Below are 57,454 nucleotides of genomic sequence, written 5' to 3'. Positions count from 1 at the left end.
GACCAGCGTCGCGTCCAGCCGGCTCAGCCCCGAGCCGCCTGCCTCTTCGGAGACGTAGAGCCCGCCAAAGCCCAGCTCGGCCAGTTTCGGCCAGAGATCCTTCGGAATCGTGCCCTCTTCCTCCCAGCCGGCGGCAAAGGGCGCGATGTATTCTGCGCCAAAGGCGCGGGCCATGTCGAATATGGCCACCTGTTCCTCGGTGAGCGCGAAATCCATGAGCCTCCTCCCCAAAGCTGACGGAAATTGAATATCCGTTCAATTTCCATGGGAGGGGGGTGGGAGGCAAGCAAAATTCTTCGCCCCGGACGGGAGGTCCGGGGCGAACAGGTCAGTGTGCGGGGCGGATGAAACTGCCATTGCGCAGCTCGCGGAAGGCCTGACGCAACTCCTCCTGCGTGTTCATCACGATGGGGCCATGCCAGGCAACGGGTTCGCGGATCGGAGCACCGGCGACCAACAGGAAGCGAATCCCCTCCGGTCCGGCCTGCACGACAACCTCATCGCCCTGCCCGAAGCGGATCACGGTGCGGTTGCCGGAGAGGTCGCGGATATTCACCTCTTGGCCCATCACCTCCTTCTCCAGCAACACGCCCTGCGGCGCGGCCGCGTCGGCAAAGGCCCCAGCGCCCTCGAAGACATAGGCGAAGGCCTGCCGCCGGGTATCAATCGGGAAGGTCTTGCGCCGTCCGGCAGGGACGAAGATGTCGAGATAGAGCGGGTCCGCCGCGATCCCGTCAACCGGACCGCTCTTGCCGTAAAACGCGCCGGTGATCACCTTGATCCGGGTGCCATCATCCTCCTCGATCAGTGGAATATCGGCGGCGGTCACATCCTGATAGCGCGGCGTTGTCATTTTCAGGTCGCCGGGCAGGTTGGCCCAGAGCTGGAAACCATGCATCCGCCCCGACGCGCTGCCTTCCGGCATCTCCTGATGCAGGATTCCAGAACCGGCGGTCATCCACTGGACATCGCCCGCGCCGAGCCGACCGGTATTGCCCAGGCTATCCTGATGCTCGACCGTGCCATCGAGCACATAGGTGATCGTCTCGATGCCCCGATGCGGATGCCAGGGGAATCCGGCGCTGAAATCTTCGGGGCGCTCGTTGCGGAAGTCGTCGAAGAGCAGGAACGGGTCCATCAACTCCGGCTCCTGAAAGCCAAAGGCGCGGTGCAGCTTCACGCCGGCCCCTTCCATAGTCGGAACCGCGTGGGAGATACGGTCAACAGGTCTCAGTGACATGATCTGTCTCCTTTCGCTGCGTAAGGTAGGGAGATCGAGGCTTCGCGGCAATTCGAACCATCGATATCGTAGCGCGCCGCTTTTGTGCATTTTTGCAAGAACATGATTTCACTCGCGCTCCGCGCCCGTCCCGCGTAAATCAGGCGGCATGACAGAACAGAGCATCGACCCCGACCGCATCCTCGCCACCATTTCTCCGTCAGCGCCCCGACGCATGATGGGGATCATCGTGCTCTGCACGCTGGGAGTCGCCGTGCTCTATCTCGCGATTGCCAAGCCGCCAGCGGAGTTGCATTGGCGGGTTTTCCTGCTGATCCTCGGGGCCGGCACCCTGTATCTCTCGGAATCTCTGCGACGGAACACCGAGCACGGGCTGGAGCTGACATCCGAGGTCCTGCGGGAAAGCGGTGGGCGCGTCGTAGCGCGGGTGGACAGCATCATCCGGGTGGAGCGCGGCACCTTTGCCGTCAAGCCGTCCAACGGGTTCCTGCTGCAACTGTCCGAGCCGGAGGCCGGCAATCGCTGGGCACCCGGGCTCTATTGGCGGCTCGGGCGTCGGATCGGCGTGGGCGGGATCACGGCCGCGCATGAGACCAAGGCCGTGGCGGAAATCCTTGCAGCGCTGATCGCGGCGCGCGCCGTGGCTGCACTCGAGGAGTCCGCAGCGCAGGACTGAGCGCCGGAACCGCCCCGGTTCCGTGCCGACCGGCACATCGCGGAAGTGGTCGCCGCCAGCCTCGTTCGGATCACTCGCTGTCCTGTACGGCCCCGATCGGCGGCACTGGCGCCTCGGACGGCATCTCGCAGCCCGACAGCATCCCTGCCGCGCGCACGACCTCTGCCGAGGCCGTCTGGATGGCATGATCCACAAGCGCCTCGGGATCGAACTCCACCGATTGCAGCCGCTCCCGGACAGTGTCGACACGCGTCCCAACCGAATCGAGCCGGGCCTCCATCGCACCAAGCCGCACCTGGAGCGCCTGCCCCGCCTCCGAGGTCACCGCGCCCGAAGCCTCACGGAACCCCGCCAGATCGGCCCGGAGCGCGGAGATCTCGTCCGTCATCCCCTGCACGTCATCCCGCAGCGGATCGAGGCTGACAACGCTCTGCGCGATTCCCGTCGCGACACGTTCGACCCGGTCCGACAACCGCAAGCCAAGAAAGAGACAGAGCGCAACAAGGATCAAGGTCGCATTGATCATCGCGATCAGAAGGTCGCGCAGCGCGCGCAGGAAACGGGAAGATGTCAGGGACATTGGATCACTTTGACTGAAAAGGTTCCCCCCACTCTAGCCGCTTGCGGTCGGGCTCGGGAGTGGAAAACGCCAGCCCAGAAACCTTTCGCGACAAGAGAGTTATCTTTCGATTTTGCCGCAGAAGCGTGCGAACAATGCCGCCACATGAAAGAAAACGTGTAATTCGTGCGAAATTTTATGATTTCCTGTTGCATTACTTTCATTAGACATGACGCGCGCTCCGCCCTATGCCATCTCTCAAAACGAAGAGACAGACAGGCCGGGTGGCCGGGAAGGAGCGACTGATGCGTATTGCGGTTCTTGGGGGCGACGGATTCTGCGGCTGGCCGACATCCCTGCATCTCTCCAATCTCGGCCACGAGGTCCATATCCTCGACAACCTCTCCCGCCGCTGGATCGACACCGAACTCGGCGTGCAGTCGCTCACGCCGATGGATTCGATCCAGGAGCGCTGCCGGATCTGGCGCGAAACCTCCGGAAACGAGATCTCCTTCCACCTGCTGGACCTTGCCAAGGAGTACCAACGGCTCAAGCAGTGGCTGGCCGAGATGAAGCCCGACGCGATCATCCATTTCGCCGAACAGCGCGCAGCGCCCTACTCGATGAAGTCGGACCGGCACAAGAACTACACCGTCGACAACAATGTCAGCGCCACGCACAACCTGCTGGCAGCGATGGTCGAAACCGAGATCGACGCGCATCTGGTCCATCTTGGCACGATGGGCGTCTATGGCTATTCCAGTGTCGGCGCGGCGATCCCCGAGGGCTATCTCGATGTCGAGATCACCAATCTCGAGGGTGAGAAAAAGGGGCTGGAGGTTCTCTATCCGACAAAGCCCGGCTCGGTCTATCACATGACCAAGTCGCTCGATCAGATCCAGTTCCAGTTCTATGCCCAGAATGACGGGCTGCGGATCACCGACCTGCATCAGGGCATCGTCTGGGGCACCCATACCGACCAGACCCGGCGCCATGAGCAGCTCATCAACCGTTTCGACTACGATGGCGATTACGGCACAGTCCTCAACCGCTTCCTGATCCAGGCCGCGATCAACTACCCGCTGACGGTCCACGGCACGGGCGGTCAGACCCGCGCCTTCATCCACATCCAGGACACGGTGCGCTGCATCGAGCTGGCGCTTGGCGATGCGCCGGAGCAGGGCGACCGGGTGCGGATCTTCAACCAGATGACCGAGACCCACCGCGTGCGCGACCTCGCCGCGATGGTGTCACAGATGACCGGCAGCGAAATCGCCTTCCTGCCCAATCCGCGCAAGGAAGCCGCCGAGAACGAGCTGATCGTGAAGAATGACGGCTTCCTCGCCCTCGGTCTGGACCCGATCAAGCTGGAGGCCGGGCTGCTCGACGAAATCGTTCATATCGCGGAGCGCTATGCGCACAGGGCCGACCGGAAACACGTCCCCTGCGTCTCCGCCTGGACGAAGGATATCGCGCAGCGCATTGTCCATGATCCCGAGGCCGCGCAGCTGAAATCGGTCGGCTGAGGGATGGAAGGTCTGCAGGCCAGCGCCCCGGCCAACAGCCGTCAGGCCTATGTGACACTGGTCACCAATGCCGATTACGCGCTCGGCGCGAAGGCGCTTGTTCGCTCGATCCGGGCGACAGGGACGGCGGCGGATATCGTCGTGCTCCTCACCGGCGCCGTTGAGGTACGGGACATGGCGCCGCTCGTCGCCTTTGGCGCCCGGCTGATCAAGGTGGACCTGCTGCCGACCTCCGACGCCTTCAACCAGGCCCATGCGCGCGACCGGCTGCACGGTCGCGCGCCCTTCACCAAAGGCGAAAAACCGGGTTTCCATACACCCCTGGACAATTTCGCCAAGCTCCGGCTCTGGCAGTTGGAAGACTATGACAGCGTCGTCTTCATCGATGCCGATACGCTCATGCTGCGCAGTTGCGACCGGCTCTTCGACTACCCGGAATTCTCCGCCGCACCCAATGTCTACGAGAGCCTGTCCGATTTCCACCGGCTCAATTCCGGCGTCTTCACCGCCCGCCCGAATGCGCAGACATTCGAGCGGATGCTGGCCGAGCTGGACGTGCCGGGCGCCTTCTGGCGCCGAACCGACCAGAGCTTCCTGCAACATTTCTTCCCGGACTGGCACGGGCTGCCGGTTTTCGACAACATGCTGCAATATGTCTGGTTCAACATGCCGGAGCTCTGGGACTGGTCGGCGATCCGCATCCTGCATTTCCAATACGAGAAACCGTGGCAGGCCGGCCACGCAAAGGCAGACAAGCTCGCGCCGCTGATCGCCCTCTGGGAAGCTTTCGCGAGCGACGCCCCCGTTCCGGAGATAGACAGCCTCCCGGGCCCCCTCGCATGAGGCTGGCCATCACCGGCGCAACCGGACTGGTTGGCCGTTTCATCGTCGAGGAGGCTCTTGCGGCCGGCGACCATGTCGTCACGTTGACCCGCACCCCACCCGATCATGGCGCCTTCTCCGGCCCGGTCTCCCGCCTCGCCTATGACCTCGCCGGCCCGCCGCCGCCGCTCGTCGGCTGCGACGCGCTCGTTCACTGCTCCTTTCAGCATGTGCCGGGGCTATACCGGGGCGGCGAAGGCGACGATCCGGATGGCTTCCGGCGCGCCAATCTCGACGGCAGTCTGGCGCTTTTCGAGACCGCGCGGCGCGATGGTGTCCGCCGCATCCTCTTCCTCTCCTCCCGCGCCGTTTATGGCGATTACCCGCCCGGCACGACTCTCGGCGAGGACCTCCCGCCCCGGCCGGACACGCTCTATGGCAAGATCAAGCTGGAAGCCGAACAGGCGCTTGCCGCTTTGAACGGCCCGGGCTGCGCAACGGCCAGCCTGCGCGCCACCGGGATCTACGGCCCCGCCGGTCCGGGCCAGACGCATAAATGGACCCGGCTCTTCGACGATTTCCGCGCCGGTCGCCCCATCGCGCCGCGCATCTCAACCGAGGTCCATGGCGCCGACCTTGCCGCCGCAATCCGACTTTTGCTCCTTGCGCCGGCGTCCTCGCTGGCCGGCCGCAGCTTCAACCTCTCCGACATCCTGCTCGACCGACATGACCTGCTGACGGAGGTCGCCCGCCTGACCGGCATCCGCGCTCCGCTCCCCAAGCGCGCGGATGGCGCGAAGATCTCGGCCATGTCCTGCACTCGGTTGCGAAGCCTCGGCTGGCACCCCGGAGGGCGCAGGCGTTTGAGCGAGAGCCTGCCCGGATTGCTCCAGTAAATTCGGCACGGATTTCTCCAAATCAGCACGAAGTCACGCCAACCTCGCGCTTAGCCTGATCTGGATCGCCGGGGGCTTGAACCATCCGGCCTGTGCCGGAAGGAGCCGGGAGAGATGCAATTCGGATTGAGCGAAGAGCAGGAGATGATCGTCTCCACGGTGCGGAGTTTCGTCGAGAACGAGATCTATCCGCATGAGGCAGAGGTCGAGCGCCGCGGCGAGGTGCCGCTGGAACTGGGCGAAGAGATCAAGCGCAAGACGCTCGATCTCGGCTTTTATGCCTGCAATTTCCCCGAAGAGGTTGGTGGTGCGGGACTGACGCATCTGGATTTCACCCTTGTCGAGCGAGAGCTTGGCCGCGGTTCCATGGCACTCACCCATTTCTTCGGTCGACCGCAGAATATCCTGATGGCCTGCGAGGGCGAACAGCGCGATCGATATCTCCTCCCGGCGGTGCGCGGCGAGAAGATGGATGCGCTGGCCATGACCGAACCCGATGCCGGCTCCGATGTGCGCGGGATGAAATGCACCGCCACACGAAACGGCGGCGATTGGATCGTGAACGGCTCCAAGCACTTCATTTCCGGCGCAGAACATGCGGATTTCTTCATCGTCTTCATCGCCACGGGCGTCGATGACACGCCCAAAGGTCCAAAGAAACGCATCACCTGCTTCCTCGTCGATCGCGGCACACCCGGGTTCGAGGTCCGCGCCGGCTACAACTCGGTCAGCCACAAGGGCTACAAGAACTGCATCCTGGATTTCGACGCGTGTCGCCTGCCTGACGCACAGGTGCTCGGCGAAGTCGATGGCGGTTTCGCGGTGATGAATGACTGGCTCTATGCCACGCGCCTCACAGTCGCCACCATGTCCGTCGGTCGCGCCCGCCGCTGCTTCGACTACGCGTTGAACTACGCGGCCGAGCGCAAGCAATTCGGCCAACCTATCGGCAAGTTCCAGGGGATCGGCTTCCAGATCGCCGACATGATCACCGAAATCGACGCCGCGGACTGGCTGACCCTCGCCGGTGCATGGCGCCTCGACCAGGGGCTGCCCGCCAACCGCGAAATCGCTTCGGCCAAGCTCTACGCCACCGAGATGCTCGCGCGCGTTACCGACGCCACGCTACAGATCTTCGGCGGCATGGGTCTCATGGACGATTTCCCCATCGAACGTTTCTGGCGCGACGCGCGTGTCGAACGGATCTGGGACGGAACCTCGGAGATCCAGCGCCACATCATCAGCCGCGATCTTCTTCGCCCGCTTGGAGCATAGGGCAGTGTGTCTCCGGCGGGGAGTGAGGGGCATGTCGGAAACAGTCCGGGGAATTCTGAACCACCCGGAAAACCGCTCGCCGGAGGCTCCCGCAATCTTGACCAGTGCAGGAGCCAGCCAATGACCCGCGATCTCTCCAGATTGCTCCGCCCACGCTCCATCGCCGTGCTTGGCTCGGTCTGGGCGCAGAATGTCGTCGCGCAATGCGAGAAGATGGGGTTCGACGGCCAGATCTGGCCTGTGCACCCAAGCCACCCGGAAATCGGCGGGCGACGGGCGTTTCGCGCATTGTCCGACCTTCCCACCGCACCGGACGTGACGTTCCTTGGGATCAATCGGGACGCAACGATCAACGTTGTCGAGGCATTGAAAGAGATGGGGGCGGGGGGCGCGGTCTGCTTTGCGTCCGGCTGGCGCGAAGTCGGCGCGGGCGACTTGCAAGCCAAACTGGTCGAAGCGGCTGGTGAGATGCCGATCTTCGGGCCGAACTGCTACGGCATGATCAACTATCTGGACGGCGCCATCGTCTGGCCGGACCAGCATGGCGGGCGGCGGGTCAAACGCGGTGTTGCCGTGCTATCGCAAAGCTCCAACATCGCCATCAATATCACCATGCAGGCGCGCGGCCTTCCGGTCGCCTATGTGGCCTGTCTCGGAAATGCCGCGCAGGTCGGCATGGCCGAACTTGCCAAAGCGCTGGTTGCCGATGAACGGGTCACCGCACTTGGCATCTATGCCGAAGGGATCGATGACCCCGTCGCGCTCGCCCGCCTCGCACAGGATATGCGCGCGGGCGGCAAGGGGGTGGTCATGGTCAAGGCCGGCAAGACAGCCGCCGGCGCCTCGGCTGCCGCAAGCCATACGGCGGCGCTGGCGGGGACGGCCGCAGCCTCCTCGGCCTATCTGCGGCAATGCGGGATCGCCGAGGTCTCGACCCTGGCCGAAATGATCGAGACGTTGAATGTCTATCACACCCACGGCCCGCTCAACGGTCCGCGGTTCTGTTCCCTCTCCTGCTCGGGGGGCGAGGCGACGCTCGTGGCGGACCTGACCGAACGATCCGTTCTCGACTTTCCGCCCCCTTCAGTCGCGCAGGAAGCGCGCTTGTCGGAACTGCTCGGCCCCCGCGTCCCCATAGCTAACCCGTTGGATTACAACACTTACATCTGGGGCGACAGTGAAACCACCGAGGCCGTCTTCACCACGATGCTCGAAGGTTACGACGCCGGGATCTTCGTGATCGACCCGCCTCGTCCGGATCGCTGCGACCCCGCGTCTTTCATGCATTCGCTGGCCGCCGCCGAAGCCGCCGCCCGCAGCACCGGCAAGCCGGCTTTTCCGGTTGCCACCCTGCCCGAGAATTTCGACGAAGCGCTGGCGATTTCCCTGATAGACCGCGGAATAGCGCCGCTTTCGGGGCTGGAAACCGCGTTGACCGCGCTTGCGGCGGCAACCACGCCCACCGGTCGCAGCAATTGGCTGCCATGGGCCGTCGGTCAGGATACCCCAACACGGTTGCTCTCCGAAGCAGAGGCCAAATCCGACCTCAAGGCGGTGGGAATTCCCGTTCCGCGCGGCGTGACCGGGGCGTCTCTGGAGTATCTCTCCGAGGCCGCAGACACACTTTCCCCACCCTTCGCCCTCAAGGCGCTCGGCATGGCGCACAAGACCGAAGCCGGTGGCGTGCGGCTCGGTGTGACATCGCTTTCCGACCAGGCTCCGATGACGGGCGCGCAAGGCTACCTCCTGGAGGAGATGGCGACGGGGGGCGTGGCCGAGCTGCTCGTCGGTCTACGGCGGGATCCGGTCTATGGGGCCACGCTGACACTGGGTCTCGGCGGGATCACGGCAGAACTTCTGGCCGATACGGTCACGCTCGTGCTGCCTGTCGATGCGGCCGAGATCCGCGCAGCGCTCGAACGGCTCCGGCTGGCGCCGCTTCTGGAAGGCTATCGCGGCCAACCCGTTGCCGATACCGGTGCTGCGGTCGATGCCGTCCTGAGACTGCAATCGCTGATGGCGACCCGGCCTTGCTACAGAGAGATTGAAATCAACCCGCTCATCCTGCGCGAACGCGGCGCCGTGGCCGTGGATGCGCTGATACGGAAGGACATGGAATGACCGACACACCGATCCGGACCCGCCGCGAGGGCGGGATTCTCGAGGTGACGCTGGACCGTCCCAAGGCCAACGCGATCGACCTCGCCACCAGCCGCATCATGGGCGAGACCTTTCGCGACTTCCGCGACGACGACACGCTCAAAGTGGCGATCCTGCGCGCGGAGGGCGAGAAGTTCTTCTGTCCAGGCTGGGACCTGAAGGCGGCGGCCGAGGGCGATGCTGTGGATGGCGATTACGGGGTCGGCGGGTTTGGTGGCTTGCAGGAACTGCCGCGTCTCGACAAACCGGTGATCTGCGCCGTGAACGGGATCTGTTGCGGCGGCGGGCTGGAACTGGCGCTCTCCTGCGACCTGATCCTTGCCTCGGAGACGGCGACCTTCGCTCTGCCGGAGATCCGTTCCGGGACGGTGGCCGACGCGGCCTCGATCAAACTGCCCAAGCGCATCCCCTATCACGTTGCAATGGACTTGCTGCTGACCGGACGCTGGTTTGATGCCGAGGAGGCAAAGCACTGGGGATTGCTGAAGGAAATCACCCGACCCGAGGATCTTCTGGCAACTTCTTGGGAGCTTGCGCGGTTACTGGAAAGCGGACCGCCGCTGGTCTATGCGGCGATCAAGGAGGTCGTGCGCGAGGCCGAAGACATGAAGTTCCAGGATGCGCTCAACAAGATCACCCGCAGCCAGTTCGCAACAGTCGAGAAGCTCTACAATTCCGAAGACCAGCTCGAAGGCGCCCAGGCCTTTGCCGAGAAGCGTGATCCGGTTTGGAAAGGGCGCTGATCTGGGGAGGGAAAGGCGCGACGAGGCGATAGGGGACGGGCCGGCATTCACCGCCCCGCCAGACCCGTCTTGTCAATCTCCTCAGGACCGCAACAGCAGGGCCGTCGAGTCCAGGGCTTCAGCAACAGCTTGGTAGTGCTGCGAGGTTTCCTGCGACTGGGTGGAAGACCGCAACAACAGGATACCGGCCTCTTCCAGGATCGCCGCGGCCTCCGCTTCCGCAGTCGGCAGGGCCTCGGTCTTCACGGCCTTCAACGGACGGCTTGTGGCGATCGGCGCCGGTTGCGGGCGCGACGGGGTCGGCGCCGGAGCCGTGGCCGACTTGGCGCTGATACGCGGCTTGGAGCGGTCGCGATTCTCCCGGACCACCTTCTCCAGCTTGTCGGAGGTCTGGTGGAGGATTTTCCGCATCTCACGGGACTCCGCCGTCTTGGGCAGCGATTTGGCAACCCGTTCCAGCTGTTCGGCGAGACAATCAATCCGGTATTCGTCCGGCAGGGAGCTGCAGAAATTCCGCGCGGCATCGATCCCCGCGGTCACATCCGCAACACCAAGCTGGTCCAGCGACAGTTCTGGAACGAAGACCGGCACGACACCCGGAAGCGACTGGTGCAGGGTCGGCATCGGCGTGTAGCTCGGCACCGGCACCTCGACAGGCACATCGACCGGTGCCGCCACGGGCGCGTCCATCTCAAGGTAAAAATCCTCGGTTTCTGACTGAGCCAAGGCGACACTGGCCAGCGAAGCGAAGAGCCCGGCCAAACAGAACCGAGCCACCGCACGAAGGGGGAATTTCAGATCAGAAAACATCTTTGGCGATCCAGTTGAGCGAGAAGATAACACGCTGGCGATCGTCTTGATCGAAAGCATCGTTGAGAATGACATTGAAACCGACACTGTCGAGCCCCGGCAGCCGGAAAGAGGCGCCGACATCCATATTGTCACCGTTATAGGCAACAGACGTTCCGAAATACTCGGTAAGCCCGATGCCAAGCCCGGCGAAAACACCCGCTTCGCGGTCGAAATCGCGCACCTTGTTGCCAGCACCGACGGTCAGCATCAGCGGATAGACATCGCCGCCGATCCGCGCCACGGGAAAGCTCGTGATCGAGCCGGAATAGGCCAGATCGTCATCGACATCCGCATCGCCCCAGGGCGCTATGTTTCGGACACCGAGGCCGAGATAGGTCGGAATACCGCCTGAATCGATCCGTTTCGACGCGCGCACCCCAAGAAAGCCTGAATCGCCAAAATCGTCGTCGAGCGAGGTGACATGAGCGGTGAACTGCAGGTCGAACAGGTCGTCGCCAACGCCCACCCCGAAGCCAAAAGCGGCCGAACCGTCCCAGTCATCGGTCACGCCATTGCGCTTGTCGGTGAAGGCCACCGCGGCGAAGACAAGCCCGTCCGGCGCCACCGTTGCCGCCGGAATTCCCAGCAACGACACATTCTTGGAAAAGGCGCGGACTTTTTCTTCGTGGCTGATCGATTGTTGTGCACCCGCAGCACTGGCAAGCCCAGCGAACGTCGCCGCGAGCGCGACGCTGCGCGCGATCCGACCGCCTGCCCCGGGATTTCGGGTCGTCTTAAACATATCCTGCTCCAAAACTGACAACTCTATTCACTTCCCCCCAATGTTCGCATTACAGCCCCATGGGTTCAAAATCTTTGACGTTTGGGCAGGCCGCTTTTGCCGGATGCTGTCCCGGGCGCATCACTCTTCCAGCCCGAAGGCACGCCGGAGCCCACGCTCCGTGCCGGGGCCAAAACTGCCATCGATGGCGCCGGAATAGAAATTTCGCTCCTGAAGGCGGCGCTGCAGCGCGGCGCGGGTCTCGCGACTGAAGAGTTCCGGCTTCTCCTGCAGGTTGATCAGCACTTCGGTCACTCCGGAACGCAAGGCCGCATAGAGATAGTCCGCAGCCACGTCTGGCCCCATGCCGGGCACCTGTCCGCGATCGACGAGCACGGCGAAATTGTGCTGCGCCTTGGCATGGCGCTGGTCGGCGGCGCGGCGGAAAAAGTCCAACGCGAGCTGGGCATCCTTCGAAAAGCCGAGCTGTCCATGGAAGTGGAGGAACCCGACATCGTTGAGCGCATCGGCATAATCCTGCGCCGCGGAGGCTTCGAACAGCGCCTTGGCGCGTGCCGGATCGGCCGGCACCAGCAGACCATCCTCATAGATCTTGGCAAGCTGGAACTGCGCCTGTGGATCGCCCGCCTGTGCTGCCCGCTCATACCAACTGACCGCGTCGGCGGGGCGGAAATCGCCGCCCGGATTCATCCGGCGCGCCGCCAACGCGACCATCGAACGCGTGTCCCCCGTCTCGGCCAACGCGATCAGCTCCGGCTCCTTCTCCGCCGGCAGGGACGACCAGGCCGCGACGAGGTTTTCCGTCGCCAGGGTCCCCTGCCCCGCCGCCGGACCGGCGATGTAAAACGGCGTGCCCGAGAGCGAGCCGTAAGAATAGGGCTCCTGGCGGCTGCCGGTTGCCTGCAGGACCTTGTCGCGCACCTGCCGGAACATCAGGCTGATCTCAACGCCGGGTTGTGGCAGGGTCTCGACCAGAGCCGCCGCATAGGGGCTGTTGCCGCCGGCACCGTCCAGCGCCACCGAGCCATCCTTGGCCGCATAGGCGACCAGCGTGCCGCGTTCAGGCGAAGACGCCGCCAACCCGCCGCCACCGCCAATGCCGCGCGCGCCGCCCGCATCGGCGGAGCTGGCATCGTCGGCGAGCGTGATCCCACCGCCCAGCGGGTTGTTGCGACAGGCATCGAGGATCACGATCCGCATCCGCCGCGCCCGATCCACCACCGCCAGCAACGTGTCCAGCGAGATCGCCTGCCGGCGAAGATCCTCATTGCTGCGTGGCTCGACATCCACCGGCAGCATAAAGTTCTCTCCCTGCACCTGCACCCCGTGGCCGGCGAAATAGATCAAGGCCAGCTCCGCCGTCTCAGACCGGAAGGCGAAATCCTCCAGTGCTTCGAGCAACGGCTGTAGCGGCGCATCGATCAGTTCGGTGACCTTGAAACCGATCCCCTCCAGCGTGTCGGCCACCGCCGCCGCGTCATTCACCGGGTTGTCCAGCGCCTCGACATTCTCGTATCCGCCCATCCCGATCACCAGCGCAACGCGGTCAGCCGCAGCCACCGCCTGCAAGGGCGCGAGTGTCAGAACCAGAAATAGAAACTTCTTCAACACGTTCGAAACTCCCAACCGCGTGCTGCCTAGATCAGGCCAGCCGCGCGCCATTCCAGCAGCTTTTCCTTGCTGACCTCGAAATGCATGCTGTCCTCGCGGCGAAAGCCCGCCCCCCAGATCCAGCCTTCCTCGTGAAAGAAATCGGCGATGATGGTCAGACCGAGCTGGGTCTTGCCGTCAGTGAAATTGTCCAGCTGCCCGTTGACGTTGAGATCGACCGCCAGCCCGAAGGCGTGGTTCGAATAGCGCCCGCTCGTACCCCGGATCTGGCGCACGCAGAGCGCCCCGGCGGTGTTGATCAGGTCGTGCAGCTTGGGATCGGCCCGCTTGATATTCTCGAACACCGTATGGAGGGATTTCAACGCCGGCTCCAGCATCGTCACCCGCACCGGCCCGACCTGCTCCGTGCGCAACATCGCCTTGAGCTTCGGGTTCGTCATCGGCTGGCAATTGTCCGAAAGAACTTCGCGCGGCTTGCCCAGCAACTCGACAATGAAGCTGGAGCCGGCGACCGATAGCGGCTTGTTGAAATTGGTCCGGTCGAAGATCAGCACAACCTCGGTGTATTCGCTGCCTTCGATCTCGCCGATCGGGTCCTGGCTGCCGCCTGTGCCGCCGGTTCCGCCCCCTTGCGTCCGTCCGCCAAAGACCATGGCCTGCGCGACCTCCGCCTCCAGCTTCTGCACCCGTGTCGACAGCTTTTCGACCGTGTCACGCAGCGCCTCGACGCTCTCCTGCAACAGGATAACCTGGTTTTCCTGGTTAAGGTTCTCGATGATCACATCCTCGACCGCCGCCGCGATACTGCTCGCATCGGCATCCGGCCCAAGCACCGGCTTGCGCCCAATGTCGAGGGCCCGGGGCAGCACGATCCAGAGGACCGGGGCAATCAGGAGCGCAACAGCGATGATGATCGCCGGAATCAATCTCATTCGGTCAACCTGTTTCATTTGGATCAATAACTTCGCCCCGGAGTAAACTCTCCCGGCGTCAATCAGGCAAGCCCGGATTGCCCGGTCCGAACAGCACTTCCCCGGCCGCCTTCTGCGTTGCCGCGAAGGAAAGCCTGCTGTAGGCTATCGTCAGTTATCGAATGTCATTGGAGTCTCACATGAGCCGCAAGATTATTACGGTGACGGCGTCGGTTATCGCCGTTTTCGGGCTGACCTTCCCTGTCCTTGCCCAAGGCGTGGATGCCTCCCAGAAGTCCGCCCAGGAGCTTCAGCAGCTCTTCGAGGAGCAAAAGACTCGCGGGCTTGTGATCGCGCCTGCCAGCAATGGCGGCGGCAGCACGCAGGCCAGCAGCGAAGCCGCCGTCACGTCAGAACCCGCCACGACCCAAGCCGCGGTCTACACGCCCGTCGCCGCCGGCACGGAGATCAATATCCTCATTTCCTTCGACTTCGACTCCGCCCTGCTGCGCGAGAATGAGAAGCCGAAACTGACCGCGCTCTGCGAAGCGATGCAGAACATGGAGGAGGAGGTTTTCCGCATCGTCGGCCACACTGACTCCAAGGGAAGCGAAAGCTATAACAGCAACCTGTCGATGCTGCGTGCCTCCGAGGTGAAACGGTTTCTTGTCGGTTCCTGCGGCATCGCCGAGGATCGGCTGATCGCCATCGGCGCCGGGGAAGAACACCCGGTCAACGCGTCCGACCCGACCGCAGATGAGAACCGCCGCGTCGAGTTCCAGCTGATCAGCTGATCCCTTTTCGCCCGTCCGGGGTGGGCGGGTTTGCGCAGGGAGGCGCGGAAATCTATGGCGACCGGCGAGACGACCTTTAAGGTCGGAGACCTGCTCAACAACACGTTCCGCATCGAGGCCGTTCTGGGCCGGGGGGGCACCTCGGAGGTCTTCCGTGCGCGCAACGAGATCTCGGGGCGGCTTGTTGCGCTCAAGGTGCTGAAGGCGGAATTCGCCGGGAACGAGGATTTCCTCGTGCTGATGCGGCGCGAGGAGGAGATGCGCGATATCCGCCACGATGCCGTGGTTGGCTATTCGGAAAACCACCGGACCGCCGACGGCCATATCTATCTCGTGATGGATTTCGTCGACGGTCCCTCGCTGGAAGCGAAGATGAAGTCGGGCGGCATGCCGGCCGACGAACTGATCACCGTGGGGCGGCGGGTCAGCCAGGGGCTGTCGGCCGCGCATGAACGCCGCATCGTGCATCGCGACCTCTCGCCGGACAATATCATCCTCAAGAGCGGCAATCCCGCCAAGGCCGTGATCATCGATTTCGGCATCGCCAAGGATGCCAATCCCGGCGCCCACACCATTGTCGGCAGCGAATTTGCCGGCAAGTTCTCCTATGCCGCGCCCGAGCAACTTGGCGGGCAAACCGACGCCCGCTCCGACATCTATTCTCTCGGCGCCACCTTGCTGGCGACCTTCCGGGGCGAGAGCCCGAGATCCGGCACCAACCTGCTGGAGGTGCTCGAACGCAAGAAAGAACCGCTGGACCTCTCGGATGTCCCCGAACCGCTGGCCGGGCTGCTCGCCCGAATGACCGCGCCTGATCCTGCGCATCGTTTCCAGACCTGTCGCGAGATCATGGCCGAGATCGACAGGATCCAGAGCGGCGGCGAGGTCGATGACACCATGGCCGCGCTGCTGAACGTGCCGGCGGAGGAGGAGGGCACCGTGATCCGTCCTGCCGCCACGTCGAAGGCCGAGAAGACCCCGCCGCCAAAACCCGCGCCTGAGAAATCCGGGCGCTCGCCCCTCCTTCCGATCCTTCTCGTGCTGCTGCTTGCCGGTGGCGGCGCGGCAGCCTGGTTCGGCGGGCTCTTCGGCGCCCGCCTGCCGCTGGCCGATCCCTTCGTTCTGACGGTCGAACGTGGCCAGATCGGTGGTCCGGTCCTGTCCGGCGTTGTGCCCTCGCAGCAGATGCTCGACCGGTTCACCGCAATCGCCGAGGACCGGGGCGGTTCACAGGATCTCGCGCTGGCCCGTGGCGACATTGCCTCCGGCTGGCAGGAGGCCGTGGACGCGACATTGGAACGGGCCGAGATGCTGGATGTCTATTCGCTGCGGGTCGAGGACAATCTCGTCTCGCTGGCTGGGCGGACGGGCGTGGCGGAAGTCCGCGACGGCTTCACGGCCTGGCTCGCCGCCGCCCCGCCCGACGGGATGCGCGTCGAGGGCAATATCGCTTATGATCCGCCGCTCCTGCCGCTGGACGCGCTGGAGCCGATCCTGACCGATTTCGCCGCCTGCGGTCCGCTGGCGCTGGCCGAGGCCCCCACCGACGGCTACGGGATCGGTGACACGATCCATGTCACCGGTGCCCTGCCCGCGAGCGAAAACCGCCTGGAGCTGTTTGACCGGCTGGAGGTTGCAGCCGAAGGGCGCGATATCCGCATCGAAACCGAAATCCTCAACCCCGCCCTCTGTGAAGCCAAGGCGAGCCTGCCGGCGCTGCCCTCGGACGGTGTTGGCATTGATTTCTCTTTCGGCGAGACCGGTCAGACAAACGCATCCGGACGATACTTCGTCGGCGAGAACCCGGTGATCGACCTGATCCTGCCTGCGGAAATGCAGGATGGCTTCCTCTATGTCTCGATCATCGACGTGACCGGGAGCGTCTTCCACCTGCTGCCAAACATGAACCGCCCCGGCAATTCGGTCGCCGATCTGCGTGGCGGGCAAAGCGGGGAGATGCGTGTCCGGGTGGCCTATCCGGTCTCGGAAGGCGCGCCGGACAAGATCGCCTTCCTTGTCGATGACAGCCTGCTGGGCAAGAGCAAGCTGCTGGTGCTGCATGCCGATTCGCCGCTCTTCGACGCGCTGCGCCCGACAACAGAGAGCGTGGCCGGCTATGCAGAAGCCCTGAACGGGGTGGACGCCACCGGCGCCTCACTGGACAGCCGAGTTCTGACCCTGGCGAAACCCTGAGGCTCCCGGCCGAACGGCGCGGCATTCGGCGGCGCGCAAGGCTCGCACACAGAATCGTCGCGGCGGAATACTCTCTCTGTTCGGACTGCGTGGTGCCTGAGGGGACCGCGTTCCGCGCCCAACATCGGCTTTTGAAAATCGGCGCGCGGACCCGATGTCAAAGCGCGTCGACCACGACCACCGAGATATTGTCCGCTCCGCCCCGATCAAGCGCGGTCTGGACCAGGGTCTGACTGACCGTCTCTATGGGTGTGCCACTCAGGAAAGCGCCCATCTCCGCGAGGCCGATATACTTGTTCAACCCGTCCGAGCAGAGCAGGAAGCGGTCCCCCGCCCTGAGATCTCCGCGAACCTTGTCCAGCTCCAGCACATCGCCCACGCCCACCGCGCGCGTGATCACGTTGGATTGCGGATGCGCTTCGGCCTCATCCCAGCTCATCTTGCCGGCCTCGACCATCTCGCCCACGACCGAATGATCATGGGTCAGGATCTCGATCTGGCCGTCTCGCACCCGGTAAAGACGGCTGTCTCCGGCCCAGAAGGCCATGAAATGCGCCTCTGCCAGCAGAAGCACGACCACGGTCGCGCCAATTGTGCCCGCGCCCAGCTCGCTGGCATGGGCGACGACCCGGTCATGCGCAGTGAGCAGCGCCAGCCGGACGGCGCGCATCCGCTCCGCCGGATTACCATTCTCCGGCGCCGTGATCAGCGCCTCGACCACCGTCTGGCTGGCAAAATCACCCGCCGCATGGCCGCCCATCCCGTCCGACACCGCCCAGAGATCGCGCTCGGGCAGGGACAGGATCGAATCCTCGTTGATCTTGCGGACATGGCCGAGATGGGTGACCGCGTTATGCCGGACCCGCCTCACGCCTCCACCTCCGCCCGCCAGCGCGGGTCGGCCCTGTCGAGCATGGCGCAAAAGGTCCCGGCATCGGGTAGGTCCCGGGTCGCCATGTAGTCCACGCGCTCCCCGTCCAGAGCGCTCCAGAAGCCCGCCGCTCCAGCGGCGGAAAACGCCTCTGGGATCTCGGGTGTCGGAGCCGACATCGCCTCGAATTCGCCCGACAGCACTTCCAGCCGGTCACGCAGGTCAGCCTGCGTCATGCTGAATTCCAACGCCGCAAGCGCCACCGTCTCGAGCGCCTCGAAGCCCTTCGCCATCGCCATATGCATCTCCGGCCCAGCCTGCGAAACCGGCGCGACCAGCGAGAGCGGGAACGCGCGCCCGACACGGTCGACCGACGGCATCATCACCCCGACAACCGCGTGCCGCCCCACCAGCCCGGGTGCCAGCGAGAAACGCCAGATCGGGGCGTTGTAGTAGCAATCCTGCCAGCGCGGCCCGAGCTGCGTGCGCGCGACCGGCAACACTCCGCTCAACCATCCATCCCAGGTCGAAGTGAAGCCCGGGGGCACGTCGAGACGGAAGAAATCCCCCAGCGAGGGCATCTTCCCGAAGGCCCCGAAAGGGCCGAGGAGCGCCGCACCCGCCATCAGAACGAGGTCGGGCACTTGAACTCGCCCAGTGCCGGAAGGCCGAACGGGTTGTTGACGGAACCGAGCTGCATCACCAGCACCACCTGCCGGCCGCCAACGCGGAAGATCAGGCGTTTGCGGTCCGGTGCGGGAGTGCCGCGGATCTGGCCCGTATCGAGCAGGCGGAACATGGCCCAGGGCCCGTCCCGGCTGATCTCGCTCTCGCCATTGCCCGGCGGCGCCACGGTCAGCCGTGCCAGCCCCACCGAGCCCGGCCAGGTGATATTGGCCGGGGTCGGTCGCCCGCCACGGATCGCGCGCAGCTTGGCGCCATGCAGCTCCAGCAGCATCTCACGCGCAGCCGGGTCCAGCGCCTGCGGCGTGATTTGCAGCGACACACCAAGCTGGCCAGAGGCGAAGAAGGTGTCCCGGATCAGCGCGGCATGCTGGAATTGTTGCAACACCGCCGGCGAGATACCAAGATCCTCGCCGGTGCCAGGGCGGAAGGCCCAGGGATTGACCTGCTGGTCGACGAATTCGGCCAGGTGGGTTGTGAAGAAACCGTCGATCAGCCCGCCGGGGCTGAAAAGCTTGGCAAAGTCCTGCTGCGCGACATCGGCCCGGGCGCGGCGGTCAAACGGGTAGCGATTGGCCAGTGCCTGTTGGCAGAGCGGTGCGACCTTGGAGACCCATTCATCGTTGAGGTTCGTGCGCACGCCCTTGCGGCCAATGCCGGAAGAGCTGGTTGTGATCTGGGTGGACCAGCGCTTGAGCGGGTCCGGCTTGAGCGAGGCGGCCTGCTGGAAGCGCTGCACAACAGGGCTTGCGAGCATCTGGCCCGCGCCGCCGCCGATGCTCAGCTTGTTGAGCTCCAGATAGACCTCCTTGAGCAGGTTGAGATATTCGTCCAGTTCCGAGGGTTGCCCTTCGGGTCGTGCCGTCATCTCGTGAAGCCCGGCAAAGCGCTGCTCGACCTGCGCCCCCAGCGGGCGCGGATCGGCACCGGTCGCGGCACTGAAGCTCTCCTCGACCGCCTCCTTCAGGATGCGCTGCCGATGTCCGAGCCGACTGCGCAGTTCCATCTCGGCCAGCCGTCCAAGCGCCGTCCCCCCGGCATCGCCCACGGCGGAAGCTTCCGCCTCCCCCGCAACCACACATTCCTCGGTCAGTCGCGTTTCGTTGGCCACCGCTTCAAGCACGTTGGCGATCGGCGAGGACGGGCTGGAGAGCACATTTGTCACCTCCACCGCGCGCTCGACCGAGTCGAGCGGGATGATGTCCAGATCGGCGAGGATCGCCTCGTACCGACCGATCATGTCGGTGAAATAGAGCTGGAAAACGCCAGCCGTGGTCTCGATCTTGAAGGTTTCGGACTGCTCCTCGGCCTCCGCTCCGAGCACAAAGGCTTCGCTGGCGAGCTGTTCGTTGACCTTCAGCGCCTCGGGCACGAAGACATCATGGAAGGAGCATCGGGTGAAGATCCCGTCGATCCCGTCGCCGAGCGCGGCGCCGGAGGAGCGCTTCATCGCCCGCCCGATCATCGGGTTGCCATCGGTCAGCCGCCACTTGGGCAAGGCGCGGACCTCCGCCGAGTTGATAATGCCGGTATAGATCCGGTCCGATTGCGGCATCGCCTTGATGACACCGCGCACCGTCTCGATCAGGTGTCCATTCAATTCGACCTTGCGCATCGGCTGGTCGAGCAGCGCCTCCAGATGGCCTATCAGGTCGGCGCGCAGCACTTCCCGCGCGGCGCCGGAATAGAACTGCTCCCAGTCCTGTGCCATCCAGTCGAGGACCTGGTCCTTGTTCAGCGGTCCTTGCTGGCCAACCATGAGATAGACCTTGAGCGCCTCGTAGAGTCGGTCGGGGTCGCTCATCGAAGACTGCATCTGCTCGTCGAGCCGGAGCAGGATGCGCGGCAGCAGGTGCTGGTTGAGCGCCGCGCGATAGGTCTGGCCGGTGGAATTGGACACGAGGTCGCCCTGCCATAACCCGAAGCCGAGCCGGGTCGGGCGGGAGACATCCTGCGTTGCCGGGTTGAGCGGCATGTCGCGCAGGATGTTCAACGCCGGCACGATGCCGGGGAAATCCGTATCGCCGACCGGGCTTGGCGGGATGACGGCGGCAGCCTCGGTATAGGCATCCACACGGATCGCCGCGTCAGCCAGCATCGCCTTGTTGCCTAGATAGGAGCGCGCCCAGAGCCCGCCGATACCGGCCACAACGAGCACCGCCGCGAGAATCGCCAGCCGCCGCGACCAGCGGTAACGGCGAGCGACCTTGTCGTCGATGGAAACCAGCCCGGCCTCGGGAAAGATGACGCTCTCGAACAGGCGGGTGAGGAAATAGCTGCGCCCGGTGCCCTTGCCGGAGCCCATGGCCTGCCGACCGATGCCGAAGGTTTCGGCCATGCCCAGCATCAGCCGGTCGATGGGGTTCCCTTCTTGGGTGCCGGAGGTGAAATAGACGCCGCGCAGGATGTGGCGCTGCTCGTATTTGCTATCGACAAAGACCTCGGCAAGGAAATCCTGCGCGACCTGCCGTACCGACGAGACCTGCCCCGGAAAGCCCGAGACAAGCCCGCGCCGGGCGGGGTCCGTCTCGGCCTGCATCCGGTCGACAAGTTGGCCGTTGAGCCGTTCCATCAGCGCGGAAAACTCGGTTTCGAACTCGGCCACGGGCGAGCGTGCGCCCTTGCTCTTGTCCAGCGGCAGCGTGAAGCCCCAGACCTGCTCGCGTTCCTCCTTGCCCAGCGGCTCGAAGCTCTCGGTGAAGCCCGCGATCAGGTCCGACTTGGTGAAGAGCACATAGACCGGGAAACGCACCCCCAGTTCCTCGCGCAGCTCGCCGAGGCGGCGGCGAATGGCGGCGGCGTGGCCGGCGCGGGTGGTCTCGTCCTGCAACGAAAGATCCTGCAGCGAGATCGCGACGATGGCGCCGTTGATAGGCTGCCGCTTGCGGTATTTCCGCAGCATCTTGAGGAAGCCGATCCAGGCGGCATTGTCGGCCTCGGCATTGCTCTCCTGCGTCGTGTAACGCCCGGCCGTGTCGAGCAACACGGCATCTTCGGTGAACCACCAGTCGCAGTTCCGCGTACCGCCAACGCCACCAAAGCTCTGCACGCCCTCCTCGCCGTCCAGCGGGAACCGCAGGCCGGAATTGACGATGGCCGTGGTCTTGCCCGCGCCCGGCGGGCCGATCATCACATACCAGGGCAGCTCATAAAGGTGCTTGCGCCCCAGTTTCGATTTGCGCAGCTGCTTGAGCCCGCCGCGCAGCTTCTCCTTGAGCTCCTCCAGCTCCTCCTTGACCAGCTCGTCATCGGCATCCGTCTCGACCGCCTCGACGATCTCCTCGGTCATCTTCTCGTCGCGCTTTGCCCGACGGATGGCGAGGATCAGGATCCACAGCAGGGCGATGAACCAGATGACGCCCAGCACCACCCCGCGCCAGAGATAGCCCGCGAAGGGCTGCCAGGTCTCGGTTCCGATCCAGGGACTGAAGAACCAGAAACACAACGACAGCGCCGTCGCCACCATCAGGATGACGAAATAGGCCGAGGTAAAGAAACGCAGAACAGCCATCAGTTTTGGTTCCTCACCAGCAGGACCTCGATCCGGCGGTTTTGCGCCCGCCCTTCCTTGGTGTCATTCGAGGCCAGCGGCTCCTTGTCCGCGCGGCCCTCTGCCGAAACCCGTCCCTTTTCATCGAACGCCTCTGAAATCATCTTCTCGACTGTCCGCGCACGCGCCAGAGACAGCTCCATGTTGGAGGAAAAGCGCGCCGACTTGATCGGAATCGAATCCGAATGTCCGACCACGACGACCGGTCCCGGCTCGTCATTCAGCGCTTCGGCGACGCGATTGACCGGCGAGACGAATTTCTCCGTCAGGATCGGTGACGCGGGTGCGAACATGCCCGAACCCTTGATGCGGATGACAATCGTGTTGCCATCGCTCAGGACCTCGACGAGCCCGTCCTTGATCTCGGCAGAGAGGAATTCCTTGAACTTCTCCGGCACGTTGACCACCGGCGCGGGGGGCGGCGGCGGGGGCGGCGCCTTGATGGCGATGGAGGGTGGCGCTCCCGTCTCCAGGACGGAAAACTGCCCCGCGAGCCGGTCCGTGTCGCCGCCAAGCGCCCAGCTCAGCCCGAAGAAGCCCGCCGTCAGCAGCAGCGCGGCGACGCTCAGCGCAATCCAGACCGGACGCCAGATCGACAGGACCTTGTGCGCCACCTCCAGACCCTTCCAGCGCGGCGAGATCTCGCGTTCGACGGCACCGCGCTGGCTGCGGATGATCCGCGCCAGCCCGGAGCGCACTTCCAGATGCCGTTGCGGCCCGCCCTGTTCGACGCGTAGCCGGCCCTCAAAGCCGAGCGAGAGGCACATATACAGGAATTCCAGCAGGTCGATATTGTTGGCTGGATCCTGTTCCAGCCGCGCCAGCAGGTCGAAGAACCGGTCCCCCCCGACCACCTCACGGTGGAAGGTCGCCACCATGGACTGCACCGACCAGGACGAATGCTCACCCCAGGGCGTGTTGAGCACGACATCGTCCAGCGTGGCACAGATGGCGTAGCGAGCGACCTTGACCTCCTGGTCCGAGCAGCCCGCCTGATGCGCCCGGCTCTCGAATTCACGCACTTCGCCGATGACCTTCTGGCGCAGCCCGTCGGGGTCGGCATGTTGGGCACGGTTGGAAATGCGGGAGGTCAGCGCAAAAAGCGGCGCGGCGCACGCGACGAGTTTGTTGATCCCGGTGGCGGCCAGCGGCAACAGCGCGGCCTCGCCTGAGGCGCGAACGGGTTGCGGGCTGCCGCCCGCGGGCACGCCATAGCCCGGCGCTCCGCCCGCTGGCGGCGGCGGCGGCGCGGGCTGTTGTGGCGCAATGCCCGGCTGCGCCGCCGGTTGCGTTGGCGCTTGGGGCGTGGCCACCGGCCGTCGCCCGCCCGGATTGGGCCGGATCACCGTGCGTTCGTCATCTCCGCTTTCGGAGAACGGATCGTCGCTGGCCATGTTCCTCCCGTTCCTTTCCTCAACCCTGCCGGATCGCCCAGAGTTCCATCTTCAGCCCCGGATAGGAGCCGGAGACATGAACCGCGATGCCACCAGAGGTCGTCATCTTGCCCCAATAGGGGCTCTCGGGGTCGAGCTCGAAATAGACCGAGCCGGCCGTGTAGGGGATCTGGCGCGGCGCGACCGGGAGCGGACGCAGGGTGATCCCCGGCAAGGCGGAGTTGACCAGTTGCCGGATTTCCTCGACCGGTCCGATCTTGGACTGTCCGGCAAAATGACGGCGCACATTCTCGGCCGGCGCTTCGGAGGTGACAGCGAGGACGAACCCGGCGGTGGTGATCAGCTTGCGGTCGGCAATCACACCCACCGAGATGCCGTATTTGCGCGGCTCCAGCGGGATCGACACCGCGTTCTGCTCCAGCACGGCGGAGAGATAGGTCCGGAGTGCACGGATCACCGGGGCGAAACTGCCGGTCAGGTCATGATGCTGGTAGGGCGGGAAGGCGGGGGGGCGCATCTTCGGGTCGATGAAGGTGGCCAACTCGCCGGTCAGGGAGACGCATTCGCGAAAGAAGCTCTCCGGGTGAACATTCTCGATCGCCAACATGTGCTGGACGCGTGGCAAGGCGCGGTTGATCGTTTGCAGGAGCAGGAAATCCTGGATCTCAGCGGACCCCTTGGTGCCGCCTTGCGTCAGCCGCGCGGCCAGCGCTGTTGCGCGGTGATTGAGCAACCCCTCCAATTCGCCGAGGAAGCCGTGCAACGGCTGGGCCGCCCGCAGATCCATTGCGGATGGAACGAAGCCGGTGTCGAGCACCACTTCCTGATCCGACTTCACCTCGATGATCCGCGCAATCGGAATCACCAGCCGATCCGCCAGATCGTCCACCTCCAGCGCGAATTGCAGCCTGAGCTTGCCGACCCCCAGCGTGGCGGGCTTGCGCCCCGACCCCATCGTGTCGGTCACGTCCAGTTCGGAGGCGCGTAACCGGGCCGCCGACAGCTCGGCCCCGGTCATATCGACCTCCAGCGCGCCCTGCCGCCGCTGCGGCAGGCTGAGATAGACCACGCAATCCTTGATCGTCGAGGGAACCTCCAGCGCAGGCGGATGATCCTCCGTCTCCGGCACGCGGAAGACGGCGCCATCCGGCGTGACACCCGAGGCGCTGCGGATGGCGAACTGCCCCACCTTCAGCACCTCGCGGTCGATCTCCAGCGCGCTCACGCCCCAGGCATAGGGCGCGATCCGCCCGGCCAGACCGCCGAGCTGCGCTTCCATGTAGCGATCCGCCTGCTGGAAGTGATGCGGCTGAAGGAACAGCCCCTCGCTCCAGAGTACCTTGCTCTCCCAGGACATCAGTGGCCCCAATCTTTCGTCATCTTCCGTCCTTCAGCTTTTCGAGCTGTTCCTGGTAGGCGCGGGTGAATTCCCGGCTGAACAGCTCGTGAAAATCGTTCTCAGCGGCATCGGCCACATCGGCATAGATGCGTTCATAGGTTTCCCAGTAGCGCGCTTTCTTGCCCTTGAGCATGCCGCCCAGTCCTCCGGAGCCGGTGATCTTCCCCTCCAACTCCTGCGGAGAGAGCCGCTCCAGCACGCCCTTGAGCGCGGCCTCCATGCCGGTCATCGTCGCGACCTCATGGGCCTTGATGTCCCGCAGCGCCTCCTCGGCGGCGGATTCCGCGGATAGGTAGCCACGCTGCGGCGGGCGGATCATCACTTCCACCGCCTGTTCCGGCGTCACGGAGAATTTCAACGGGTTGTTGCCGGAAGCAGAAATCCGGGTCTGGTCCATGCGGAACTCGGACTTGATGGCGCTGCGCGTCATCAGGATCTCGCGCATTCCGTGAATCACGATGCGCAGAACCGCGCCAAGCCGCGCCGCGGTCTCCTCGGGCGCCTCGCCGGCAAGGTCCAACTCCCCGGCTCCGGCCGCTTTCAGCAGCGCCTCCAGCGCCGCCCCGACATCCGCTCCGCCCGTCGGGGCCGACGGAACAGTCGGGGCCGTCGGGGCCGACGGGACGGAGGATGGCGTTTGGGGGGCGGGGGCGGGCTCGGGGGGAGCGCTGACGGAGGCCTCCGCCGTGTCCGCCGGCGCAAGATCGACGGAAAAGGGATCGCTCTCGTCCCCGCTTCCGGTCTCCGCAGCGGGCGCCTCATCGACCCCGATGTCGAGATCGTCCGGGATGAATGCGCTCCCCGAACCGATCTCCTCCGTGGGCGCGGTGGGCGCAGACGGTGCGGCTTCCGTCGGCTCCACGAACGGGTCCTCGGGCGGGGCGATGCTGTCGCGGGCAAGCGGGCTTGCGGGCAGATCGAGGTCCCAGTCATCCGGGATAGCCGCGCTGGAGACCTGCGGCAGCGGCATGTGATCCTCGACCGAACGGTTATGCACCGACTGGCTCCCGCCCAGCAGCGAATCCGGGTCCGGCCCGGGGCCGAGCAGGTCATCCTCCGCGTCGTCGTCACCACCCAGCGGCGGCAGCAACCCGTCCTCGCCCAGCTCCGGCCGTTTGATTCCGCTCGGACCGACAGGCCCTTCGCCGAGAAGATCATTGATCACGTCGTGTCCGCCACCGGAAGACGGCGCATCGAGCAGGTCGGAGAGGCCGGTATCGGGCCGTGCGCCAACCGGTGCGACGGCCTGCTGGCCGGCCGGGTCGAGGATTTGCGGACCAGGCGCGGCGGCGGCGGAAATCCGAACCGCCAGTTCGTAATTTCCAATGCTCAGGATGTCGCCATCATTGAGCGGGGTAGGAACCTTGCCGAGAGGGATCTTGCCATAGTTGAGGAAGGTGCCGTTGGTCGAGAGGTCGATCACGACGACATTGCCGTTCTGGTCCTCGATGGCGCAGTGATGCGAAGAAACGACCCGCTCCGGATCCGGCAGGACAAGGTCATTGCCCGGCCCCCGGCCGATGGTCATCGAGCTGCCGACCATCGGGACCGGCCGCCCGTCGCCCGGAATCGCGCCGGAAGACTGGAAATGCACCATCACGCTCATCCGGCGCTCTCCTCGCTGCTCTCGGTCGGGCGCGCGATCCGGCCATTGCCGCCGCGTGCGATGTCGAGGGCGCGGTCGATCACGAAATTCATGGGTCCGTCGAAATCGTCCCCCATCGCGTCCACCGCCTTGAGATTAATGCCGAAAGCCATGGCCTGCAGCGCGCCCTGCGGCGCCGGGTATTCCTTGAGATCATCCGGCCCCAGCGTGCCGTCCGCATAGACCACGATGGTGGCGCACATGGCCGTGTCATCCATCGGATCCGCCGCCTCGGCGGCACGGAAAGCCGCTTTGCGCGTCTCCTCGCCGGGGCGGAACACCCAGGCCTCGGCCGCCGCCAGAGACGGCGAAGGCTCTGCCTGCGGTCCGATCACGTCACGCCCCGCCAGGCAAGCCCACCAGGCGCTTTCCCGTGGCGGCAGGCTCGCGGCCAGAAGCTTGAGCATGTCGACCAGCGCGCCGGCCGCCTCAAGCTCCGCAAGCACGTCGGCAACACCGGCCGTGGCCGGGCCGGCAAGCTCGGCCTCCAGTTTCAGATTCGTCCCTGCCAGCAACCGTGCTGCCGGCTCCTGCGGGATCTTGTTCAGCCCCTCAAATCGACCCGACATTCCGCACCCCTAGTTGATCATCATGATGCCGCCCTTGAGGATCAGCATTCCATCCCCCTTGACGGTCGTCATCGGCGCCTTGGCATCGAGCATCGCGGTGCCTTCAATCTTGACCATGATCCCCTTGATGGTCACGCCCATCTGGTCGATCTTGATCGAATTCGCTCCCACCTTGAACTCGATGGACTGCATCGCCGTATGTTCGGTCTTGCCCAGGTTCACCTTGGTCGTGTGGTTGCCCATCGAGATTTCTTCGGTGAAGTTGCCCATCTTCACGGTGTTCTTCAGGTTTCCCATCGATACCGTGTTTTCCTGGTTTCCCATCTTAACCGTGTTCGTCTGGTCTCCCATGGAGACCTCCATTTCGTGATTGCCTTTCTCGACGGTGGTCGTGAAATGGTTGCCTATCTTTTCGGTTCGGTCGTTGAAGACCTCATGAACAAGGTCGCCCGGTGACTTTCCGCCCTCGCCATAGCCGATCTTGATCGTTGAATCATTGCCGATTTCCTCGGTCTTGTCGTGATAGACCTTCTGCGTAAGATCGCCTTTGTCCTTGTCGTCAAAACCGATGGTTACGGTGGCGTCATTCTCCACGACCTGATTGAAATCCTTCTCGGCGTGGAAATAGACCTCCTCGGCGCCCTTCTTGTCCTCGAAGCGCAGTTCGTTGAAATTACTCGAAGTTCCTTCCTTCGAAGAACGCGTCTTGATGCCGCTCTGGGTCTTGTTGGCGGGCAAATCATAGGGCGGCATCGTGTCGGCATTGTAGAGCATGCCCACGACCAGCGGCCGGTCCGGGTCGCCCTCTTCGAACTGCACCACGACCTCCTGGCCGATGCGCGGGATCGCTATCATCCCCCAGGACTTTCCGGTCCAGGGCATCATGCAGCGCACCCAGCAGGTCGAATGCTCGTCCTTGGCGCCCAGCCGGTCCCAGTGGAACTGGATCCGAATGCGGCCGTACTCGTCGGTGTGGATTTCCTCGCCCGATGGCCCGGTGACCAGCGCGGTGTGCACACCGGCAATCTCCGGCCAGGGTGTCTTTGCCTCTGGGCGGAACTTTTCATCCTTGGGAATGACCGAAAAGCGCGCGTGGTAAGGGTCCTGCTCGCTCAACTGTTCGCGCATCGACCCGTCCGGGAACCGTGTGACCGCAAGTTTGCCCAGTTCACGGTCGTTGAGACGGAACATGTGCGTAGCGTCACGGACGACGAATTTCTCGCTGTCTTCGGTTGCAGTATGACCGGAGATCGACATCACCCCGCCAACCTCGAGATTGGAAACGATTCCCGCCCCGGCCCATGTCTGGTAGTGGATCGCGCGCTCCTCCATTCGGATCCGCGAATAGCGTTCGCCATCGCCCGAATGGCGGTAATGGCCCGGGTGATCGTAGATCTCGAGGTCCCTGAGCGTGTGCGTGCCCTTGGCCAATGCCTTATGCTCCTGAAGAGTGGCGTTCGGGGTCTCGAAATTGTAGTCCGTGTATGTGTACTTGCCGGTGGTCGCGGTGTGCTGCTTGCGCCACTCGAAGATGTGCTCGAGGCGGTGCGTCTCCGAACTGTCCTTTTCGAGGAAGGCGATCTCCGACTCGCATGGCACCGACGAATGCCCCGTTGAATCGTCATGCAGCACCATCTTCACACTTCCGCCCGAATGGGTGAAGAAATAGTGGATCCCCTCCTCCTCCATCAGCCGGTGGATGAAGTCGAGGTCGCTTTCGCGGTACTGAACACAGATGATACGGTTCGGGAAGGTGTCCGACAGCTTGTCGTCGATCTCGACGCCATAGTCCTGGAGGATCTCCTTGATGATGTCCCGCGCCGTCATTTCCTGGAAGATCCGGCAGTCTTGATTGAGCGAGAGAAACCACATCGTCGGCCGCAGCTCCGCCGAATAATGCGCCGCACCATCGATCGTTCCGATCAGCCGTACGCCGGTACAGATTCCGGTGTGTTCCCGCTCCCGGGTCCCTTCCCCGACCCGGTCCGGGCCGCTAGGCAACTTGAAGGTCAGGGTAACCCTCTCCCCGAGCAGATCGTCGAGATTGATATTCGGCGTGTCGGCGATGAACTCGATCTGGGCCAGCGATGGCTTGTTGAACCCCTCGTCGATCCGCGCCGCGACAAGGACGAGCGGATCGGAGTACGCACCACATTCCATGCGTATCGGGAATTCCTGGATCATGGCGGGGTTAATAAGCATGGCAAATCCAATCTCTCAATATGGCCCAGTCTAACCACGACCGGACCATTCTACCAAACACGCCTTGCCCGTGTTTACGCCAATCAGCCGAAATCATACGTGAAATCGCCCTCCGCAGCGTCAACATTGACGCCTTTGATCGACTCCTCCTGCATCATCCGGCGCAGGAACTCGGCCGAGACCTCCGGCAGCATCGTGTTGGTCACGATGGCGTCGATCATCCGACCGCCCGATTCCAGCTCCTGGCAGCGTTCGACGATCGTGTCGACCACAGCATCGGTATAGGTGAAGGGCACGCCGTGGCTCTCCTCGACCCGCTTCTTGATGCGGTTGAGTTGCAGCACAGTGATCTTGCCGATCATCTCCGGAGAGAGCGGGAAATAGGGGATGGTCACCAAGCGGCCCAGCAAAGCTGCGGGGAATATCTTCAGCAGCGGCTCGCGCAGCGCCTTGGCGATTCCCTCCGGCTCCGGCATCAGGTCCGGATCGGCGCACATATCCATGATCAGGTCCGATCCGGCATTGGATGTCAGCAGGATCAGCGTGTTGCGGAAGTCGATGGAGCGGCCCTCGCCATCCTCCATATGGCCCTTGTCGAAAACCTGGAAGAACAGCTCATGCACATCCGGGTGTGCCTTCTCGACTTCGTCGAGCAGCACCACAGAATAGGGTTTGCGCCGCACCGCTTCTGTCAGCACACCGCCCTCGCCATAGCCGACATAGCCCGGAGGCGCGCCCTTGAGCGAGGAGACCGTATGCGCCTCCTGATATTCGGACATGTTGATGGTGATGACGTTCTGCTCGCCGCCATAGAGCACTTCGGCCAGCGCCAGCGCGGTCTCTGTCTTGCCGACGCCGGAGGTGCCGGCGAGCATGAAGACACCGATAGGTTTGGACGGATTGTCGAGCCCCGCACGGCTGGTCTGGATGCGCTTGGAGATCATCGCCATCGCGTGATCCTGTCCGATCACCCGCTTGCCGAGATGATCTTCGAGGTTCAGGACGGTCTGGATCTCGTCGCGCACCATGCGGCCGACCGGAATGCCGGTCCAGTCGCCGATGACGGAGGCCACCGCCTGCGAGTCCACGATCGGCAGGATCAGCGGATGCTCGCCCTGAATTTCGACCAGCTCGGCATTCTTCGCCCGCAGTTCGGCCATGAGCGCGGAGCGCTCTTCACCTTTCGCGGCGGCATTCCCGGCCGCGTCCTCTGCGGCCTCTTCATCGGCGGTCTCCGCCACATCTTCGACAGTCTCGTCGACGGGCATCCCACCGGCGCGGAGCTTCGCCCTGAGTTCCAGGATCCCGTCGACCACGCTCTTCTCGCGCTCCCAACGGGCGTCCAGCTCCACCAGCCGCGCCTCTTCCTCGGATTTGAGTGCCGAGATCGCCTCGCGACGGTCATCCACGTCGTAACCGGCGCTCTCGTCGCGGTCGATGATCTCCAGCTCCGTGGTCAGCGCATCGATCCGCTTGCGGCAGTCATCGACCTCCGCCGGCACCGCATGCTGGCTCACCGCCACCCGCGCGCAGGCCGTGTCGAGCACGGAGACGGACTTGTCGGGAAGCTGGCGGGCCGGGATATAGCGCGCCGAAAGCGTCACCGCCGCTTCGATCCCTTCGTCGAGCACCTGCACCTTGTGGTGCTTCTCCAGCATCGAGGCGATGCCGCGCATCATCAGAACGCCCTTCTTCACGTCGGGCTCGTCCACCTGGACGACCTGGAAACGCCGGGTCAGCGCCGGATCCTTCTCGATATGCTTCTTGTATTCGGCCCAGGTCGTCGCACCGATGGTGCGCAGCGTGCCGCGCGCCAGTGCGGGCTTGAGCAGGTTTGCCGCGTCCCCTGTACCGGCCGCACCGCCCGCTCCGACAAGTGTATGGGTCTCATCGACGAACATGATGATCGGGACAGTGCTTGCCTGCACCTCGTCGATCACCGAGCGCAGCCGGTTCTCGAACTCGCCCTTCATCGACGCGCCCGCCTGCAGCAGGCCGACATCGAGCGACAAGAGCCGCGCATCCTTCATCGTCGGCGGCACATCCCCGCGCGCGATCCGCTGGGCAAAGCCCTCGACCACGGCCGTCTTGCCGACCCCGGCCTCGCCGGTCAGGATCGGGTTGTTCTGACGCCGGCGCATCAGGATATCGACGATCTGGCGGATCTCGTCATCGCGCCCGACAATCGGGTCCATCTTGCCGTCGCGCGCCTGCGCGGTCATGTCGGTGCAGAACTGCTCCAGCGCCTCCTCCTTGCCCATCTGGGCCGGTGCCATCGCACCGGAGGCCTCGCCGGGCACGGCGCCGCCGCCGGTCACCGAGCCGTCCTGCGGCCGCAACCGGTCTTCGGGAGAGCCGTCGACCACGGTGTTGAAATTGTCGGAGAGATCGTCCGGTCCCACCTTGCGGAACTCGCCGGAGATGCCGTGCAGGACGTGGCGCAGCTCGGAGGTCTTGACCATGCCGAGGACCAGGTGGCCGGTCCGGACCTGGCTGGAGTTATACATCAGCGACCCATAGACCCAGGCCCGCTCCATCGCGTTCTCCAGATGCGCCGAGAGATCGGAAATCGAGCTCGCCCCACGCGGCAACGCGTCCAGCGCCTTCTGCATGTCGGCGGCCAGCCGCGACGGATCGAGGTCGTAATGCTGCATGATCCGGTGGATGTCGCTGTCGGGCAGCTGGACGATCTGGGCCAGCCAATGGACAATCTCCACGTAAGGGTTCCCACGCATCTTGCAAAAGACTGTCGCCCCTTCGACTGCCTTGTACCCCGGCTCATTGAGCTTCCCGAACAACGCGACCCTGCTGATCTCCGACATGAAACGTCCCTTCCCTCAAAATTGCCCCGGCAGCCATCAGGCCGCCGGTCGAATATCCCTCTGCGGGCTCACATGCAGCTCATCCGCATCGCCCATCCCCGCCCGGTCGCCGATCCAGCTTGTCAGACCGAGCTGCGTGTCCGCCCCGAGCTGTGCGGCCGGAACCTCCTCGGCGCGCAGCACCAGGTTCACATCCCAGTCCAGCAGCTCGCCCACATAGTTGCGCACGATGTCCGCCATCCGCTCGAGCGAGGCCCCGCCGGGCAGAAGCCGCTCATACTCCTCCCGGTCCAGTGGCCCGATGCGCAGGCGAAACTTGGCCGCCCGGCTCCAGACCCGGTCGCCGACCACGCTGCCCTGACCGAGCCCGACCGGCCCACCGAGCTGCCAGTGATCCTCCGGCTCCAGCTCCAGCCAGTCGCCGACGAACTCCTCCATATGCACCTCGGCGTCAAAGAACGCCGAAAGCATGGACACAAGCGCCTCCGGTGTGCGCGGACCCGGCGCGAGATGGCCGGCGAAATGCCGCTTCGCGAGATCCGGCATCGTGTCGCGGTCGCGCAGATGCGTGCCATGCAGCCCCGAGAGCGCCGCCACCACGCTTTCCAGTGGCCCGCCCGCGCCCCGGTCGAGATCAGCCGCCGGCTGGCCGGTTTTCCAGGCGCGAAAGAGCAGCGTCGCCATGCGGTGCGTGAGCATATCCGCGAAGGCGACGAACGTGCCGTCGCGCTCATTGGCCTGGCGGCCATGCGCATATTCGGTCAGGTGCAGCGGCAATGGTCCGGACGGGCCGAAGAAACCGAAGAACCGGTTGGTAAGCCGATCCGGCGCGCCTGCCTCGCCCGGCTTGAAGCCAGTCAGCGTCACAGGCGGGAAGGCCAGCGACGGCACCTGTCCGAAGCGCATGCCGTCCTCGGACGGGCGCCGCGTCGCGCCGAGCCCGTGCTGGCCGTCGCGCGCGGCATCGATCAGCCGCATCGCCAGCCAGATGTGATGCGCGCCGGGCTTTGCTTCGAGCCCGGCGAACCATCTCAGATGATCCTGCCGTGGCCCGTCGCCGGTCGCCATCGCTTCAGCTCCCCTCGCTGCTGGCTCACCAGAGCCGTTTCTGTGAATGAGTTGATCGTCGCATGCCCGCGCAGGAAACGCTCCAGCACCGCGCCGAGAAGATAGACCGAGACGCCCTCGAAGAAGCTCTCGTCAACATCGATCCGCACCTCGAGCCCGCGCACCGCCGTGGAAAGCATCCCGTCGCTCATCCGCCGCACGATGGGGCGGGAGGAAACGGTGGTGATGCCTTCGAGCTGGCGCCGCACCGCGCGATCGCCGTCGGGGGCGTAGAGCCCGATCATCTCCCGCAGCGCGGCCGCCCCCGCCCCGCCTTCGCTGTCGGCGATGGAGAGGTAGTTCAGTCCCAGATGCGAGATCAGCCGCCAGGCCGTGTCGCCCTGCGCGAAGGTCGGGCGCGGGCGGGTTGGCGACACGGGGGTCGTGACATGCGCCACCGGGCCGCCTTCGGGCAGGTGGAAAAGATCCGGCGCGCCGGACGAGAGCAGCAGCGGCAGGTCCCGGTTGGTCACCACGGCCCGCACGGCGAGCTGGCTGACATCGGAGCGATAGGGCGCGTTGTCGCCATCGACCAGCGAGACATAGGCCTCGGAGCCGAGATAGTTCGTCCGCCCGCCCCGCAGCCGCTCGCGTTCGTTGCGCTGCCGCATCTTGCGCGAAACGGTGTAGAAACACTTGCCGCTGTCTCCCAGCGGCGTCAGGTCATCGACCGAGTAGAACGGCTCGAAGGGCACGTCGAGATCGCCTTCCGTGCCGATGGCGGTCACGCTCTGGACGGAGTGGATCTCGTAATCGAGCGGCGCGGTGCGGTCCGGCACGACATGCTGCTCGAAATCGCCGCGGGTCACGTGGACACGGTCGCAGCGCTTCTCGAAGAGGTTCACCGCCGGGACGCAATTGAGGTGGAACGCCTCCGGCTTGATCGCGGGCGCGATCTCCGGCAGGCCGTCGCGCAGCAGGATGTATATGTCGACATCATCGCCCGTGGCCCGCATCAGCGCCGGCGCCAGGCCGGTCAATTCGGTGAAGAAAAAGCGCTGCGGCATGGCGAAATATTCCTGCAGCAGCCGGTAGCCGTCGAAGGAGCGACGCGGGGTTGGCAGCAGCGCCTCCTCGCGGTCGAAGCCACGATGGTTGAGCGCGCCCCGGAGCGGTTCGACCCAGTCGGCACGCCGGTCGGTGGAACGGGCCACGAGCCCGGTCGTCTCGGTGCAGAGCAGCTCCAGCAGCTTCCAGCCCGCGCCCCCCTGCCCGCCAAGGAAGAAGGTCAGCGCGTCGAGCTTCGCCAGTTCGGCCAACGGCGCCCCGCCATGGCGACGCAGGCGCATGCGAATGCCCGCGCGGGCCTCTGTCGCTCCGGCCACACCCGCCGCAACCAACTCGCCGCGCCCGTCGATATATTCCGCCTCCGCCACGATGATCGGCCAGAGAGTCAGGTCGGCGCCGGTGCGGAAAACGCATGGAGAGGAGGCGCCATCCGGCGAGGCAGACCGCAGCTGCGTGCCCCGCTCGATGGTGTAGCCATCAACCAGATCGGCATTCTCCATGTCCGGATGAAGCTGGGACACCATCATCGAGGGCGTCGGCGCGAGGTAATGCGGGTAGACGATCTCCAGCAGGTGGCTGGTGAGCTGCGGATATTGCAGCTCCAGTTCGAGCTGAACCCGCGCCGAGAGGAAGGCCGAGCCTTCGAGCAACCGCTCGACATAGGGGTCGAGCACCTCCAGCCCCTCCAGCCCAAGTCGCGCGGCGATCTTGGGATAGGCATTGGCGAACTCCTCGCCCATCTCGCGCAGATAGGCGAGCTCGGATTCGTAATGGCGCAGAAGGCGTGTGTCCATGCGCTCAGCCCCGCTCTTCCAGGTCCAGCCAGCCGGTCATCAGGTCGACCTCGGAGCGCAGATAGAGCTCCATTGGAAAAGGCTGGGCCCACATGTCGCCCTGAATGTCGAAGAAGATCGTCATCGGACCGCTATCCTCGTCCTGGCGCAGCCGCACGTCGATCGATTCCGGCCGCAAGCGCGGCTCGAACTGGCGCACGGCCTCGATCAGCGCGACGCGGATCATCTCGACCCGGCGCTCGTTCGTCGCCCCGCCCGCCGCCGGCGAGACGCCGTAATTCAGCACGGACGTAAAGGCATGTGGATATGCCTCGCGGTCGATCCAGGCCTCGTTGTTGTTGGTGTTGAGCAGCCAGGCGAGATCGCGGCGCAGGATGCCGCGCAGCCGGCGGATATCGATCACCCGTGCGTCGCGGGACTCGGACTGCGTCCCCGGAGCGTCATCCGTCAACCGGTCCAGCAGCGAAGGCTGCAATCGGTCGTCTATCGTCTTGTCGGCCATTAATCAGGTCTCGGAAGGCGGGGTGGCCTCATCCATCTTGAGGCTGCGCAGATCCATCAGCGCCACATCTTCGGCCTCGGTCGCCAGCAGCCGTTGGCCAATCCCGGTAAAGGTCTCTGCGCCGGCATCAATCCAGTCCGTCCGCTTTGCCAGCATCGCGGCGCCATCGCCGCTTTCGCAGGTGCCCGGGTAACGTGTCGGGATGAAAGCCGTCACCTCGCCGCCATTCTGCAGCGTAATCCGCGCGCCGGTCCAGACCGCGTCGCGCAGGTCCGTCGGCTCGTCGACATGTATCTCGGAGATTGCCGCGAAGGGCATCCAGAAATAGCGGCCATTGACCACCGCCTCCAGAACCGGCCCCAGCCGCATATCCGCATCCGCAACCCACTCGAAGCGGGTGTCGTTGATCTCGCCGCCCATGGCGGGCGCGGCCTCGAAGGCGCGGGCGCGCAGATCTGCCGCCTCGGCAGCCTTGCCGCCCGCAAGCAGCTTCAGCGCCTCCATCAGCAATGCGACCCATTCCTGCGGCTCGCCGAAGACAAGCGGCTCGCGCTCGCCGGTAAAGACCGCCTCGCGGAACACCTCGCAGCGGATCACCTCGCGATAGGCCTTGGCCATCTCGAGCGCCGCCTCGTCCATCGTCGCCGAGAGCTTGAGCTGGTTGATCGCGCGTTTCCAGTCGCCGGTGACACAGAGAAGCTGGAACAGGAAGATCCGCAGCTTTGAATCCGCCGGATTGGCGCGCACGGCATCCTGGAGCGCGTCGAGAGCACCGGAAAGATCATTGGCGAGCAGAAGCTCATGGGCGCGGCTGGACATGAAAAGCTCCACTCTGATGCAAATTCGCGCTGCCCCACCGGATTGGGTCCGGTGAGGCAATTGTCTTGGAAAGCAATCTGCTTACATCTGTACGTTACCGGCAATGTTCCACTTGAATTCCGGCTTGTCGCCTTCGGTACCGTCGTCTTTCTGTTCGGAATAGTAGACTTCGGCTTCGGCGAAGTTCAGCACGACGTTTTCGGTCAGCTTGTCTTCGCCTCCGGATCCACCCGTACTGACCGCCGTGACCATAACCTTGTTCATCTTGATGATCAGGTATTCAAGCGGATCCTTACCGGCCTTGCGGACGGTCAGCTGGGCCTTTTTGAAATGGTCGCCATTGGCGCAATACAACATCAGGATCGGAGAGGACTTGTCGATCCACTTGGTCACCGAGATGTCCTGGAAATTCGCCTTGCCGGCACCGCCGCCACCACCGACATGGAAGCTGCCGGACTGGGACATGCCCCAGGACCACGCCAGAACATCGATTTCGTCCTTGTGGGAATCGTCCTTAGATTCACCTGCGATTTCGCCCTCGAGATCGAGGAACATGTCAACAGCCATAACGCTTTCTCCTTAAAGTAGTTGGGGCAAATCGACCCCGTTACGTGATAGCCGGGCGCCCGGCAAAAGACGCCCGGCCGTGGAATTACGCGCCCTTCTCGGAGGGCAACTTCGAGACCAGCCGGAGGGACACCGTCAGGCCCTCGAGCTGGTAATGGGGCCGCAGAAAGAACTGCGACGTGTAGTACCCGGGATTGCCCTCGACTTCCTGCACCACGACCTCGGCCGCCGTCAGCGGCTTCATCGCCTTGGTATCTTCGCTGGAATGGGCGGGGTTGTAATCAACATACTGGTTGATCCATTTCTGCAACCAGACCTGCATGTCGTCCCGGCTCTTGAAGGAGCCGATCTTGTCGTGGACCATCTTCTTCAGGTAATGCGCGAAGCGGCATGTGGCGAAGAGATAGGGCAGCCGCGCGGCAAGGTTCGCATTCGCCGTGGCGTCCGGATCGTCATATTCGGCCGGGGCATGTAGCGATTGCGCGCCGATGAACGCCGCGAGATCCGAGTTCTTACGATGGATCAGCGGCAGCATCCCGTTCTTGGACAGTTCCGCCTCGCGCCGCTCGGGGATCGAGATCTCGGTGGGACATTTCATGTCCACCCCGCCATCGGCCGTCGGGAAGGTGTGGGTCGGCAGACCTTCCACCGTACCGCCCGATTCCACGCCGCGAATGCGCGAGCACCAGCCATACATCTTGAAGGACCTGGTGATGTTCGCCGCCATCGCATAGGCGGAGTTGGCCCACGAGAAATATTCCGACTCGGCATTGCCGGTCTCTTCCTCGAAGTCGAACTCGTCCACCGGGTCGCCCTTGGAACCATAGGGCTGACGGGCCAGGAAACGCGGCATGGTGAGGCCAAGATACTTGGAATCCTCGCTCTCTCGCAGGCTGCGCCAGGCGGCATATTCCGGCGTGGTGAAGACCTTGGTCAGGTCGCGCGGGTTGTTGAGCTCCTGCCAGGTCTCGAACTGCATCAGCGACGGGTCGGCCCCGGTGATGAAGGGGGCATGGATCGCCGCAGAGATCTTGGCCATCTCGCCCAGCAGCTCGACATCGGGCGGGCTGTGGTTGAAATGATAATCACCGACAAGGCAGCCATAAGGCTCGCCACCGAAGACACCATATTCTTCTTCGTAGAGCTTCTTGAAGATCGGCGACTGGTCCCAGGCCGTCCCCTTGTACTTGCGCAGGGTCTTGTGCAGTTCCTTCTTGGAGATCGGCATGACCCGGATCTTCAGCATCTCGTCGGTCTCGGTATTGTTGACCAGGTGATGCAGGCCCCGCCAGGCGCTCTCAAGCTTCTGGTATTCGTCGTGGTGGATGATCAGGTTGACCTGTTCGGTCAGCTTCTTGTCGATCTGGGCGATGATCGATTCCAGCGAATTCAGCACGTCGTCGGAGATGACATTGGCATTCGCCAGCGCCTGCTGCGCCAGCGTCTTTACCGCGTTCTCTACCGCCGATTGCGCGGCATCGGTGCGCGGACGGAACTCCTGTTTCAGAAGGGATGCGAAATCGGATTCCGTCGCTTCGGCAGCAGCACCGCCAGCAGCGGATTCAAGGGCTTCTTCAGCCATGGATTACTCCTCCCCCTCGCTGGAATCGTCTTCACTCGGCGCGGCTTGCGCAGCGAGCGATTTCATCAATGCGGGATCGGCCATGACCTTGGACATCAGGTCCTCGGCGCCGGGCTTGCCGTCCATGTAGGTCATCAGGTTGGCCAGTTCCTTGCGCGCTTCCAGAAGCTCGCGCAGCGGTTCGACCTTCTCTGCGATCGCGGCCGGCGAGAACTCGTCCATGCTTTCGAAGCTCAGGTCGACCGAAAGATTGCCCTCGCCCGTCAACGTGTTCGGCACGGCAAAGGCTGCGCGCGGTTTCATCGCCTTCATCCGGGCGTCGAAATTGTCGACATCGATCTCAAGGAACTTCCGATCGTCCACGCCGGGCTGTTCCACCTCGGACTTGCCCGCCAGATCGGCCATCACGCCCATCACGAAGGGCAGCTGGACCTTCTTCTCGGCACCGTAGAGCTCGACATCATACTCGATCTGGACCCTTGGTGCCCTGTTTCGGGCAATGAACTTCTGTGAACTTGACATGAGTGTCTCCCTTCAAATCCGGTCCGCCTCCGGCCGGGGCGGACCTGCCTTGTTGTTTTACTCCTCTGCGTCCCCGATGCCGCCAACGAGCTTGACATTATCGAGGCCCAGAGGAGCCAGATCATTGAGAATGGTAAGAAAGTCCGCCCCCACAAGCCGGCGCGCCCGCTTCAGCAGAAGCGGCACCGGGTTGGACGGTTCGTTGCGATCATAATACTCGATGATCTTGTCGAGCGCGAAGATCACGTCCTTGCCCGAGCTGATCGCCCCGGGCGCAGAGACCGGCGCCGCCGCCACAGGCGACGCTGCGCCCTCTGCGTCCGTGCCGTCTTCCTCGACGGGATCGGCGCTGACACCGGTCTCCGCCGCGATAACCGAGGCAATGCGCCCCAGCATCTTTCTCAATGCTGTCAGGTCCGGTCCCAGCGTCGGGATCTTCTCGTCGAACACCGCATCGATTGCCGCGACATCCTCGACGGCCTGCGTCACGGCACCAAAGATCTCGTCCCGGGTCTCGGCATTCATGTCCTGAAAGGCAGCAGAGAAGGCTCCCGAATCCGGCGCGGCCTCGTCTTCATGCGCTTCCATCTCGCCGTCGAGGATCAGCCGCTGGCGCAGCGTCATCATCCCGAAGGCATTGCTCTTCGCCATCGGCGCAAGTCGCAGCGCGTGCAGGATCGTCTCCGGCGCCGCCAGCCCGCGCATGGCGTTGACCCGCATCGTCGGGTCGTTGTCATCATCTTCGTCAAGCTGCGGATGGCAGCTGTCCCAGTACTCGGTCAGGCAGGCGCGGATATAGCCCGTGACTTCCGCAAAACCGGGAAATCCGTTCCGCCGCAGTTCGGCATGAGCCAGATACACCGCCGCGCGCAAGTCGTGACTCCGCGAGAGCACTTCGCGCGCCTTGGCGATGATATCGCCATAGTCAGGCTCCTCGGCGGCAACGATCTCGGCGCCCATCTGGCGTTCCTGACCCGGCTGAGCCGTGATCTCCAGCTCCGTGAAAACGGGGTCGTACTCGAGATTCTCTCCGCTGGGAGCGTCATCTGCGAAACTGTTAAGTTCCAAGGGCAAAATGGGAAACTCCGATCAAAATAATACCGGCAGAAAAGATCAAAAATGCACCGATCACTGTCCTAACGTTACCAGAAGTGTTGGACAAATCTACACTTCATTTCAAGCGACACCCGATGCCGGACCATTTCTTCTCTTGACCGCAACGGGGACTGTACCGCTTGCTAGGCGCAGGCGTCAGGGAGGTTTTTGACATGACGAGACGGTTTTCGGCGGCACGAAGCGGGCGCGCCCTTCTTCTGGCGGCGTTGCTTCCGGTATTCCCCGGTATGGCGGAGGAGGGACGGCTCGGGGTCGAGCTCAACAAGTTCGAACAGGGGGAAACGGGCGGCTGCCGCGCCTTCTTCCTGTTCCGAAACCAGAGCGGTCAGACGCTGGAAGGTTTCGAGATGTCGCTGGCCATTCTCGACGGCACCGGCGTGATCGACCAACTCCTGAGCATTGACGCCGCACCGCTGCCGATTGCGCGGACGACGCTGAAGCTCTTCGAGATCCCCGACATCGCCTGCGAGAACATCTCCGAGATTCTTCTGCACGAGATGACGGCCTGCAAGCCGCAGAATGCCGATCCGGTGGATTGCTTCGACTTCATGGACCTGTCCTCGAAGACGCCAGCCGGATTCGTGAAATAGCGCCATGAGTGAGATCGTGGCGATGCTTGCACGCGGCGGGCCGATTGTCGGGCTGCTGCTGGTGCTCTCGGTGGCGAGCCTTGCGCTGATCGTGGTCAAGCTGCTCGAATTGCGGGGTGCCCTAGCCGGTGCGCAGACCCGCGAGGCCGCGCTGACTGATTGGGAGGCGGGCGCTCGCGAGGAGGCCCTGTCAAAGGCAAAATCCGGGAGCGGACCGGTCGACACCCTTCTCGCGGCGGCGATGGACGGGGCGCTGGCGGGGCGATCCCGCGACGCGCTGGAAACGGAGCTGGAATGGCGCGGAAACCGCACGCTTGACCAGCTCGGCCGGTATATCCGGACATTGGAGCTGGTCGGCATGATCGCCCCGTTGCTCGGGCTGCTCGGCACGGTGCTTGGCATGATCGAGGCTTTCCAGCAGCTGGCGCTCGCCGAAGGCGCGGCCAATGCCTCGATCCTCGCCGGCGGCATCTGGCAGGCCCTCCTGACCACCGCCGTCGGTCTTGTTGTCGCCATTCCCGCCGCTGTCGCCGCGAACCTGTTGGGAACGCGGCTGGACCGGGTCGGGGTGGCGATGGAGGTTGCCATCGGCCGCCTGTTGTCGCTGGAGGCACGCTGACCGGCCGGACCGGGGGAGACAGAGGATGAAGCTGACGAGGACAAGGCAGGCAGGCGCGGTGATCCGGCTGGTGCCGATGATCGACGTGCTGATGATCCTGCTCGTCTTCTTCATGGTCACCTCGACCTGGCTCAACCTGCGCATGATCCCCCTGGCCGCGCCGGCCAATGCCCCTGCCGCCGCAAGTGCCGGCTCCGCTGCCAACGCCTCAACGCTGCTGATCCGCCTCGACCCGTCCGGGCAAGCCCTGCTGCGCGGCCAGCCCATCGGACCGGCCGCCCTCGCCGAGCTGCTACTCAGCCGGCGCGACGCGGATCCGGCGCTCTCGGTCGTGCTCCTGCCCTCCGGTGAAGCCAGCAACCAGGACCTCGTCTCGCTGCTCGAAATCACGACCCAGGCCGGGATCGAGCGGCTCCGGATCGTGCGGATGGGGGAGGCGCCATGAAACTTGCCCGCCGCCCGCGCCGCGACCAGCCCGAGCCGATCATCGCGCTGATCGACGTGGTCTTTTTCCTGCTTGTCTTCTCGATGCTGGCCGGGCGCATGGATGCCACCGCGCCCTTCCAGCTCGACCCAGCGCAGAGCCGTTCCGGCGCTGCCTTGCCCGGCGGCGGCGAAACCGTCGCCATCGCTGCCGATGGGGTATTGGCGCTCAACGGAACCGAAATAGACGCCCCTGCCCTGCTCGACAGGCTCGCCGCGATCCTCGCGGAGCGCCCCGACCGGCTGATCCGGGTCAACGCCCATCGCGACGCCGAGCTGCGCGACATGCTTCCTCTCGTGGCGCGGATCGAGGCGCTTGGCGCCCGCGACCTTGTGCTGGTCGTCACGCCCGGAGCGCCGTGATGGCGCGCGCGTCGGCCTGGGCCCTCGCCGGAACCGCATCGCTCGCGTTGCACGCGGCGGGGCTGGCGGGGCTGGTTCTGTCGGTCCGCCCCGACGAGATCACCCAGCAGGAGCCGCCGCCAACGGCAGTCGTGCTGGACGCGGAACCGGTCCGGCGCGCCCGTGCCGAAGCTGAAGCGCCGGATGCAACCCGCGCGAATGACCAGCCAACCGATGGGCTCGCGCTCGATCAGGACGCCCCAAGACGCACCCGCGCCGACGCCAGCGCGCCAAGCTCTGCACAGCTGACGCCGCAATCGCCCCTGGCGCAGGCCGCCGCTCCGGGCGTTGCCAACGCGCTCTCTCTCGCAGAGCAAGCGCCTGCGGGCAAATCGCAAGCGGCCGTCAGCGCAAAGGGAGCACAGGCGCCCGCGCAAGCCATGCCCGCACGCCCCTCCGCCGTAACCTCGCCTGCTGACACGGTCGCTGTCGCCGCGCAGTCGTTTGCACAGGGCAACGTTCCCGAGACCCGCCCGACCGCTGCCAAGGCCTTGAGCAACGACCCAAAGGTAGAGCCGACCGCCGCACTCGACGATACAGCGCACCGTCTCGCAGAGACGACACCGGTTCCGCTTTCGGGGGCCGCCCTCCCGACGGGGGGCGCAGCGGCGGTCCCGGCGCGTCCGACGGCACAGGCACTCCTCGCCCAAGCCGAGCAGCCGACCCCCTCGGAGCCGCAGCAGCCGAGGACCATGCCCGCGTCTACGCGCCGTCCCTCGGCCACACCCGTTACGACAGATCAAAGCCGTCCGATCCCGGTCCGTTTCGAACCGCCGTCAGCCGCGCCAGTCTCCCCGGTCGCCGCTTCTCCACAGAAGGCACAAGGATCTGCCCCGCCCTCCGCTGCGCTTCCGGATCTCGCGCCATCCGGCGCGACCGTCGCCGCAAGCGCAGCCGACACGCCCGCCGCCACCGAAACCGACGCCAGCGAAACCGCGCCCCGCCTGACCGCCGCGCTCGCCTGGCAGGCCGGGGCGGAGAGCGAAGCGGATCCTATCTCCATGAGCGCAATCCAGGCTTTCATGCAACCCGAGGCGCTCGCGCAGGGCGAGGGAAAGCAGTTGCGCGACGGGCTGGCCGCGCTCCTGACCGACATCCCCTGCGCGCGGGTGCAGACCGAGTTCCGGCCCGAAACCGGGACGCTGGAACTGCGTGGCCACATCCCGGAAGACGGGCTGCGTGGCCCGCTTCTTGCCGCGCTACAGGCGCAGATGGGCAGCTCGATCCGGGTGGCCGACGAGATGCGGCTCTTGCCCGCGCCGCAATGTGGCGCCCTGGCGGGGATCGCCGCGGTCGGCCTGCCGCAATCGGATGACCAGCGGACCAACCCGCGCGTCATAGGCGAGAACACCCATGTCCGGGCCTATGCGTTCCGCGAGGGCGACCCGCTGGAGCTGGAACTCGTCACGCCGGATTATGAGGCGGTGGTCTATATCGACTATTTCGACGCTGCCGGGAATGTCATTCACCTGCAGCCCAACGAGACTGTCCCACTCCGTCAGGAACCTCCCGCGAGCCGCCTGACCTCCGGGATCGAGCGGAGCGACCGCCCCTTCCTGCGCAGCTTCATCGCGCCGCCTTTCGCGCAGGAGATCGTCGTGGCCTTCGCTGGCTCTGAACCGCTTTACGAGGGCCTGCGCCCGATCATGGAACCCGCCGCGCCCTATCTCGCCTTCCTGACGGAGCGCGTGACGGAGGCGCGCGCGCAATCACCGGATTTCAAAGGCGAATGGGTCTATTTCTTCGTGGAGACCGGTCCGAAGTAATGATCCGTTTGGACCGCTTTCCAGGGATCAATGGCAAAGCCGGAGTGGATCCTGTCTCCACTCTACAGAGAGATCCATCCCGGACTTGCCAACAGCTGTTCCGCCCGCAGCCACCAGATCATGCCGGTTGCGACGCCAGCTTGGCCTGGCGAGCTACCTCCGCCCGCTTCTCCCGGATCTCGCTGCGCCGGAAGAAGATGTAGTAGAGCGTCGGGGCCGCAACGAGGGTCAGGATGGTTGCGAAGGCGAGGCCGCCCATGATCGTCACCGCCATGGAGACGAAGAAGGCGTCGCCCAGAAGCGGGATCATGCCAAAGATCGTCGTCGCCGCCGCCAGCACCACCGGCCGCACACGCGAGGTGGAGGCGCGGATAATCGCCGGCTTCAGGTCCTGCCCCTCGGCACGCAGCAGATCGATTTCCTCGACCAGCACAATGCCGTTCTTGATCAACATCCCCGAGAGCGACAGCAGGCCCAGAAGCGCCGTGAAGCTGAAGGGCAGCCCGGTCATGCCGAGCCCGATCACAACGCCGTTCACCGACATCGGCACCAGCAACCAGATCACCAGCGGCTGGCGGATCGCATTGAAAAGCAGGATCGAGATCAGAACCATGATCAGGAACGATACCGGCAGCTGGGTGCCGAGCGCGGCCTGGGCGTCCGAGGAGCTCTCGAATTCGCCGCCCCAATCCATCTTGTAGCCGATTGGCAGCTCCATTGCCTCGATGGCAGCGCGGATCTCGCCATGCACCCCAGCGGGGGTCACCCCGTCCCGGATATCGGCGCCGACCGTGACCGTCAGCTGCCGATCCCGACGGTGCACCAACGTGTTCTCGGGAATGAACTCGAACCCGTCGATCACCTGTTCCAACGGCAGGAAGGTACCGGCCGCGCTGGAATAGATCACCTGGTCCATCAGTGTCAGCCCGGAATCGCGCGGCTCACGCACGATGATCGGTATCAGGCGCTCGCCCTCGCGATAAGTGCCGGCGCGCGCGCCGTCGGTCGCGTAGAGCAGCGTCTCCGAGATGTCGTCCCGCGTGATGCCAGCGGCCTGGGCGCGATCGGTCGAATAGATCGGTCGCAGGACCAGTTCCTGTTCGCGCCAATCCGTACGCATGCGCAGGATATCGTCGGTCTCCTGATCTATGATCGCCATCGCATCCGCCGCCAGATCCCGCAGCACTTTCGGGTCATTGCCCGACAGCCGGACCTCGATATCCGCCCCGCCGCCCGGGCCAAAGACCAACCGTTTGGTTCGGAACTCGCCCTCCGGCAGCGCTTCGGCGCCAAAGCGATCAAGATCAGCCTTGAGCGCAGGGATCTCGTCGAGGTCATGCGTGCGCACGATCAGGTGGCCATAGGTCGGGTTCTGGTTCTCCGCCGAATAGGTCAGCATGAAGCGCGAGGCGCCCTGGCCGACAAAACTCGTCACCGAGACAACCTCCTCGCGGGTTTCCAGCCACTCTTCGACCATCTCCATCTGCTGCGATGTGGTCTCGATCGAATTGCCCTGCGGCAGCTTGTAATGGACGAAGAAGAGCGGGGTGTTGCTGTCCGGGAAGAACTGCTGCGGCAGGTTCGCGAAGGCGTTGAAACAGACCGCGGTAATTCCGATCAGACCGACAACGACCAGCCAGCGCAGCCGTAGCGCCACCCCGAGCATCCAACCGAAGAGCCGGAAGAGCGGGCCGCCATAGGCATCGTGATCGCCTTCGTCGACCTCGCGGAAAAGCTTGTTGCCGAGATAGGGCGTGACCGTGATCGCCAGTATCCAGGAGAGCATCAGAGAGATGCCGATCACCGCGAAGAGCGAGAAGAGGAACTCGCCCGTGGCATCCGGGCTGGTGCCAATGCCGGCAAAGGCCATGATGCCGATAACCGTCGCACCGAGCAATGGAACCTGCGTCTTCTTCGTCGCCTCGTCCGCCGCTGCGGGCCCCTTGCGGCCATGCAGCATCGCCACCTGCATTCCCTCGGCAACCACGATGGCGTTGTCCACCAACATGCCCATGGCGATGATCAGCGCGCCGAGCGAGATCCGTTCCAATTCGATGGCGAACATGTTCATGAAGAAGACTGTGCCGACCACGGTCAGCAGCAGCGTCGCGCCGACGACAATGGCCGCGCGCCACCCCATCGCCAGCGCCAGCACCACGACGACGATGCCCACGGACAGCGCCAGGCTCTCAAGGAAGTCATTGACCGACTGGTCCACGACCACATGCTGCTGATAGATCGGCGACAGCTCGACGCCGAATGGGATTTCCGCGTCCAACTCGGCCAGGCGCGCATCCACCCGCTCGCCGACAGCGACGATATTCTCGCTCGCGAGCCCCGCGACCCCGAGCGTGAAGGCGTCTTGCCCATTATGCCGGATAATCAGGTCTGGATTGTCCTGCCGCGCGCGATAGACATCGGCAATGTCGTAGAGATTGAGCACCTCGCCGCCAACGCCCACCGTCAGCCCTGCAATGGCCGAGACCGTGTCGTCGCCCTGCGGACGCTGGATGATCGTGCGGGTCGGCGAATTCTCCACCGCACCGGGATCGGAGACCGAATCCGCCGTGGCGATGGCCGCGCCGAGCGCCGCCGGAGAGATGTTCTGGTTGACGGCCTGACGCATGTCCGGCTCGACGAAGATCGCTTCGTCGGGCAGCCCGGAGACCTCGACATCCGCCACGCCCTCCACGGCCAGCAACTCGCGGCGCAGGAAGGTCGAGAGTTCGTGCTTCTCGGCATCCGAGTAGCCCTCGGCCGTGATCGCGTAGAACAGGCCGAAAACATCACCGAAACTGTCATTCACGTAAGGCGTGCTGACGCCATCCGGGAGCGAGGCGTCGTCGACGCGGTTGCGCAGGTCGGTCCAGATCTGCGGCAGCTCATCGCCGTCATAGGTCGATTTCATCTCGACCTCGATCAGCGAATAGCCCGGACGGTTCATCGAGGTGATGACGTCGACCTCGCCCATCTTCTGGATCTCCGACTCGATGGGTTCGGAGACCTCGGTCGCCACCTGTTCCGCCGAGGCGCCGGGGTAATAGGTGACGATAACCGCGTTCTTGATGGTGAAAGCCGGATCTTCGAGCCGGCCGATGGAGCTGAACCCCCAGAGCCCGCCGAGAAGGCAGCCCAGGATCACCAGCCATGTGTAAATCGGCCGCTCGATGGAGGCGCGTGCAATGGTCATGTCGCTGTCCTCAGTTTCCGAAACCGTTGAAACGGCGCGCGAGCATTCCGTCTTCCAGCGCGGCGACACCGGCCATGACGATCTCGGCACCGATCCCGAGCCCGGAGGTCACCTCGACCTCGCCCGTCTCGGTCGGCGCGATCGCGACCGGAACACGCGTCAAGTGACCCTCGGCGGCACCTTTCGGCTCGAAGAGGATGACATGGGTGGAGCCGTCCGAGTCGATCATGACCGCTGATGCCGGGATGATGACCCGCCCCCCCTCGCGGTTCAGCGCAACGCGCACGCTGACCGAGGAGCCCGGCAGCAGCGTCAGCCCCTCGGGCGGGGCCATGCCGAACGTGGCGCGATAGGTCTGGCCGATGGAAGACGTCTCCGCGGTCAGCTCCCGCACCGACATCCGATACTCCTTGTCCGATGTGGGAAAGCGCGCGACGACATCCACATCGTCGGCGATATTCGCCTTCTGCACGAGCACCTCCGGGACATCGATCTCGACCCGGATTTCCGACATGTCATGCAGGCGCACGACCGGCGTGCCGGCGCTGATCGTGGTGAAACTCTCGACACTGCGGGAGGCGACCAGCGCATCGAAAGGCGCCAATAGCGTGGCATCTTCCAGCGCGATTTCCGCGTTCTCGACCGCGATCTCGGCCACCTTTGCAGCCGTGTCCGCATCATCGATCGCAACCTGGCCGACTGTGCTGCCCTTGAGCTTTTGCAGGCGTTCGACGGTGCGCTCCGCCTGATCCTTCTGCAGCTTCGCGATCTCCAGCGCCAGTTCGAAGGGGCGCAGGTCCAGCTCCGCAATCAGGTTGCCCTGCTTGATCTCGCTGCCCTCGGTGACCGGGAATCGTTGGATCTGACCGGCGACCTGAAAGGCGAGATCGACCGTCCGGCGTGCCGCGACCTTGCCGAAAAATTGCCGCTCCAGCCTGCGGGTCTCGGCCTCGACGACCATCAGCTTGACCGGTTTGAGCGCCATGTCTTCCGGCACGGGCTCCTTGTCGAGGCTGGTCTGCGCGAGTGCGGCAATGCCCGCCGCGACCAGTGCCGAAAAGGCAATGGCGAGAATATTGCGAGTTTTCATAACGTCAGTCCCTTGGGGAAACCGTTCTCAAGGATTCGCTCCGCGATCCTGTCCATGAGACCGGCAAGGTGTTCCATTTCGGTTTCCGTCAAACCCGTTATCTCGCGGAATTTGGCGACAGTTGTTTCCATCAGTTCCCGGCGCGTTCGTTCGCCGTCATCGGTCAGCCGCAGGCGCCAGGCCCGTCGGTCCTCAGGGTCGCGCTCGCGCTGCACCAACTTCTTTTCTTCAAGCAGGTCGGCCACGGCGGTTACTTTCGAGGGCAGTGTGTTGAGATCCTCGGCCATCTTCCCCATCCGCTGCGGTACGCCGAGATGCACCAGCATGTGGCGTTCCGGTTTGGTCAGCGGCAGGCGAGACTGAAAGCAATCGATCTGTTCCTCGAGTGCATGGGTGAGGACAAAGTTGCCGAAGATGATCCGCACTTCCTGAGGAATGCGGTGAATCTCTTCGCCAAAGATACAGTCCCTCGGATTCGGCATTCGGCTCTCCTGTTGCTCGCGTCCATTTACTTCAAAACTTGAAACATTCAACAAGTAAATCATTTTCCATGCAAAGTATTCAATGCCGCCATGCAAAGCTTCGAGATATGTTTTTTACGGATTGTAGACAGAAAGCGGGTCGCTATGCTGCGCGGCAAGCAGCTAGCAGGTACGCCATGACACACCATAATTCCCCGACCCTCCGCCTCAACGACAGCGACAACGTCCTGGTGGCCCTGCGGGCCATCGCGGCGGAAGAGGCGATTGCGCCGGGCCTGACAGCAGCGTCAGAGATCCCTATGGGCCACAAGGTGGCGGCGACCGGAATCTCGGAAGGCGAGGCGATCCGTAAATACGGCCAGGTGATTGGTTTTGCCGGGCAAGCCATCGCCCCGGGCGACCATATCCACGTTCAGAACTGCACCTATCGCGGCGATTTCGAGCGCAATCACGAGCCTTGCGCCGGTGCGAAGCCGACCGACTTTGTCGTGCCGGAAGAACGCGCGCAGTTCCGCGGCTACCGTCGCCCGGGCGGCGGAGTCGGGACCCGCAATTACATCGCGGTGATCAGCACGGTGAACTGCTCGGCCACGGTGGCGCGCATGATGGCCGCGCATTTCACCCCCGAGAAGCTTGCCGACTATCCCAATGTCGACGGCGTGACGGCTTTCGTCCATTCGACCGGTTGCGGCCAGGTCATGGGCGGCGAAGGCTACCGCATGTTCATGCGCACGCTCGCCGGCTATGCGACCCACCCGAATTTCGCCGGCGTGCTGATGGTCGGGCTGGGCTGCGAGATGGCGCAGGTCTCGCTGTTGATGGAAACCTATGGCTTGTCCGAAAGCGCCGGGTTCCACCGGATGGTGATCCAGGAATCGGGCGGCACGCGCAAGACGGTCGAGGACGGCATCGCCCGCATCGAGGCGATGTTGCCCGCGGCAAACGCTGCCGAGCGCGAGTTGGTCGGCGCCGAACATCTCTCGGTCGCCCTGCAATGCGGCGGCTCGGACGGCTATTCCGGCATCACCGCCAACCCCTCGCTCGGCCATGCCGCCGACCTCGTCGTCCGTCATGGCGGCACCGCGATCCTTGCCGAGACACCGGAGATCTTCGGCGCCGAGCACCTGCTGACCCGCCGCGCCGTGCGTCCGGAGGTGGCGGCGAAGCTGCTCGAACGGATCGAGTGGTGGAAGGCCTATATGGAGCGCAATGGCGGTTCGATGGACAACAATCCCAGCCCCGGCAACAAGGCCGGCGGGTTGACGACGATTCTCGAGAAATCGCTCGGCTCTTCGGCCAAAGGCGGCTCGACCAATCTCGTCGGCGTCTATGAATATGCCGAGAAGGTCACCACGCCCGGTTTCGTCTTCATGGACAGCCCCGGCTATGATCCCGCCTCGGTCACGGGACAGGTCGCCTCGGGCGCCAATATCGTCTGCTTCACCACCGGACGCGGCTCGGTCTTCGGCTACAAGCCAGCGCCTTCGTTGAAACTGGCGACCAATTCGGCGCTTTATGAGCGCATGTCCGACGACATGGATGTCGATTGCGGCGAGGTAATCTCGAAAGGCGTGAGCACCGAGGAGATGGGCCAACGCATCTTCGAGCGTTTTCTGGCGATGGCTTCGGGCGAGCGCAGCAAGAGCGAAGAGCTCGGCTTCGGCGACAACGAATTCCTGCCCTGGCTGGTCGGCGCAGTGACCTGACACTGCGTCGGGGACAATCCCGAAGCCCGCAGGCGGAGTCCGCATCGGGTTGAACGACTGCCCTCGACGCTGCGGACCATGTCAGCTCGTGGCAAAGTCGCCCCTCTTTCAGGAAGGCGATCGTCCCTGCGATGACAACGGGATTGCTCATCGTGAAAGTATGCGTGGCCGAGACGGTCAAGTGATCCGTCCTGCCCTCGAGCCGGGTTGAATCGAGCGAGACCTTCCCATCATCCTGTCCGAGAATCAGGGTGGAGTAGATCGGATTGAGGGACATCCCGCGGTCGATGATCCCCAGTTCGAACACTGCCGGCCCAAGACGGAGCGGCACGCTCTGCGTATGCGGCCGCGACTCGTGTCGCGTCTCGTGCGGCAAGCCCCCTCATCCAGTGGCGCCTCGGAGGACAAGCGCTGGTGACACCTGTTTGAAGCCCCTTTGTAGAGAACCTACCGTTTGGTCAGGACGGAGGCGGCGTCCCACCCGTTTGTGCCGCATCGAAGATGCGTTCACCCGGGCGGGCAGGGCCGCGCGCTGCGCGCGCGGTGGGAAATCGGTTCGGTCCGTTCGTAAGCCTCAGCCTTATTGCGGGGTGAGGGCGTGGGGGCAATTCGACTCAGGAGGTAGCAACTTTCCGTCCTGCAGGCGCAGGACGCGGGTCCCCAGCCTGAGGCGAAAATGCGGGTTGTGGCTGACGATCACCATCGCCTGTGGCAGGCCCAGCAGGATATCGACCAGCCGGGCCTCGTTCTCCTCGTCCAGCGCGTTGGTTGGCTCGTCGAGCAGCAGCAGTTCCGGTTCCATCGCCAGCACCGTCGCCAGCGTCACCAGCCGCTTCTCGCCCCCCGACAGCTTGTGGGTGATCCGGTCGCGCAAATGCATCAACCCGAGTTGCCCCAATGTCCTGTCGACAATCTCCATTGCCTCACCCCGGTTGGCTCCGAGATTGAGCGGACCGAAGGCGATATCCTCCGCCACGGTGGGACAGAAAAGCTGGTCATCCGGGTCCTGGAAGACGAAGCCCGCCCGGCGTCGCACATCGTGGAAATCCGCCTCGACCCGGCGCTCCTGGCCAAAGGCCAGGACCCGCCCCGACGAGGGTTTGAGCAACCCCACCGCAATGCGAAGCAGTGTCGATTTGCCGGCGCCGTTATGGCCTGTGATGCAGAGCCGCTCGCCCGACTCCAGCGCCAACGATGCCCCGTTCAGGACAGGCGCGTGATGTGGGTAGGCGAAATGGATCCCCGTGAGTTCAAGCAGCGCCATTGGACAGCTCCATTGCTGCCAACCCGACCAGCATCAATGCGAAACCGGCCACAAAAACCGCATCCGCAGGGCGCCAGGCCATTCGGCCCAGGAGCGGGATGCGCCCGGTGAAGCCGCGGCATTTCATTGCGCCGAGGATGCGCTCCGAGCGCTCCAGCGAGCGCACCAGCATCATGCCGACGAGGAAGCCGAAGCTGCGATAGGAGTGCCAGTTCGTGCCGGGGCGGAAACCGCGCGCTTTCATCGCCTGGCGCAGGCGGAGGTATTCCTCCCGCAGCACGTCGATATAGCGCACCGTGAACATCAGAAGATGCACCAGCGCCTCTGGCACCTTCAGCGAGTGCAGCGCGTGCCCGAGCGTCACCGGCTCCATGGTCGAAACCAGCGCCATCAACGCAAGCACGATGGCATTGGCCTTGAGCGCAATCTCGATGGCCTGCCACAGCCCTTCCCAGGAGGCCGGAAAGCCCCAGAGCGTGAAGATCGGCTCGCCCGGGACCGTGAATGGCAGAAGCGCCAGGATGAAGAGGATGAAACTGTCCATCGCAGCAACGCGTTTCATCGTTCGCACCGCCGGTAGCCGCGAAACCGAGAGCAATGCAAATGCTACGCCGACGGCCGCGCCGAGCGCGAGGAAGCTCTCGCAGGCGACCACGACCACCGCGAACGCCGCCGCCGCGACGATCCGCGCGCGCGGGTCGATCCGGCCGAGCCAGCTCAACTGGCGGTTGGCGCCGGTTGCGGTCAGCGGCTTGTCGAGGGTGGAGATGACAGGGCTCATGCGGTGCCTTTCAGCTTGCGGCGCGCCGCGATGTAGAAGCCGACGCCGAACACCCCGACGATATAGCCAATCCCGCCGAGGATCGTCTGAAGATCGTTCTTTTCCTTGTAGGAATCGATGGACTTTCGCAGCGGGCGCATCTCGTCCCGGACGGCCTTGGCAATTGCCTCGACCTCCTCAGATGTCAGAGACGCGACGGTGACCTGGGGAATGACGGCCGGTATCGCCTCTGTCGGGTCGGTTGGGATTGCCGGCGTTTCCGTCGATGTGCCTCCAGCGGCAGGAACAAGTGGCTGCACATTGCCCTCATTGCCCGACCATCCGATGGTCGCCGCAGCGCCGGGCGTCGCGCCCGCCCCCTTGGCGACGATCTCGGTCACTTCCTCGGCCGCCATCTCGACCTCGGCCACATGCCCAGCGCCCATATCTGCCTTGAAGACATGGATCACGGCCTGCTCGGGCGTGAACAGGAAGAAGCCGTCAACATCGGTCACCGCCTCGCCGAGCTTGTTGCCGTCGCCGTCGAACACCTCGACCAGCTGCCCCGCAGGCGCGTCGCCTCCGGAGAAGCCCAGCTCGCCCTCGATCTGATCGCCCGAGGCAAAGACTCCCATGATGACCTTGTGGGCCAGCGCCGGAAGCGGCGCCGCCGCGATGGCCACCGCAAGAAACAGGGTACGGATCATTGGGGAACTTCCTGCAGGTTGTCGAACAGCTCAGGCTTGACCTGCTTGGCGAGATAGACGGCGGCTCCGGTCAGCAAAGCCTCGACGACCATGACCGGGATATGCGCCACGAAGACCAGTTTAGCGGCGGGAAGAAACTCGTCGCCGGTCAGCGCAAGGGCAGCCGCAACGAAAGCGGTTGTCAGGGCAATGGCAGCACCGCCGCCAATCGCGGCCCAGACCGCGGCGGATCTCTGGCTGCCCGCCTGTACGCGCGGCCCGAGCAGCAGCCCGACCATCACTGCGGGCGCGGCGATGACCAGCGTGTTGACGCCAAGCACAGTCAGCCCGCCGAAGCCAAAAAACACCGCTTGTAGCAGCAACCCGACAAACAGCGCCGGAAAGGCGGCCCAGCCGAGCACGAGCCCAGCAAGACCATTCATGATCAGGTGCACCGAGGACGGCCCAATCGGCACATGGATCAGCGAGGCCACGAAAAACGTGGCCGAAAGAACACCGGCCGCGGGGATTTTCTCCATCGGCAGGTGGCGCAGGCCCTGCGCCAGACCGCCGATGGCGAGCACAGCACCGCCGATCACGACAGGGTTGGACAGGGCTCCGTCAACGATATGCACGGGCGCCGCTCCTCACTCGATGTCCCAGGCGCGGATCCAGATCACCGCATCCTGGCTCAGTTCCTTGCCCTCATACTCGGTCTCGGGCCCGGCTCCGAGCGCCGCGAAACCCCAGTATCCGGCTTTCGGAATGCCGAAAGTGAAATAGCCGGTCTCGTCCGACAGGGCGACGATGGCGCCGGCTGGCGTCGGCTGCGCAGTCATTTCACCTGGGACGTTGGCCTCCATATCCGGCTCGGCGGCCATGAACTCAACCTCGATCTCCGCGCCAGCGACAGGCTTGCCCTCCGAAAGCACCCGACCGGTGAAGCTGGAGCCGGCCAGCACATTGGTCGGCTTGTTCAGCGGCAGGATCTCTGTGGCGAGCCCCTGCGGCTTGTCCCAATCTGTGGGCATGGTGTTGCGGTTCAAATAGGCCTTGGTGATCTGCTGGATATAGATGTCCTCGCTCTCTTCGTAATAGGGCGAGGGAACCAGCACGAGCACGTAATCGCCCGAACGCTTGACCGGAACGGAGGCGTCAAAGGCCGCGGCTTCGTTGCTCGCCCCTTTGAACGTCATGGGAGACAATGTCTCCATAAGGTCGATCTTCTCGCCGCGATGCACGGCGTAGAATTCGAGCGGTTCGCCCATGTCCATCACATGACCGTTCTCGAAAGGATGCCAGAAGATCAGCTTGACCGGAACATCACCGGGCCGCTCGATCATCGTGTCAACCGTGTAGGCAAGTTGGAAATGCGCCGAAGCGACGGTTGCCAAGCCAAGGCTGGCGAAACTTGCCAGCAGGAAGTTACGTACGTACATAACGTCGCCTCTCAAAATGCCGCAATGCGGCGGATCTGAAAGGACGGACGGGGTTTTGGCTCGAAGAGGGTGGACTGCACCAGGACCGCTTCGCGCCAGACGCTCACCCCGGCGTCCGGTGGAATGCCCTGCGGGCGTGCCCACAGGTCTCCTCGGCAGGTCTCCTGGCTCGCGGGTCTCAGCTTGGCCGGCCTTCCCGGGGATTTCCCCAGTGGCTTGTTCGACCGCACTCACCGCTTACAGTTGCGGGGGCAGCCACGGTTTTGGTCCCTGATGGGTACGCCGCACCGTGTTCCCTATTACGTCCCCTGGCGCTTGACTCCGTCCGGGGAACCGAAGATGCGTCCTTGTGGGCGCAGAGGGCAAGCTTTGTCAATCGGGCATATGTGATGAGCGGCTGCACGAAGACAGTCAGCGCCGAGCCGATCAGTTTGGTTGCGCCGACTTCGGAACGCAAGATATCGGGGTACGGGGCATAGAGAAGCCCGTCAGGAGAGCAGCGACATCCTCGACGAAGAAAAACCGTCCTCTGATCGCTTTCGACAGATGCCGTTCACTGTCGACCAATCATGATGCTGCCGCAAGGTCCGCTGACCGCGCATGGCGGGCTTTCACGGAAGCGTACGGCCTGACAAAATGCCGAGTTGGAGACGGACGCGAGCATCGCCCTGTACAGAAGGTTCAAGAAAGACGTGGCGAACCGCAGCGAGGTGCTCGAAGTTATGGAGGCTCGGCAAGCCGTTTCAAAACCCAACTTGCCTGGCTTCGGATTCTGGAGTCTGAATCCGTGTCGATCGAGTGTTGGAGATGTGCATGAGCGTTTGGCCTGAACCTTTTTCCACCGACGGGACATTTGTTTCGCTGGTTCCATTGTCGCAGACACACCGTGCCGATCTCGCCGAGGCGACCGCTGACGGTGAGTTGCATCGGTTGTGGTACACCACGGTCCCAGATGCTGCGGGAATGGAAGCCGAAATAGATCGGCGGTTGGCGCTCAAGACCATGGTGCCCTTTGCCGTGATCGACACATCGACCGGCAAGGCTGTCGGAATGACGACCTACATGAACATCGACGCCCCCAATCGGCGCGTTGAAATAGGATCGACATGGTACCGGAGATCCGTCCAGAGAACGCCGCTCAACACCGAATGCAAGTTGCTGTTGTTGCAGCACGCGTTCGAGACACTGGACTGTATCTGTGTCGAGTTTCGAACCCATTTCGTGAACGTCCAAAGTCGGCGTGCCATCGAGCGTTTGGGGGCGAAGCTTGACGGTATATTGCGCTCCAACATGATCATGGCCAATGGTTCGATCCGCGACACGGCCGTCTACTCGATCATCGCAAGCGAATGGCCGACTGTGAAGGCAAACCTGACATGGCGGCTGGAAAGCCAATCGGGCTGACGCAGTGCGTCAAGCCGAGGGATGCCAAGCGACACGAAGGAGATTTGGTCATGAACGACATCCACGAAGCGATCCGAGCGTATAGAACAGACGATCTTGAAGCTGTGATGGCCGTCTGGAAACGCGCCAATGCGGTTGCTCACCCATTTCTGAGCGAAAGCTTTGTCGCGCAATCCGAACAAGAGATCCGGGACATCTACATGCCGATGACCGAAACCTTCGTCTTGGAGGAAGATGGAGCGATCATCGGGTTCATTGCGCTACTGGGAAACCAGATCGGCGGCTTGTTCCTGGACCCGTCGAAGCACGGCAAGGGGCTTGGCCGCGCTATGGTCGACCACGCAGTCGCCCTCAAAGGCCCGTTGAGAGTCGAGGTGTTTCGCAACAACGCCATTGGGCGTCCATTCTATGAACGGTACGGATTTGAGTTTGTCGAAGACGAGATGCACGAGCCCTCTGGCCAGATGAACCGCAAATTAGCCATGCCGGGTGCCTGACTCTGAGGACCCAGGGCCATCCTTCGATAGAAAGGCAAGGCTCCAAACGGAACCACCATTATCCTTTGAGCTACTCTTTGCCTGCGCAATCGAGTCGCTGTTAGGTCGGCAAAGCGGGTTTTCGGGACATTCTGGCTGCGCCATCCTCGCCACTCTGTCTTGCGACCCTGCCTGCCTGCTGATACGTCTCCCGCAGACGATGCCGGAAGGCTGAACGGGAGAGAGGAAGCTCCGACCCAAACCGGGGGAGCGACTGATCGTCGTCATGGCGGGCGCTTGCAGCCCCCGCACTGGCCCCGTATTGCCCCGGCAGGGCAAGCGAAGGAGCCAGGCCATGTACGTTTTCCGCAAAACCCGCCTCGGGGAGACCCGCGCATGAGCAAGATCGGTGTGATGCTGTGCGGGCATGGCTCGCGCTCCCAGGCCGCCGTGGATCAGTTCGCGGTGCTGGCCGAGAAACTCCCCGCGTTGCTGCCGCAGGACTGGATGGTCGATTACGGCTATCTCGAATTCGCCAACCCGGTGATCCGCGTCGGTCTGGACAACCTGCGGGAAGCCGGTTGCGACCGTATCCTTGCCGTGCCGGGCATGCTCTTCGCCGCCATGCATGCCAAGAACGATATCCCCTCGGTGCTCAACGCCTATGGCGCAGAGCACGGGATCCAGGTCGATTACGGCCGCGATCTCGGCGTCGATGCGAAGATGATCGCCGCCGCCGCCGAGCGTGTGGAAACCGCCGTCGCCAAGGCCAACAAAGAGCAAGGTGAGGTGCCGCTGCACGAGACCTGCCTTGTCGTGATCGGTCGGGGCGCGTCCGATCCGGATGCCAATGCCAATGTCTCCAAGATTGCCCGGATGCTCTGGGAAGGCATGGGCTTCGGCTGGTGCGAGGTCGGCTATTCCGGCGTCACCTTCCCGTTGGT

General features: G+C 64.1%; 50 protein-coding genes and 1 riboswitch (2 of these 51 running past the window's edge). Of the genes, 18 read left to right on the top strand and 32 right to left on the bottom strand.

Annotated features, from left to right (window positions below; translation table 11 throughout):
• Nucleotides 1-216, bottom strand: partial view of an acyl-CoA dehydrogenase family protein gene (locus R3X27_RS10520; protein ID WP_317708810.1) — the start only. Its footprint begins 927 nt before the window's first position; the window shows 216 of its 1,143 coding nt (coding positions 1-216); it begins with the start codon at nt 214-216; its stop codon lies off the left edge, out of view.
• Nucleotides 217-328: 112 nt separating this feature from the next.
• A complete protein-coding gene (locus tag R3X27_RS10515; protein WP_317708809.1) occupies nt 329-1,240 on the bottom strand; it encodes a pirin family protein in 912 nt (303 codons plus the stop codon).
• Nucleotides 1,241-1,388: 148 nt separating this feature from the next.
• On the opposite strand from R3X27_RS10515, the gene R3X27_RS10510 reads away from it, so the two are divergent.
• On the top strand, nt 1,389-1,916 hold the full coding sequence (locus tag R3X27_RS10510; RefSeq protein WP_317708808.1) for a hypothetical protein: 528 nt from the start codon (nt 1,389-1,391) through the stop codon (nt 1,914-1,916).
• A 70-nt stretch (nt 1,917-1,986) separates the two neighbouring features.
• Here R3X27_RS10510 and R3X27_RS10505 read toward each other — a convergent pair whose 3' ends face one another.
• Complete coding sequence (locus R3X27_RS10505) at nt 1,987-2,496, bottom strand: hypothetical protein (RefSeq protein ID WP_317708807.1); 510 nt, start codon at nt 2,494-2,496, stop codon at nt 1,987-1,989.
• Nucleotides 2,497-2,780: 284 nt separating this feature from the next.
• Between R3X27_RS10505 and R3X27_RS10500 the strand changes: the two genes are divergently transcribed.
• From R3X27_RS10500 to R3X27_RS10475, 6 genes are all read left to right on the top strand, one after another.
• Nucleotides 2,781-4,001, top strand: a complete 1,221-nt coding sequence (locus R3X27_RS10500) for an NAD-dependent epimerase/dehydratase family protein (RefSeq protein WP_317708806.1) — start codon at nt 2,781-2,783, stop codon at nt 3,999-4,001.
• A 3-nt stretch (nt 4,002-4,004) separates the two neighbouring features.
• On the top strand, nt 4,005-4,844 hold the full coding sequence (locus tag R3X27_RS10495; protein ID WP_317708805.1) for a glycosyltransferase: 840 nt from the start codon (nt 4,005-4,007) through the stop codon (nt 4,842-4,844).
• Nucleotides 4,841-5,719: an NAD(P)-dependent oxidoreductase gene (locus tag R3X27_RS10490; protein WP_317708804.1), complete on the top strand. Its 879-nt coding sequence runs from the start codon at nt 4,841-4,843 to the stop codon at nt 5,717-5,719. Before R3X27_RS10495 ends, R3X27_RS10490 begins: the two co-directional genes overlap by 4 nt.
• A 114-nt stretch (nt 5,720-5,833) precedes the next feature.
• Complete coding sequence (locus tag R3X27_RS10485) at nt 5,834-6,994, top strand: acyl-CoA dehydrogenase family protein (RefSeq protein ID WP_317708803.1); 1,161 nt, start codon at nt 5,834-5,836, stop codon at nt 6,992-6,994.
• 120 nt (nt 6,995-7,114) lie between these two features.
• Entirely contained in the window at nt 7,115-9,115 is a 2,001-nt protein-coding gene (locus R3X27_RS10480; RefSeq protein WP_317708802.1) for an acetate--CoA ligase family protein, read from the top strand.
• Entirely contained in the window at nt 9,112-9,897 is a 786-nt protein-coding gene (locus R3X27_RS10475; protein ID WP_317708801.1) for a carnitinyl-CoA dehydratase, read from the top strand. Before R3X27_RS10480 ends, R3X27_RS10475 begins: the two co-directional genes overlap by 4 nt.
• Before the next feature lie 81 nt (nt 9,898-9,978).
• Here the strand turns inward: R3X27_RS10475 and R3X27_RS10470 are convergent, their stop codons facing one another.
• The 4 genes from R3X27_RS10470 to R3X27_RS10455 all read right to left on the bottom strand — a co-directional run bounded on the left by R3X27_RS10470 (nt 9,979) and on the right by R3X27_RS10455 (nt 14,034).
• Nucleotides 9,979-10,707: a hypothetical protein gene (locus tag R3X27_RS10470; RefSeq protein WP_317708800.1), complete on the bottom strand. Its 729-nt coding sequence runs from the start codon at nt 10,705-10,707 to the stop codon at nt 9,979-9,981.
• The gene (locus tag R3X27_RS10465) at nt 10,697-11,491 is read right to left on the bottom strand and encodes a hypothetical protein (RefSeq protein ID WP_317708799.1); all 795 of its coding nucleotides are present in this window, start codon (nt 11,489-11,491) and stop codon (nt 10,697-10,699) included. The genes R3X27_RS10470 and R3X27_RS10465 overlap by 11 nt, the downstream gene beginning before the upstream one ends.
• Nucleotides 11,492-11,611: 120 nt before the next feature.
• Nucleotides 11,612-13,102 carry a caspase family protein gene (locus R3X27_RS10460; protein ID WP_317708798.1) on the bottom strand — a complete coding sequence of 497 codons (1,491 nt, stop codon included), beginning with the start codon at nt 13,100-13,102 and terminating at the stop codon, nt 11,612-11,614.
• Between the two features lie 26 nt (nt 13,103-13,128).
• Complete coding sequence (locus tag R3X27_RS10455) at nt 13,129-14,034, bottom strand: M15 family metallopeptidase (RefSeq protein ID WP_317708797.1); 906 nt, start codon at nt 14,032-14,034, stop codon at nt 13,129-13,131.
• Nucleotides 14,035-14,213: 179 nt separating this feature from the next.
• Here R3X27_RS10455 and R3X27_RS10450 point away from each other — a divergent pair, with 179 nt between their 5' ends.
• The gene (locus R3X27_RS10450; RefSeq protein ID WP_317708796.1) at nt 14,214-14,807 is read left to right on the top strand and encodes an OmpA family protein; all 594 of its coding nucleotides are present in this window, start codon (nt 14,214-14,216) and stop codon (nt 14,805-14,807) included.
• Between the two features lie 54 nt (nt 14,808-14,861).
• Nucleotides 14,862-17,000, top strand: coding sequence for a serine/threonine-protein kinase (locus R3X27_RS10445; protein ID WP_317708795.1), 2,139 nt, complete (start codon nt 14,862-14,864; stop codon nt 16,998-17,000).
• A 157-nt stretch (nt 17,001-17,157) separates the two neighbouring features.
• Here R3X27_RS10445 and R3X27_RS10440 read toward each other — a convergent pair whose 3' ends face one another.
• The 17 genes from R3X27_RS10440 to tssA form a co-directional block, all read right to left on the bottom strand.
• Nucleotides 17,158-17,871: a PP2C family protein-serine/threonine phosphatase gene (locus R3X27_RS10440; RefSeq protein ID WP_317708794.1), complete on the bottom strand. Its 714-nt coding sequence runs from the start codon at nt 17,869-17,871 to the stop codon at nt 17,158-17,160.
• Nucleotides 17,868-18,515: a type VI secretion system-associated protein TagF gene (tagF, locus tag R3X27_RS10435; protein WP_317708793.1), complete on the bottom strand. Its 648-nt coding sequence runs from the start codon at nt 18,513-18,515 to the stop codon at nt 17,868-17,870. Before tagF ends, R3X27_RS10440 begins: the two co-directional genes overlap by 4 nt.
• Entirely contained in the window at nt 18,497-22,066 is a 3,570-nt protein-coding gene (gene tssM, locus R3X27_RS10430; protein ID WP_317708792.1) for a type VI secretion system membrane subunit TssM, read from the bottom strand. Before tssM ends, tagF begins: the two co-directional genes overlap by 19 nt.
• Complete coding sequence (gene icmH, locus R3X27_RS10425; RefSeq protein ID WP_317708791.1) at nt 22,066-23,499, bottom strand: type IVB secretion system protein IcmH/DotU; 1,434 nt, start codon at nt 23,497-23,499, stop codon at nt 22,066-22,068. The genes tssM and icmH overlap by 1 nt, the downstream gene beginning before the upstream one ends.
• A gap of 19 nt (nt 23,500-23,518) precedes the next feature.
• A complete protein-coding gene (gene tssK / locus R3X27_RS10420) occupies nt 23,519-24,856 on the bottom strand; it encodes a type VI secretion system baseplate subunit TssK (RefSeq protein ID WP_317708790.1) in 1,338 nt (445 codons plus the stop codon).
• Nucleotides 24,857-24,875: 19 nt separating this feature from the next.
• Nucleotides 24,876-26,504 (bottom strand): type VI secretion system-associated FHA domain protein TagH, encoded by a 1,629-nt coding sequence (tagH, locus tag R3X27_RS10415; protein WP_317708789.1) that lies wholly within the window; start codon nt 26,502-26,504, stop codon nt 24,876-24,878.
• Nucleotides 26,501-27,112, bottom strand: coding sequence for a DUF6931 family protein (locus R3X27_RS10410; RefSeq protein ID WP_317708788.1), 612 nt, complete (start codon nt 27,110-27,112; stop codon nt 26,501-26,503). The genes tagH and R3X27_RS10410 overlap by 4 nt, the downstream gene beginning before the upstream one ends.
• A 9-nt stretch (nt 27,113-27,121) precedes the next feature.
• A complete protein-coding gene (locus tag R3X27_RS10405; RefSeq protein ID WP_317708787.1) occupies nt 27,122-29,314 on the bottom strand; it encodes a type VI secretion system Vgr family protein in 2,193 nt (730 codons plus the stop codon).
• Nucleotides 29,315-29,397: 83 nt separating this feature from the next.
• A complete protein-coding gene (tssH, locus tag R3X27_RS10400) occupies nt 29,398-32,136 on the bottom strand; it encodes a type VI secretion system ATPase TssH (RefSeq protein ID WP_317708786.1) in 2,739 nt (912 codons plus the stop codon).
• Between the two features lie 36 nt (nt 32,137-32,172).
• Nucleotides 32,173-33,204, bottom strand: a complete 1,032-nt coding sequence (gene tssG / locus R3X27_RS10395; RefSeq protein ID WP_317708785.1) for a type VI secretion system baseplate subunit TssG — start codon at nt 33,202-33,204, stop codon at nt 32,173-32,175.
• Nucleotides 33,168-35,045, bottom strand: a complete 1,878-nt coding sequence (gene tssF, locus R3X27_RS10390; RefSeq protein ID WP_317708784.1) for a type VI secretion system baseplate subunit TssF — start codon at nt 35,043-35,045, stop codon at nt 33,168-33,170. The genes tssG and tssF overlap by 37 nt, the downstream gene beginning before the upstream one ends.
• A gap of 4 nt (nt 35,046-35,049) precedes the next feature.
• Entirely contained in the window at nt 35,050-35,547 is a 498-nt protein-coding gene (gene tssE / locus R3X27_RS10385) for a type VI secretion system baseplate subunit TssE (RefSeq protein ID WP_317708783.1), read from the bottom strand.
• Between the two features lie 3 nt (nt 35,548-35,550).
• On the bottom strand, nt 35,551-36,366 hold the full coding sequence (locus tag R3X27_RS10380; protein WP_317708782.1) for a type VI secretion system accessory protein TagJ: 816 nt from the start codon (nt 36,364-36,366) through the stop codon (nt 35,551-35,553).
• Between the two features lie 81 nt (nt 36,367-36,447).
• A complete protein-coding gene (locus R3X27_RS10375; RefSeq protein WP_317708781.1) occupies nt 36,448-36,921 on the bottom strand; it encodes a type VI secretion system tube protein Hcp in 474 nt (157 codons plus the stop codon).
• A 97-nt stretch (nt 36,922-37,018) separates the two neighbouring features.
• Nucleotides 37,019-38,515: a type VI secretion system contractile sheath large subunit gene (gene tssC, locus R3X27_RS10370; RefSeq protein WP_317708780.1), complete on the bottom strand. Its 1,497-nt coding sequence runs from the start codon at nt 38,513-38,515 to the stop codon at nt 37,019-37,021.
• A 3-nt stretch (nt 38,516-38,518) separates the two neighbouring features.
• Entirely contained in the window at nt 38,519-39,037 is a 519-nt protein-coding gene (tssB, locus tag R3X27_RS10365; protein ID WP_317708779.1) for a type VI secretion system contractile sheath small subunit, read from the bottom strand.
• Nucleotides 39,038-39,094: 57 nt separating this feature from the next.
• Nucleotides 39,095-40,105, bottom strand: coding sequence for a type VI secretion system protein TssA (tssA, locus tag R3X27_RS10360; protein WP_317708778.1), 1,011 nt, complete (start codon nt 40,103-40,105; stop codon nt 39,095-39,097).
• A 200-nt stretch (nt 40,106-40,305) separates the two neighbouring features.
• Between tssA and R3X27_RS10355 the strand changes: the two genes are divergently transcribed.
• Genes R3X27_RS10355 through R3X27_RS10335 form a run of 5 tightly spaced genes read left to right on the top strand, consistent with a single transcriptional unit; the run spans nt 40,306 to nt 44,013 of the window.
• A complete protein-coding gene (locus tag R3X27_RS10355; protein ID WP_317708777.1) occupies nt 40,306-40,743 on the top strand; it encodes a hypothetical protein in 438 nt (145 codons plus the stop codon).
• Nucleotides 40,744-40,747: 4 nt separating this feature from the next.
• Nucleotides 40,748-41,362: a MotA/TolQ/ExbB proton channel family protein gene (locus tag R3X27_RS10350; RefSeq protein WP_317708776.1), complete on the top strand. Its 615-nt coding sequence runs from the start codon at nt 40,748-40,750 to the stop codon at nt 41,360-41,362.
• A 25-nt stretch (nt 41,363-41,387) separates the two neighbouring features.
• Nucleotides 41,388-41,807: a biopolymer transporter ExbD gene (locus R3X27_RS10345; protein WP_317708775.1), complete on the top strand. Its 420-nt coding sequence runs from the start codon at nt 41,388-41,390 to the stop codon at nt 41,805-41,807.
• Nucleotides 41,804-42,208 (top strand): biopolymer transporter ExbD, encoded by a 405-nt coding sequence (locus R3X27_RS10340; RefSeq protein ID WP_317708774.1) that lies wholly within the window; start codon nt 41,804-41,806, stop codon nt 42,206-42,208. Before R3X27_RS10345 ends, R3X27_RS10340 begins: the two co-directional genes overlap by 4 nt.
• Nucleotides 42,208-44,013: a hypothetical protein gene (locus tag R3X27_RS10335; RefSeq protein WP_317708773.1), complete on the top strand. Its 1,806-nt coding sequence runs from the start codon at nt 42,208-42,210 to the stop codon at nt 44,011-44,013. Before R3X27_RS10340 ends, R3X27_RS10335 begins: the two co-directional genes overlap by 1 nt.
• 118 nt (nt 44,014-44,131) lie before the next feature.
• Here R3X27_RS10335 and R3X27_RS10330 read toward each other — a convergent pair whose 3' ends face one another.
• From R3X27_RS10330 to R3X27_RS10320, 3 genes are read right to left on the bottom strand one after another with little or no spacing between them, the layout of a single operon-like run.
• Complete coding sequence (locus R3X27_RS10330; protein WP_317708772.1) at nt 44,132-47,203, bottom strand: efflux RND transporter permease subunit; 3,072 nt, start codon at nt 47,201-47,203, stop codon at nt 44,132-44,134.
• 10 nt (nt 47,204-47,213) lie between these two features.
• Entirely contained in the window at nt 47,214-48,293 is a 1,080-nt protein-coding gene (locus R3X27_RS10325; RefSeq protein WP_317708771.1) for an efflux RND transporter periplasmic adaptor subunit, read from the bottom strand.
• Nucleotides 48,290-48,838, bottom strand: coding sequence for a MarR family winged helix-turn-helix transcriptional regulator (locus tag R3X27_RS10320; RefSeq protein ID WP_317708770.1), 549 nt, complete (start codon nt 48,836-48,838; stop codon nt 48,290-48,292). Before R3X27_RS10320 ends, R3X27_RS10325 begins: the two co-directional genes overlap by 4 nt.
• A 113-nt stretch (nt 48,839-48,951) precedes the next feature.
• Here R3X27_RS10320 and R3X27_RS10315 point away from each other — a divergent pair, with 113 nt between their 5' ends.
• Nucleotides 48,952-50,481 carry an altronate dehydratase family protein gene (locus R3X27_RS10315; protein WP_317708769.1) on the top strand — a complete coding sequence of 510 codons (1,530 nt, stop codon included), beginning with the start codon at nt 48,952-48,954 and terminating at the stop codon, nt 50,479-50,481.
• A gap of 580 nt (nt 50,482-51,061) precedes the next feature.
• Here the strand turns inward: R3X27_RS10315 and R3X27_RS10310 are convergent.
• The 5 genes from R3X27_RS10310 to R3X27_RS10290 are packed head-to-tail and all read right to left on the bottom strand — an operon-like array spanning nt 51,062 to nt 54,630.
• Nucleotides 51,062-51,745, bottom strand: a complete 684-nt coding sequence (locus R3X27_RS10310) for an ABC transporter ATP-binding protein (protein WP_317708768.1) — start codon at nt 51,743-51,745, stop codon at nt 51,062-51,064.
• Entirely contained in the window at nt 51,732-52,526 is a 795-nt protein-coding gene (gene cbiQ / locus R3X27_RS10305; protein ID WP_317708767.1) for a cobalt ECF transporter T component CbiQ, read from the bottom strand. Before cbiQ ends, R3X27_RS10310 begins: the two co-directional genes overlap by 14 nt.
• Entirely contained in the window at nt 52,523-53,212 is a 690-nt protein-coding gene (locus R3X27_RS10300; RefSeq protein WP_317708766.1) for a cobalt ABC transporter permease, read from the bottom strand. The genes cbiQ and R3X27_RS10300 overlap by 4 nt, the downstream gene beginning before the upstream one ends.
• Nucleotides 53,209-53,826: a cobalt transporter CbiM gene (gene cbiM / locus R3X27_RS10295; RefSeq protein WP_317708765.1), complete on the bottom strand. Its 618-nt coding sequence runs from the start codon at nt 53,824-53,826 to the stop codon at nt 53,209-53,211. Before cbiM ends, R3X27_RS10300 begins: the two co-directional genes overlap by 4 nt.
• Nucleotides 53,827-53,838: 12 nt before the next feature.
• The gene (locus R3X27_RS10290; RefSeq protein ID WP_317708764.1) at nt 53,839-54,630 is read right to left on the bottom strand and encodes a DUF4198 domain-containing protein; all 792 of its coding nucleotides are present in this window, start codon (nt 54,628-54,630) and stop codon (nt 53,839-53,841) included.
• Between the two features lie 136 nt (nt 54,631-54,766).
• A riboswitch (cobalamin riboswitch) is annotated at nt 54,767-54,983 on the bottom strand.
• A 460-nt stretch (nt 54,984-55,443) separates the two neighbouring features.
• Here R3X27_RS10290 and R3X27_RS10285 point away from each other — a divergent pair.
• The 3 genes from R3X27_RS10285 to R3X27_RS10275 form a co-directional block, all read left to right on the top strand.
• Complete coding sequence (locus tag R3X27_RS10285; protein ID WP_317708763.1) at nt 55,444-56,034, top strand: GNAT family protein; 591 nt, start codon at nt 55,444-55,446, stop codon at nt 56,032-56,034.
• 50 nt (nt 56,035-56,084) lie between these two features.
• Nucleotides 56,085-56,531, top strand: a complete 447-nt coding sequence (locus R3X27_RS10280) for a GNAT family N-acetyltransferase (protein ID WP_317708762.1) — start codon at nt 56,085-56,087, stop codon at nt 56,529-56,531.
• Nucleotides 56,532-56,906: 375 nt separating this feature from the next.
• A protein-coding gene (locus tag R3X27_RS10275) for a sirohydrochlorin chelatase (RefSeq protein WP_317708761.1) crosses the window boundary here: on the top strand, nt 56,907-57,454 show its start. It continues 580 nt past the right edge of the window; the window shows 548 of its 1,128 coding nt (coding positions 1-548); the start codon lies at nt 56,907-56,909; its stop codon lies beyond the right edge, outside the window.

The sequence above is a fragment of the Tropicimonas sp. TH_r6 genome, from assembly GCF_033101155.1.
Lineage (GTDB): Bacteria > Pseudomonadota > Alphaproteobacteria > Rhodobacterales > Rhodobacteraceae > Tropicimonas.
Note: the sequence above shows the minus strand (reverse complement) of the source record. Positions and strands in the feature narration are given on the sequence as shown.

Excerpts from the sequence above, each read along its gene's own strand:
- R3X27_RS10515 (WP_317708809.1), bottom strand. The coding sequence starts at position 1,240 with ATGTCACTGAGACCTGTTGACCGTATCTCCCACGCGGTTCCGACTATG.
- R3X27_RS10510 (WP_317708808.1), top strand. The coding sequence starts at position 1,389 with ATGACAGAACAGAGCATCGACCCCGACCGCATCCTCGCCACCATTTCT.
- R3X27_RS10505 (WP_317708807.1), bottom strand. The coding sequence starts at position 2,496 with ATGTCCCTGACATCTTCCCGTTTCCTGCGCGCGCTGCGCGACCTTCTG.
- R3X27_RS10500 (WP_317708806.1), top strand. The coding sequence starts at position 2,781 with ATGCGTATTGCGGTTCTTGGGGGCGACGGATTCTGCGGCTGGCCGACA.
- R3X27_RS10495 (WP_317708805.1), top strand. The coding sequence starts at position 4,005 with ATGGAAGGTCTGCAGGCCAGCGCCCCGGCCAACAGCCGTCAGGCCTAT.
- R3X27_RS10490 (WP_317708804.1), top strand. The coding sequence starts at position 4,841 with ATGAGGCTGGCCATCACCGGCGCAACCGGACTGGTTGGCCGTTTCATC.
- R3X27_RS10485 (WP_317708803.1), top strand. The coding sequence starts at position 5,834 with ATGCAATTCGGATTGAGCGAAGAGCAGGAGATGATCGTCTCCACGGTG.
- R3X27_RS10480 (WP_317708802.1), top strand. The coding sequence starts at position 7,115 with ATGACCCGCGATCTCTCCAGATTGCTCCGCCCACGCTCCATCGCCGTG.
- R3X27_RS10475 (WP_317708801.1), top strand. The coding sequence starts at position 9,112 with ATGACCGACACACCGATCCGGACCCGCCGCGAGGGCGGGATTCTCGAG.
- R3X27_RS10470 (WP_317708800.1), bottom strand. The coding sequence starts at position 10,707 with ATGTTTTCTGATCTGAAATTCCCCCTTCGTGCGGTGGCTCGGTTCTGT.
- R3X27_RS10465 (WP_317708799.1), bottom strand. The coding sequence starts at position 11,491 with ATGTTTAAGACGACCCGAAATCCCGGGGCAGGCGGTCGGATCGCGCGC.
- R3X27_RS10455 (WP_317708797.1), bottom strand. The coding sequence starts at position 14,034 with ATGAGATTGATTCCGGCGATCATCATCGCTGTTGCGCTCCTGATTGCC.
- R3X27_RS10450 (WP_317708796.1), top strand. The coding sequence starts at position 14,214 with ATGAGCCGCAAGATTATTACGGTGACGGCGTCGGTTATCGCCGTTTTC.
- R3X27_RS10445 (WP_317708795.1), top strand. The coding sequence starts at position 14,862 with ATGGCGACCGGCGAGACGACCTTTAAGGTCGGAGACCTGCTCAACAAC.
- tssM (WP_317708792.1), bottom strand. The coding sequence starts at position 22,066 with ATGGCTGTTCTGCGTTTCTTTACCTCGGCCTATTTCGTCATCCTGATG.
- icmH (WP_317708791.1), bottom strand. The coding sequence starts at position 23,499 with ATGGCCAGCGACGATCCGTTCTCCGAAAGCGGAGATGACGAACGCACG.
- tssK (WP_317708790.1), bottom strand. The coding sequence starts at position 24,856 with ATGTCCTGGGAGAGCAAGGTACTCTGGAGCGAGGGGCTGTTCCTTCAG.
- tagH (WP_317708789.1), bottom strand. The coding sequence starts at position 26,504 with ATGAGCGTGATGGTGCATTTCCAGTCTTCCGGCGCGATTCCGGGCGAC.
- R3X27_RS10410 (WP_317708788.1), bottom strand. The coding sequence starts at position 27,112 with ATGTCGGGTCGATTTGAGGGGCTGAACAAGATCCCGCAGGAGCCGGCA.
- R3X27_RS10405 (WP_317708787.1), bottom strand. The coding sequence starts at position 29,314 with ATGCTTATTAACCCCGCCATGATCCAGGAATTCCCGATACGCATGGAA.
- tssH (WP_317708786.1), bottom strand. The coding sequence starts at position 32,136 with ATGTCGGAGATCAGCAGGGTCGCGTTGTTCGGGAAGCTCAATGAGCCG.
- tssG (WP_317708785.1), bottom strand. The coding sequence starts at position 33,204 with ATGGCGACCGGCGACGGGCCACGGCAGGATCATCTGAGATGGTTCGCC.
- tssF (WP_317708784.1), bottom strand. The coding sequence starts at position 35,045 with ATGGACACACGCCTTCTGCGCCATTACGAATCCGAGCTCGCCTATCTG.
- tssE (WP_317708783.1), bottom strand. The coding sequence starts at position 35,547 with ATGGCCGACAAGACGATAGACGACCGATTGCAGCCTTCGCTGCTGGAC.
- R3X27_RS10380 (WP_317708782.1), bottom strand. The coding sequence starts at position 36,366 with ATGTCCAGCCGCGCCCATGAGCTTCTGCTCGCCAATGATCTTTCCGGT.
- R3X27_RS10375 (WP_317708781.1), bottom strand. The coding sequence starts at position 36,921 with ATGTTCCTCGATCTCGAGGGCGAAATCGCAGGTGAATCTAAGGACGAT.
- tssC (WP_317708780.1), bottom strand. The coding sequence starts at position 38,515 with ATGGCTGAAGAAGCCCTTGAATCCGCTGCTGGCGGTGCTGCTGCCGAA.
- tssB (WP_317708779.1), bottom strand. The coding sequence starts at position 39,037 with ATGTCAAGTTCACAGAAGTTCATTGCCCGAAACAGGGCACCAAGGGTC.
- R3X27_RS10355 (WP_317708777.1), top strand. The coding sequence starts at position 40,306 with ATGACGAGACGGTTTTCGGCGGCACGAAGCGGGCGCGCCCTTCTTCTG.
- R3X27_RS10350 (WP_317708776.1), top strand. The coding sequence starts at position 40,748 with ATGAGTGAGATCGTGGCGATGCTTGCACGCGGCGGGCCGATTGTCGGG.
- R3X27_RS10345 (WP_317708775.1), top strand. The coding sequence starts at position 41,388 with ATGAAGCTGACGAGGACAAGGCAGGCAGGCGCGGTGATCCGGCTGGTG.
- R3X27_RS10340 (WP_317708774.1), top strand. The coding sequence starts at position 41,804 with ATGAAACTTGCCCGCCGCCCGCGCCGCGACCAGCCCGAGCCGATCATC.
- R3X27_RS10335 (WP_317708773.1), top strand. The coding sequence starts at position 42,208 with ATGGCGCGCGCGTCGGCCTGGGCCCTCGCCGGAACCGCATCGCTCGCG.
- R3X27_RS10330 (WP_317708772.1), bottom strand. The coding sequence starts at position 47,203 with ATGACCATTGCACGCGCCTCCATCGAGCGGCCGATTTACACATGGCTG.
- R3X27_RS10325 (WP_317708771.1), bottom strand. The coding sequence starts at position 48,293 with ATGAAAACTCGCAATATTCTCGCCATTGCCTTTTCGGCACTGGTCGCG.
- R3X27_RS10320 (WP_317708770.1), bottom strand. The coding sequence starts at position 48,838 with ATGATTTACTTGTTGAATGTTTCAAGTTTTGAAGTAAATGGACGCGAG.
- R3X27_RS10315 (WP_317708769.1), top strand. The coding sequence starts at position 48,952 with ATGACACACCATAATTCCCCGACCCTCCGCCTCAACGACAGCGACAAC.
- R3X27_RS10310 (WP_317708768.1), bottom strand. The coding sequence starts at position 51,745 with ATGGCGCTGCTTGAACTCACGGGGATCCATTTCGCCTACCCACATCAC.
- cbiQ (WP_317708767.1), bottom strand. The coding sequence starts at position 52,526 with ATGAGCCCTGTCATCTCCACCCTCGACAAGCCGCTGACCGCAACCGGC.
- R3X27_RS10300 (WP_317708766.1), bottom strand. The coding sequence starts at position 53,212 with ATGATCCGTACCCTGTTTCTTGCGGTGGCCATCGCGGCGGCGCCGCTT.
- R3X27_RS10290 (WP_317708764.1), bottom strand. The coding sequence starts at position 54,630 with ATGTACGTACGTAACTTCCTGCTGGCAAGTTTCGCCAGCCTTGGCTTG.
- R3X27_RS10285 (WP_317708763.1), top strand. The coding sequence starts at position 55,444 with ATGAGCGTTTGGCCTGAACCTTTTTCCACCGACGGGACATTTGTTTCG.
- R3X27_RS10280 (WP_317708762.1), top strand. The coding sequence starts at position 56,085 with ATGAACGACATCCACGAAGCGATCCGAGCGTATAGAACAGACGATCTT.